55 protein-coding genes, 1 tRNA gene and 2 riboswitches (2 of these 58 running past the window's edge) are annotated in these 57,671 nt (G+C 34.3%); of the genes, 35 read left to right on the top strand and 21 right to left on the bottom strand.

Annotated features, from left to right (window positions below; genetic code table 11):
- From mnmE to ACKI3H_RS10345, 4 genes are all read right to left on the bottom strand, one after another.
- Window positions 1-1,293 carry the 5' portion of a tRNA uridine-5-carboxymethylaminomethyl(34) synthesis GTPase MnmE gene (gene mnmE, locus ACKI3H_RS10360; RefSeq protein ID WP_407372161.1) on the bottom strand. Its footprint begins 96 nt before the window's first position, so the window shows 1,293 of its 1,389 coding nt (coding positions 1-1,293); it begins with the start codon at window positions 1,291-1,293; its stop codon lies beyond the left edge, outside the window.
- 211 nt (window positions 1,294-1,504) lie between these two features.
- A complete protein-coding gene (locus ACKI3H_RS10355) occupies window positions 1,505-2,272 on the bottom strand; it encodes a DUF3891 family protein (RefSeq protein ID WP_407372160.1) in 768 nt (255 codons plus the stop codon).
- Window positions 2,273-2,376: 104 nt separating this feature from the next.
- Window positions 2,377-2,817, bottom strand: a complete 441-nt coding sequence (locus ACKI3H_RS10350; RefSeq protein WP_407372159.1) for an ASCH domain-containing protein — start codon at window positions 2,815-2,817, stop codon at window positions 2,377-2,379.
- A gap of 16 nt (window positions 2,818-2,833) precedes the next feature.
- Window positions 2,834-3,436, bottom strand: a complete 603-nt coding sequence (locus ACKI3H_RS10345) for a TraX family protein (protein ID WP_407372158.1) — start codon at window positions 3,434-3,436, stop codon at window positions 2,834-2,836.
- Window positions 3,437-3,823: 387 nt separating this feature from the next.
- Between ACKI3H_RS10345 and ACKI3H_RS10340 the strand changes: the two genes are divergently transcribed.
- The gene (locus ACKI3H_RS10340) at window positions 3,824-4,684 is read left to right on the top strand and encodes a 3D domain-containing protein (RefSeq protein ID WP_407372157.1); all 861 of its coding nucleotides are present in this window, start codon (window positions 3,824-3,826) and stop codon (window positions 4,682-4,684) included.
- Window positions 4,685-4,776: 92 nt separating this feature from the next.
- On the opposite strand, the gene ade is transcribed toward ACKI3H_RS10340, so the two are convergent.
- Window positions 4,777-6,534, bottom strand: a complete 1,758-nt coding sequence (ade, locus tag ACKI3H_RS10335; protein ID WP_407372156.1) for an adenine deaminase — start codon at window positions 6,532-6,534, stop codon at window positions 4,777-4,779.
- Between the two features lie 205 nt (window positions 6,535-6,739).
- On the opposite strand from ade, the gene treR reads away from it, so the two are divergent.
- Window positions 6,740-7,456, top strand: coding sequence for a trehalose operon repressor (gene treR, locus ACKI3H_RS10330; RefSeq protein WP_407372155.1), 717 nt, complete (start codon window positions 6,740-6,742; stop codon window positions 7,454-7,456).
- A gap of 318 nt (window positions 7,457-7,774) precedes the next feature.
- On the opposite strand, the gene treC is transcribed toward treR, so the two are convergent.
- The 10 genes from treC to rpmH form a co-directional block, all read right to left on the bottom strand.
- Window positions 7,775-9,430 carry an alpha,alpha-phosphotrehalase gene (treC, locus tag ACKI3H_RS10325; RefSeq protein WP_407372154.1) on the bottom strand — a complete coding sequence of 552 codons (1,656 nt, stop codon included), beginning with the start codon at window positions 9,428-9,430 and terminating at the stop codon, window positions 7,775-7,777.
- Between the two features lie 22 nt (window positions 9,431-9,452).
- The gene (treP, locus tag ACKI3H_RS10320; protein ID WP_407372153.1) at window positions 9,453-10,961 is read right to left on the bottom strand and encodes a PTS system trehalose-specific EIIBC component; all 1,509 of its coding nucleotides are present in this window, start codon (window positions 10,959-10,961) and stop codon (window positions 9,453-9,455) included.
- 156 nt (window positions 10,962-11,117) lie between these two features.
- A complete protein-coding gene (locus ACKI3H_RS10315; protein WP_407372152.1) occupies window positions 11,118-13,097 on the bottom strand; it encodes an FtsX-like permease family protein in 1,980 nt (659 codons plus the stop codon).
- The gene (locus ACKI3H_RS10310) at window positions 13,090-13,857 is read right to left on the bottom strand and encodes an ABC transporter ATP-binding protein (protein WP_407372151.1); all 768 of its coding nucleotides are present in this window, start codon (window positions 13,855-13,857) and stop codon (window positions 13,090-13,092) included. Before ACKI3H_RS10310 ends, ACKI3H_RS10315 begins: the two co-directional genes overlap by 8 nt.
- A 120-nt stretch (window positions 13,858-13,977) precedes the next feature.
- Window positions 13,978-14,820, bottom strand: a complete 843-nt coding sequence (locus ACKI3H_RS10305; RefSeq protein ID WP_407372150.1) for a sensor histidine kinase — start codon at window positions 14,818-14,820, stop codon at window positions 13,978-13,980.
- Window positions 14,821-14,989: 169 nt separating this feature from the next.
- Window positions 14,990-15,688 (bottom strand): DNA-binding response regulator, encoded by a 699-nt coding sequence (locus ACKI3H_RS10300; protein WP_407372149.1) that lies wholly within the window; start codon window positions 15,686-15,688, stop codon window positions 14,990-14,992.
- 171 nt (window positions 15,689-15,859) lie between these two features.
- A complete protein-coding gene (gene jag, locus ACKI3H_RS10295) occupies window positions 15,860-16,654 on the bottom strand; it encodes an RNA-binding cell elongation regulator Jag/EloR (protein WP_407372148.1) in 795 nt (264 codons plus the stop codon).
- 34 nt (window positions 16,655-16,688) lie between these two features.
- The gene (gene yidC, locus ACKI3H_RS10290) at window positions 16,689-17,519 is read right to left on the bottom strand and encodes a membrane protein insertase YidC (RefSeq protein WP_407372147.1); all 831 of its coding nucleotides are present in this window, start codon (window positions 17,517-17,519) and stop codon (window positions 16,689-16,691) included.
- A 28-nt stretch (window positions 17,520-17,547) separates the two neighbouring features.
- Window positions 17,548-17,886 carry a ribonuclease P protein component gene (gene rnpA, locus ACKI3H_RS10285; RefSeq protein ID WP_407372146.1) on the bottom strand — a complete coding sequence of 113 codons (339 nt, stop codon included), beginning with the start codon at window positions 17,884-17,886 and terminating at the stop codon, window positions 17,548-17,550.
- A gap of 160 nt (window positions 17,887-18,046) precedes the next feature.
- Entirely contained in the window at window positions 18,047-18,181 is a 135-nt protein-coding gene (gene rpmH / locus ACKI3H_RS10280; protein WP_007725519.1) for a 50S ribosomal protein L34, read from the bottom strand.
- A gap of 622 nt (window positions 18,182-18,803) precedes the next feature.
- Here rpmH and dnaA point away from each other — a divergent pair.
- The 15 genes from dnaA to ACKI3H_RS10205 all read left to right on the top strand — a co-directional run bounded on the left by dnaA (window position 18,804) and on the right by ACKI3H_RS10205 (window position 36,009).
- Complete coding sequence (gene dnaA / locus ACKI3H_RS10275; protein WP_407372145.1) at window positions 18,804-20,141, top strand: chromosomal replication initiator protein DnaA; 1,338 nt, start codon at window positions 18,804-18,806, stop codon at window positions 20,139-20,141.
- A 183-nt stretch (window positions 20,142-20,324) separates the two neighbouring features.
- Window positions 20,325-21,467 carry a DNA polymerase III subunit beta gene (dnaN, locus tag ACKI3H_RS10270; RefSeq protein WP_407372144.1) on the top strand — a complete coding sequence of 381 codons (1,143 nt, stop codon included), beginning with the start codon at window positions 20,325-20,327 and terminating at the stop codon, window positions 21,465-21,467.
- Window positions 21,468-21,729: 262 nt separating this feature from the next.
- The gene (gene yaaA / locus ACKI3H_RS10265; RefSeq protein ID WP_407372143.1) at window positions 21,730-21,981 is read left to right on the top strand and encodes a S4 domain-containing protein YaaA; all 252 of its coding nucleotides are present in this window, start codon (window positions 21,730-21,732) and stop codon (window positions 21,979-21,981) included.
- A complete protein-coding gene (recF, locus tag ACKI3H_RS10260) occupies window positions 21,981-23,102 on the top strand; it encodes a DNA replication/repair protein RecF (protein ID WP_407372142.1) in 1,122 nt (373 codons plus the stop codon). The genes yaaA and recF overlap by 1 nt, the downstream gene beginning before the upstream one ends.
- A gap of 2 nt (window positions 23,103-23,104) precedes the next feature.
- Window positions 23,105-25,042 carry a DNA topoisomerase (ATP-hydrolyzing) subunit B gene (gene gyrB, locus ACKI3H_RS10255; RefSeq protein ID WP_407372141.1) on the top strand — a complete coding sequence of 646 codons (1,938 nt, stop codon included), beginning with the start codon at window positions 23,105-23,107 and terminating at the stop codon, window positions 25,040-25,042.
- Window positions 25,043-25,065: 23 nt separating this feature from the next.
- A complete protein-coding gene (gyrA, locus tag ACKI3H_RS10250) occupies window positions 25,066-27,645 on the top strand; it encodes a DNA gyrase subunit A (RefSeq protein ID WP_407372140.1) in 2,580 nt (859 codons plus the stop codon).
- A 273-nt stretch (window positions 27,646-27,918) separates the two neighbouring features.
- The gene (gene rpsF, locus ACKI3H_RS10245) at window positions 27,919-28,218 is read left to right on the top strand and encodes a 30S ribosomal protein S6 (protein WP_407372139.1); all 300 of its coding nucleotides are present in this window, start codon (window positions 27,919-27,921) and stop codon (window positions 28,216-28,218) included.
- Window positions 28,219-28,265: 47 nt separating this feature from the next.
- Complete coding sequence (ssb, locus tag ACKI3H_RS10240; protein ID WP_041556011.1) at window positions 28,266-28,790, top strand: single-stranded DNA-binding protein; 525 nt, start codon at window positions 28,266-28,268, stop codon at window positions 28,788-28,790.
- Window positions 28,791-28,820: 30 nt separating this feature from the next.
- Window positions 28,821-29,060: a 30S ribosomal protein S18 gene (gene rpsR / locus ACKI3H_RS10235; protein ID WP_013709704.1), complete on the top strand. Its 240-nt coding sequence runs from the start codon at window positions 28,821-28,823 to the stop codon at window positions 29,058-29,060.
- A 213-nt stretch (window positions 29,061-29,273) separates the two neighbouring features.
- Window positions 29,274-31,274, top strand: coding sequence for a DHH family phosphoesterase (locus ACKI3H_RS10230; protein WP_407372138.1), 2,001 nt, complete (start codon window positions 29,274-29,276; stop codon window positions 31,272-31,274).
- A 4-nt stretch (window positions 31,275-31,278) separates the two neighbouring features.
- Window positions 31,279-31,734: a 50S ribosomal protein L9 gene (rplI, locus tag ACKI3H_RS10225; protein ID WP_013709706.1), complete on the top strand. Its 456-nt coding sequence runs from the start codon at window positions 31,279-31,281 to the stop codon at window positions 31,732-31,734.
- Between the two features lie 190 nt (window positions 31,735-31,924).
- Window positions 31,925-33,307: a replicative DNA helicase gene (dnaB, locus tag ACKI3H_RS10220; RefSeq protein WP_407372137.1), complete on the top strand. Its 1,383-nt coding sequence runs from the start codon at window positions 31,925-31,927 to the stop codon at window positions 33,305-33,307.
- A 188-nt stretch (window positions 33,308-33,495) separates the two neighbouring features.
- Window positions 33,496-34,788, top strand: a complete 1,293-nt coding sequence (locus tag ACKI3H_RS10215; protein WP_407372136.1) for an adenylosuccinate synthase — start codon at window positions 33,496-33,498, stop codon at window positions 34,786-34,788.
- A 151-nt stretch (window positions 34,789-34,939) separates the two neighbouring features.
- A tRNA-Lys gene (locus ACKI3H_RS10210) sits at window positions 34,940-35,012 on the top strand.
- A 184-nt stretch (window positions 35,013-35,196) separates the two neighbouring features.
- Complete coding sequence (locus ACKI3H_RS10205; RefSeq protein ID WP_350451438.1) at window positions 35,197-36,009, top strand: ZIP family metal transporter; 813 nt, start codon at window positions 35,197-35,199, stop codon at window positions 36,007-36,009.
- Window positions 36,010-36,076: 67 nt separating this feature from the next.
- On the opposite strand, the gene ACKI3H_RS10200 is transcribed toward ACKI3H_RS10205, so the two are convergent.
- Window positions 36,077-36,292 (bottom strand): DUF378 domain-containing protein, encoded by a 216-nt coding sequence (locus ACKI3H_RS10200; RefSeq protein ID WP_407372135.1) that lies wholly within the window; start codon window positions 36,290-36,292, stop codon window positions 36,077-36,079.
- A gap of 208 nt (window positions 36,293-36,500) precedes the next feature.
- On the opposite strand from ACKI3H_RS10200, the gene ACKI3H_RS10195 reads away from it, so the two are divergent.
- The 4 genes from ACKI3H_RS10195 (at window position 36,501) to thiE (ending at window position 40,722) form a co-directional block, all read left to right on the top strand.
- Entirely contained in the window at window positions 36,501-37,961 is a 1,461-nt protein-coding gene (locus tag ACKI3H_RS10195; RefSeq protein ID WP_407372134.1) for an alpha-amylase, read from the top strand.
- Between the two features lie 147 nt (window positions 37,962-38,108).
- Window positions 38,109-38,207, top strand: a riboswitch (TPP riboswitch).
- A 59-nt stretch (window positions 38,208-38,266) separates the two neighbouring features.
- Window positions 38,267-38,365, top strand: a riboswitch (TPP riboswitch).
- A 182-nt stretch (window positions 38,366-38,547) separates the two neighbouring features.
- Complete coding sequence (gene thiM / locus ACKI3H_RS10190; RefSeq protein ID WP_407372133.1) at window positions 38,548-39,291, top strand: hydroxyethylthiazole kinase; 744 nt, start codon at window positions 38,548-38,550, stop codon at window positions 39,289-39,291.
- Window positions 39,288-40,103, top strand: a complete 816-nt coding sequence (thiD, locus tag ACKI3H_RS10185; RefSeq protein WP_407372132.1) for a bifunctional hydroxymethylpyrimidine kinase/phosphomethylpyrimidine kinase — start codon at window positions 39,288-39,290, stop codon at window positions 40,101-40,103. The genes thiM and thiD overlap by 4 nt, the downstream gene beginning before the upstream one ends.
- Window positions 40,093-40,722 (top strand): thiamine phosphate synthase, encoded by a 630-nt coding sequence (gene thiE / locus ACKI3H_RS10180; protein WP_407372131.1) that lies wholly within the window; start codon window positions 40,093-40,095, stop codon window positions 40,720-40,722. Before thiD ends, thiE begins: the two co-directional genes overlap by 11 nt.
- 108 nt (window positions 40,723-40,830) lie before the next feature.
- On the opposite strand, the gene ACKI3H_RS10175 is transcribed toward thiE, so the two are convergent.
- Both ACKI3H_RS10175 and ACKI3H_RS10170 read right to left on the bottom strand, forming a co-directional pair.
- Window positions 40,831-41,214: a YtxH domain-containing protein gene (locus ACKI3H_RS10175; RefSeq protein ID WP_407372130.1), complete on the bottom strand. Its 384-nt coding sequence runs from the start codon at window positions 41,212-41,214 to the stop codon at window positions 40,831-40,833.
- Window positions 41,215-41,246: 32 nt separating this feature from the next.
- Window positions 41,247-41,702, bottom strand: a complete 456-nt coding sequence (locus ACKI3H_RS10170; RefSeq protein WP_407372129.1) for a DUF948 domain-containing protein — start codon at window positions 41,700-41,702, stop codon at window positions 41,247-41,249.
- A gap of 368 nt (window positions 41,703-42,070) precedes the next feature.
- Between ACKI3H_RS10170 and ACKI3H_RS10165 the strand changes: the two genes are divergently transcribed.
- The 7 genes from ACKI3H_RS10165 to ACKI3H_RS10135 all read left to right on the top strand — a co-directional run bounded on the left by ACKI3H_RS10165 (window position 42,071) and on the right by ACKI3H_RS10135 (window position 49,903).
- Window positions 42,071-42,589, top strand: coding sequence for a PTS glucose transporter subunit IIA (locus tag ACKI3H_RS10165; protein ID WP_407372128.1), 519 nt, complete (start codon window positions 42,071-42,073; stop codon window positions 42,587-42,589).
- Between the two features lie 194 nt (window positions 42,590-42,783).
- Complete coding sequence (gene yycF, locus ACKI3H_RS10160) at window positions 42,784-43,491, top strand: response regulator YycF (RefSeq protein WP_407372127.1); 708 nt, start codon at window positions 42,784-42,786, stop codon at window positions 43,489-43,491.
- 6 nt (window positions 43,492-43,497) lie between these two features.
- Window positions 43,498-45,342 carry a cell wall metabolism sensor histidine kinase WalK gene (gene walK / locus ACKI3H_RS10155; RefSeq protein WP_407372126.1) on the top strand — a complete coding sequence of 615 codons (1,845 nt, stop codon included), beginning with the start codon at window positions 43,498-43,500 and terminating at the stop codon, window positions 45,340-45,342.
- A complete protein-coding gene (locus tag ACKI3H_RS10150) occupies window positions 45,339-46,640 on the top strand; it encodes a YycH family regulatory protein (RefSeq protein WP_407372125.1) in 1,302 nt (433 codons plus the stop codon). The genes walK and ACKI3H_RS10150 overlap by 4 nt, the downstream gene beginning before the upstream one ends.
- A gap of 1 nt (window position 46,641) precedes the next feature.
- The gene (locus ACKI3H_RS10145; protein WP_407372124.1) at window positions 46,642-47,481 is read left to right on the top strand and encodes a two-component system regulatory protein YycI; all 840 of its coding nucleotides are present in this window, start codon (window positions 46,642-46,644) and stop codon (window positions 47,479-47,481) included.
- Between the two features lie 188 nt (window positions 47,482-47,669).
- Window positions 47,670-48,482, top strand: a complete 813-nt coding sequence (locus ACKI3H_RS10140; protein ID WP_407372123.1) for an MBL fold metallo-hydrolase — start codon at window positions 47,670-47,672, stop codon at window positions 48,480-48,482.
- 197 nt (window positions 48,483-48,679) lie between these two features.
- Window positions 48,680-49,903 (top strand): S1C family serine protease, encoded by a 1,224-nt coding sequence (locus tag ACKI3H_RS10135; RefSeq protein WP_407372122.1) that lies wholly within the window; start codon window positions 48,680-48,682, stop codon window positions 49,901-49,903.
- 62 nt (window positions 49,904-49,965) lie between these two features.
- Here the strand turns inward: ACKI3H_RS10135 and ACKI3H_RS10130 are convergent, their stop codons facing one another.
- The gene (locus ACKI3H_RS10130; protein ID WP_407372121.1) at window positions 49,966-50,475 is read right to left on the bottom strand and encodes a ClbS/DfsB family four-helix bundle protein; all 510 of its coding nucleotides are present in this window, start codon (window positions 50,473-50,475) and stop codon (window positions 49,966-49,968) included.
- A 233-nt stretch (window positions 50,476-50,708) separates the two neighbouring features.
- Here ACKI3H_RS10130 and ACKI3H_RS10125 point away from each other — a divergent pair, with 233 nt between their 5' ends.
- From ACKI3H_RS10125 to yghU, 5 genes are all read left to right on the top strand, one after another.
- The gene (locus ACKI3H_RS10125) at window positions 50,709-50,936 is read left to right on the top strand and encodes a CxxH/CxxC protein (protein ID WP_407372120.1); all 228 of its coding nucleotides are present in this window, start codon (window positions 50,709-50,711) and stop codon (window positions 50,934-50,936) included.
- A gap of 67 nt (window positions 50,937-51,003) precedes the next feature.
- Window positions 51,004-51,483, top strand: coding sequence for a 23S rRNA (pseudouridine(1915)-N(3))-methyltransferase RlmH (gene rlmH, locus ACKI3H_RS10120; RefSeq protein ID WP_407372119.1), 480 nt, complete (start codon window positions 51,004-51,006; stop codon window positions 51,481-51,483).
- A 407-nt stretch (window positions 51,484-51,890) separates the two neighbouring features.
- Window positions 51,891-52,271: an NAD(+)--rifampin ADP-ribosyltransferase gene (arr, locus tag ACKI3H_RS10115; protein ID WP_407372179.1), complete on the top strand. Its 381-nt coding sequence runs from the start codon at window positions 51,891-51,893 to the stop codon at window positions 52,269-52,271.
- A 344-nt stretch (window positions 52,272-52,615) separates the two neighbouring features.
- Window positions 52,616-53,266: a hypothetical protein gene (locus ACKI3H_RS10110; protein WP_407372118.1), complete on the top strand. Its 651-nt coding sequence runs from the start codon at window positions 52,616-52,618 to the stop codon at window positions 53,264-53,266.
- A gap of 148 nt (window positions 53,267-53,414) precedes the next feature.
- On the top strand, window positions 53,415-54,203 hold the full coding sequence (gene yghU / locus ACKI3H_RS10105) for a glutathione-dependent disulfide-bond oxidoreductase (RefSeq protein WP_407372117.1): 789 nt from the start codon (window positions 53,415-53,417) through the stop codon (window positions 54,201-54,203).
- Between the two features lie 187 nt (window positions 54,204-54,390).
- On the opposite strand, the gene ACKI3H_RS10100 is transcribed toward yghU, so the two are convergent.
- Entirely contained in the window at window positions 54,391-54,771 is a 381-nt protein-coding gene (locus ACKI3H_RS10100; RefSeq protein WP_407372116.1) for a VOC family protein, read from the bottom strand.
- Window positions 54,772-55,039: 268 nt separating this feature from the next.
- Here ACKI3H_RS10100 and ACKI3H_RS10095 point away from each other — a divergent pair, with 268 nt between their 5' ends.
- Entirely contained in the window at window positions 55,040-55,951 is a 912-nt protein-coding gene (locus ACKI3H_RS10095) for an SMR family transporter (RefSeq protein WP_407372115.1), read from the top strand.
- A gap of 137 nt (window positions 55,952-56,088) precedes the next feature.
- On the opposite strand, the gene fabV is transcribed toward ACKI3H_RS10095, so the two are convergent.
- Window positions 56,089-57,282, bottom strand: coding sequence for an enoyl-ACP reductase FabV (gene fabV / locus ACKI3H_RS10090; RefSeq protein ID WP_407372178.1), 1,194 nt, complete (start codon window positions 57,280-57,282; stop codon window positions 56,089-56,091).
- A 288-nt stretch (window positions 57,283-57,570) separates the two neighbouring features.
- Here fabV and gloB point away from each other — a divergent pair, with 288 nt between their 5' ends.
- Window positions 57,571-57,671, top strand: the start of a protein-coding gene (gene gloB, locus ACKI3H_RS10085; RefSeq protein ID WP_407372114.1) for a hydroxyacylglutathione hydrolase. 601 nt of this gene lie beyond the right edge of the window; 101 of the gene's 702 nt are visible here — the first part of the coding sequence; the start codon lies at window positions 57,571-57,573; the stop codon falls past the right edge of the window.

The following is a 57,671-nucleotide window of genomic DNA, read 5'->3' as shown; positions in this document are numbered from 1 at the left end:
CATATCTATTTGAATAAGATCAACTGGCATACCAGCTTCTACTCCATTAATGACTTCATCTAATGCTTCTTCTGCATCATTTAATAGCGCAATATGGCGTACATTAGATACATAAGTAGCATCACGTTCACCGGTTTGTCCAGTGAAAAAGAGAGCAGCTATTTTCTTTTCTAAAACATCTACACCTGATTTAGATAAAATAGAGGTCTTCACAATACTTTCTGGATCTACTAGCATTTCTAATTCAGTTAAATCTAATTTATTTGGTAAGTCCATTTTATTTAAAATAATAATACGGTGGTGTTGGCTTGTTGCTTCAATTAATGCTTTATCTTCTATTGTTAAGGATTCACTTTGATTAAAGACTAACAATACTAGATCTGCATCACTTAGAGCTTGACGGCTGCGTTCTACACCAATGCGTTCAATAATATCTTCTGTTTCACGGATACCGGCTGTGTCGATTAATTTTAATGGTACACCTTTAACACTGATGTATTCTTCAATGACATCTCGTGTGGTACCAGCGATATCTGTAACAATGGCTTTTTCCTCATCTAATAGGTAATTTAATAAGCTTGATTTCCCAACATTTGGTCGTCCAATAATAGCTGTTGCAAGACCTTCTCTTAAAATTTTCCCTTGACTAGCCGTTTCTAGCAACTGTTGAATGGAAGCTTTAACTATTTTAGCTTTTTCAATCAATAATTTTGAAGTCATTTCTTCAACATCATCGTATTCAGGATAATCGATATTCACTTCTACTTGAGCTAATGTATCTAATATGTCTAAACGCAAATTACGAATTAGATTAGACAAGTTTCCATCTAATTGTTTTAATGCAACATGCATAGCTCTGTCTGTTTTAGCCCGTATCAAATCCATTACTGCTTCTGCTTGAGACAAGTCGATTCGTCCATTCAAAAAAGCTCGTTTTGTAAACTCACCAGGTTCAGCTAAGCGAGCGCCATTTTGTAAAACACATTGCAAAACTTGATTGACAGAAGTAATTCCCCCATGGCAATTGATTTCAACAACATCTTCTCTAGTAAAGGTCCTAGGTTCACGCATAACAGATACCATTACTTCATCAATCGTTTCATTCGTTTTTGGATTTTCAATGTGGCCATAGTGAATAGTATGACTCTTTTGTTCAGCAAGTGATTTTGAACCAGATTTATATACGCGATCTGCAATTTCAATAGCTTGTTCCCCACTCAACCTTACTATCCCTATTGCCCCTTCGCCAGGAGGCGTTGAAATAGCTGCAATTGTTTCAAATTCTAATGTCACGCTCTCTCACTCCTTCTATTTTTTTGCACGAAAAAAGTGCCCACTCCACCCTTTTATTTTTTACAAAAGGAATGGAAAGCACTTTGACTACTTTTATCATTCAGATAAGTTATTTAATTTTCAGTATATTTAAGGTTAATTTGTTGCTCCGTTAAGACTATACAAGTTCTCTAACTATTTGTCAATAACTTCAGTTGACTTTATTTATGATTTACTTTGCTGATTTAACACTAATCTGTACTTCTTCGTACTCTGCTTCATTGTAACTATCTAACAGTCCCTTTTCCCTAATCGCTGCTTTAGAAACTACTTTTTGAATCAATCTACTATTAATAGAACCTTCAAAAGGGAAAACTTTTAATGCAATCGTCTGTTCATCGATCCAGCTCGGTTGCATATTCGTTTCATTTAACCTTAGTTCTTCAGATAATGAAAGTCCTTTTTTAAAAAAAGGATGAATCGTTTCTTCAGTGGCTCCAGGTTCGTTGACACATGCATAAACAGATAGCGTATCTCCTAATGCCAGTAAAGCGTAATGAAAATCAAAAATACGTTTATCAAAATTCTCCAACGCAGCAATGATTCGATTCTTCCGTTCTTGTTCTTGTTTAAGAAATGCCGGTGATTCTTTGGATGAATCTTTTAGAAAGAATTGAGTATAATGTCTGCTGCAAAGTAATGCGGCATAAGCATCAACTTTTTCAACTTCATCGATACCATAAGTATAAAATATAATTTTCGGTGCTTTTGGAAAATCAAATAGTGAATATGGAGCTTGTTTTTTATCATTCCAAAAGGGACTTTTATCAAGAGATTCCCATCCATAGTCATGCATTCGAATAGCATAATCTACTGACTTTCTTAATTCTTCCCCTTGAAACAACGTTTTTTTCCATTGAGCCATAACGTCTCCCGCGAATTGAGCATGGTTCTTTTGTTCAATCATAACAAAATCATTTTCCCGTTCTCTAATAATCACAATGATGCATCCTTTCTACTTGTTTTAATTAGCTGTCCTCTAAAATTAATATTTCTTTTAACGATTATTTTACTTTTCATTATACCATTATTTTTAACTTCCACTTATTTATATATCACTTCAAATTCTTCACACACGACAAGGATATTGTCATGAAAGACTAATCCGCTTTGCTGATAAGATTTTGCAAAAAAAGCTTCGTGGACTTCTCTCCAGTATCCTAGAGAGCGATCTCCTTCACCTTCTTTAAATGCATGTTCTTCGGATACTTCTAAAAAAGGGACCACAGACACTTTGTTCGTCTTTGTGATGCAGACAGCCTCTTCATTAGCATCCAGTATGATGTTTAACTCTCCTACTTCGGGTAAAGCTTCGTTTTCGATCGCGTATTCTTCATAGGCAGAAGCCGTAGCTGTTTTTACCTGTTCAATGGTTAAACGTGCTAATTCATCTGGTACTACGCCGTAGCTCCAAGCTTGATACGATTGATTCTGATACTCTGGACATACTGAAATAAATTTTTGCCACATTTGCTGCGCTTTCATAATATGTACTCCTTTCTTATAAACTAAATTTGATAGCCAATAGAATTAATTGATGCAACGGGTAGTAGAGGTAGCCAAAAATTTTCGGCATTTTTTTAGTCTCCATATAAGTGTCTATTAATAGTAGAAAAATAGCTAAACAGGCAAACATTTGGATAGACGGCCAGACAAAAACGTGCAACACAAGAAAAAATATTACTCCAAGTGGCTTATTAATGAATACCATACAATAAATAGCCCATCCCAATAAAAAACCATATATTCCATACTCACAAAAGTAACTTAGTACGAATGATAGAACAAAAAAACGCTTATCTTTAATCGAAAGTGCTACCAGAGCCAATGTAAATAATATATTAAACACTGTTCCAGAATAAAAGCTGATTGGAATTGTTAAAATACCTGTGCCAATCAATTGAAAAAAGTATTTTTTAAAATTGCTGGTATTTTTAGTTCCTTGAATCGTTGTGTATAGAAAACAGGGAAAAGCTATTCTTCCTATAATACGAAGCCAGATGAATTCAGGATACAAGTAATAACCGATATGATCGATTGTCATTGTAATAATTCCAATCCATTTGATTGCATTGATCTTATTGTAACTTTCCTCTTGTGTCATTTAAGCTCTCCTATCGTAACAAATCCTTTGTTTGTAAGTAGTTACTGGTATTAATATATATCTTAACACGGCTTCTTTTCTATAAATCCTACAAAAAACAATTACATATTAAGTCATATTTTACATAAAATCATCAATTTTGTATTCTTTTGGTAATGAAACTATCGAAATAATACAGAACGAATAAGAAAAGATGACGAATGCCCTAAAGCCCTTTTAATTTTTTTTTACCGTGGTAGGATAGCATTTGTTGAAGGAACAACTCCTTCATTTTTATCAGCACTTAGAGATTGTATGGAACATTGTCGCTCAGAATCCACAGTCAACTTCTCCTACTATTATGTAGGAAACAAACTATATTTAACACACAAAGGAGATAAATAAAAAATGAAAAACTTTAAGTCGAAATTATTTGTAGCAAGCGCAACTTTAGCTTTAACAGGTGTCATGGCTGTTTCAAACCCATCAGAAGCTTCTGCTGCTGAATATACTTCTAGCACTTGGGAAGCTCGTTCAGTAGATGCGATTAAACAAGATCTTAAAAGCACTGAAGACGGAAGCACTAAATATACTATCCAATGGGGCGACACATTATCGTCTGTAGCTTTGGCAACTAATTTATCTATTAATGATTTAGTAGATGTAAATGATATAAATAATGCAAACACTATTTATAGTGGAAACACTATTTCTTTATCTGCTGACCATTCAACTGTTACCATTGAAACACCTGAAGACACTAAAAGCTATGATGTTAGTACTCCAGATGTTGAAGAAGTAGAACCTGCTGCTGAAGAAGCACCAGTTGTTGAAGAACAAGCTCCCGTTGTTGAAGAAGCACCGGTTGTTGAAGAACAAGCTCCCGTTGCTGAAGAAGCACCGGTTGTTGAAGAACAAGCTCCTACTACTGAAACTGCACCAGTTGCTGAAGAACAAGCTCCTGCTGCTGAAACTGCACAAACTGGTAAAACAATCACTGTTGAAGCAACAGCTTATTCAACTAATCAACCTGAATTAAGTGACACTACTGCAACTGGAATCAATTTGAATGAAAATCCAAAAGTAATTGCTGTTGACCCAAGCGTTATTCCATTAGGTTCAACTGTCTACATTCCTGGTCAAGGTACGTTTATTGCTGGTGACACTGGTAGTGCCATCAAAGGAAATCGTATTGATGTTCACATGACTGATTTAAACCAAGCATTAGCTTTTGGTAGACAAACAATGGAAGTACAAATTTTAAACTAATACCACTAAATTAAATTTATTCATATCCCCCAGATGTTGAATAATTAAAAAAATCCACCTAAAAGAACTTAATCTTTTAGGTGGATTTTTTGTTACCTATTTATGGCTTGAATAGCTATATGAGCAGATTGTTCAAAATCAAATAATCCTAGATCTGTTAATTTTAATTTTGGAATAACCGGAAGGGTTAAAAAGGATAATGTCAAAAACGGATTGAAATTTATTTCTTCTCCAATAGTGGCGACTGCCTGATTCAATTCTTTTAAATTTTGGTTAACAACTAAATAATCTGATTCCGTCATTAATCCTGCTACAGGTAACGCTAATGAAGCGAGTACTTCTTTTCCTGCTATTACAGCTAAACCACCATTGGTTCTGATGACTTGTTCAACCGCCTTTAGTATTTCCTGATCTGAAGTTCCCACTGCTACGATATTGTGTGAATCATGTGCCACAGTTGTAGCAATTGCTCCTTTAGTTAAACGGAATCCTTTTACAATACCTAACCCGACATGATTGGTTCCGTTATGTCGTTCAATAACAGCAATTTTCAACTGATCATTCTGGGTTGAAGGGATAAAACAATCATTTTCAACTGTGACATTTTCTTTTAAATGATTAGTCACTAGACTATTGGGAATGATTCCAATCACGTTACACAAAGAATCTGTTAAAGGTATCGCTAATGCTGCTGTTGTTAATTCTTGGGAATTTATTTTTGCTAAATCTGCGCCAATACGTTTTTTTTCCACATTAGTCTCAAATAAAGCATGAGTTAAATTACCATTATCTGAAATCATAACCCCTTTTTTGTACACTTGATCAATAGAAACCGTTTCTAAATCGTCCAAAATCAAAAAATCAGCTTGGTAACCTGGAGCAATAGCCCCTAAATGTTTCAAATTAAAACATTCTGCTGTATTTAGCGTTCCCATTTGGATAGCCATTATAGGGTCTAGTCCTTGTTCAATAGCTAAACGTACGATATGATCAATGCTTCCCTCAGTTAATAAGTCATCAATCAATTTATCATCGGTAACAAACAAGCACCTTCTAGCATTTTTTGCTGTTACAGCAGGTAATAAAGCCATTAAGTCTTTAGCTACTGTTCCTTCTCGAATCATTAAGTACATACCCAAGTCTAAACGGTCTTTTGCTTCTTGCGCATCAATACTTTCATGATCTGTTCGAATTCCAGCTGTTAAATAGATGTTTATTTCTTCTCTAGTCAAACCGGCAGCATGCCCATCTATGAAACCACCTGCTTCTTGAACCATAGCAAGTTTATCCATCATCACACTATCACCATTTTTGACAGATAAAAAATCCATTACTTCGGCTAAACCTAATACTTCTGGCTCTGATAAGAAAGGTTCAAGTTGTTCGGCGTTTAATAATGCACCATTATTTTCAAATGCTGTTGCTGGGACGCAAGAAGATAACATAACATAAATATCCATTGGCAAGTTTTTAGCTTCTTCTAGCATAAACTGAATGCCATTCACTCCAGCTACATTTGCAATTTCATGCGGATCCGTGATAACACTGGTTACGCCATGTTGCAATACGACTTTTGAGAATTCTTTTGGTGTTAACAACGAACTTTCAATATGAACATGTCCGTCAATAAATCCTGGTACAATAACTTTATTTTGAGCATCAATTGTTTCAACTCCGTCATACGATCCTATTCCAACAATCATACCTTCTGTTATCGCAATATCTCCACTCATGAATTCACCCGTAAATACGTTTACGATTGTTCCATTTTTAACAACTAAATCAGCAGGTATTTTTTTTGCTGCTACTTTGATTCTTTTTTCCAATGTTCTAGTTTCTACATTTGTCAAATCAATTGCCCCCTTGTAATGTATACCCCATTGCGCTTTTATATTCTTACAATAATACACTAGAAAGGTTTAAACACAACTTTTTTTCTAATTTTTCTGATTACTTTTTTCCTTATTCTACTTAAACAAGTGTTAGTATTTACGAGTTTTTCTTAAGGGATTATGCTAAAATGTAAGCTAAGGATAGGAAATGTGAGGAATCTATATGAGCAAGTTTAATGAAATTTTTTTAGATCTTGAAGCAGCGATTTTAAATCAGCGATTTATTTCTGGCGATCTTTTACCTAGTGAAAATGAATTAGTCAAAACCTACAATGTTTCCCGTGAAACAATTCGAAAAGCTTTAAATTTACTTTTAGAAAAAGGGTATATACAAAAAGTACAAGGCAAAGGTTCTATTGTTTTAGATATTAAGCGCTTTGATTTTCCGGTATCTGGGTTGACCAGTTACAAAGAACTCCAAGACGCACAAAATATGAATAGTCAAACAATCGTGGTATCCAACGGTTTGCTGCCTGTTTCAGAAGAGTTAGCGAATCACTTAAATCTTTCTGTAGGTACTCCAGTTTTGTATCTTGAACGAGTAAGAAAAGTACATGGAGAAGTGGTTATCATTGATAAGGATTATTTAATCACTTCTATTGTTCCAAATATCCCGGATGAAGCCGCTGAAGATTCGTTGTACCATTATATTGAGCAAATATTGGGTTTATCTATCGGATATGCTCAAAAGGAAATAACGGTAGATCCTATTACTGAAGAAGATAAAAAATTGATGGACCTTCAAGAAGACACCCATGTTGTGGTTGTGCGAAGTAATGTCTATTTAGAAGATACAACCCTATTTCAGCATACCGAATCTCGTCATCGTTTGGATCGCTTTCGATTTGTCGATTTTGCTAGACGACGAAATTCTCTTTAGGCAACACTCCGGCCCTCTAAAAGCAAAACCGTTTATTTGTAAAATCCTAGTTTTGTACTAACTTAATTGATAAGTTTGTATTATTAGTCAAATGGGACTTTTTTTGATGCTCATTTAATCAATAAATCTACTTTAATAGTTAAACGGAAGCTTATTTTGGTGCTAACTTAATCAATAAACCAAAACGAAAGCTCTTTTCATATAGAATCCATAAGTGGAAAAGGGTTAAAATAAAAAATCATGAGGCTGGGACCACTATTCCCGGCTTCATGATTTTTTTTAAGTTCTTCTAAAATAACAATCAAATTTTCAGTTACTCTAGTTTTCAAAATAAAAAGCAATGGTTTCGTAAGGACCTAATTCTAAGTTAGTAGTGATTGCTCTTTCTTTTCCATTTCCAATAAGGTAGCTACTAGGTTTCGTTAAAAATTCTTCTGGAATTTCCAACGTTACCGAATTTGCATAAAAATGGTTGAATACAAGCAACTGTTCACCTTCATATTCTCTAATATAGCCATAAACAGTGGGATGATCCATCATGATTCCGCGATAGCTTCCTTCAGAAATAACCGGCATCTCTTTTCGCAATTGAATCAATCTTTTATAAAATTCAAAGATAGACCCTTCCGCTTGTTCTTTTGCTACATTAATTTGATGGTAATTATCAGCTAATTTTATCCATGGTTCTCCTGAAGTAAAGCCTGCATTTTCCTCACTTGTCCATTGCATCGGAGTCCGACTGTTATCTCGAGACTTACTTTTGATGATTTCCATAATTTCTTCATGTGGCAAATCTTTTGCTTTTAATTCTTTATATGCATTATGCGTTTCAATGTCTATATAATCTGTAATTTCTTGAAATTCCGGATCTGTCATCCCAATTTCTTCCCCTTGATAAATATAAGGGGTCCCACGCAGCAAATGAATCGATTGAGCGAAAAGCTTAGCAGAAGCTTCAAAATGATGGATAGGATCTCCAAATCGGCTTATCACACGAGGTTGGTCATGATTGTTCCAGAATAATGCATTCCATCCATTTCCACGAGACATGCCTTCCTGCCAATCGTTGAGTAACTCTTTTAGTTTTATAAAATCAAATGGTGTTTTGCTCCATTTTTCGCCATCTAAATAATCAACTTTTAAATGATGAAAACTAAAAACCATAGATAATTCTTGTTTATCAGGATTAGAATATGCAATTCCATTTTCAATCGTTGTTGAAGACATTTCACCAACTGTCATAATATCCGAATATCTCCCAAACGTTTTTTGGTTCATTTCATGAATAAATTCATGCGCAATTGGGCGATCTGTGTACAGTGATTTCCCTATATTATCTTCTGCATCTAAAAGTTCTTCATCTTTACCGATTACATTGATCACATCAAATCGGAATCCTTTTACCCCTTTTTTTAACCAAAAATTGACTACATTAAATACTTCTTCTCTTACTTCAGGATTACGCCAATCTAAGTCAGCTTGAGACACGTCATACAAATGCAAGTACTCTTTTCCAGTATCATCAAAAGGAGCCCAAGCTGGGCCTCCAAATTTTGAGACCCAGTTCGTAGGGTGACTTCCATCTGCCTTTGGTTCACGTAGGATATAGTAATCTTGGTATTTCTTCTCACCTTTAAGAGCTTTTTGGAACCATTCATGTTCGATAGAGGTATGATTTAACACCATGTCTAACATAACTTCCAACTTGTATTCCTTCGTTATAGCAATGAGTTCCTCAAAATCTTCCATTGTTCCAAATAAAGGATCGATTTCTACATAATTAGCGATATCATAGCCATTGTCTTTTTGTGGGGAAATGAAGAATGGATTGATCCATAATACATCAACGCCTAACTCAGCTAAATAAGGTATTTTTTCAATAATTCCTCTTAAATCCCCTACTCCATCTCCATTGGAATCCTTAAAAGATTTTGGGTAAATTTGATACACAACTTTCTCATGAAAGGTACTCATTTTATTCCTACTTTCTAAAAAATTATTTTCCTAATTCTGGTTCTGCAACAACGACTTGATCTGATTTATTTAAAATATTGTATTTACGGAAAACGACTGTTAAAACAAACGGCACTACTATTGCGATTACCATACAAATAGCGAAGATAAGCCAATATTGATTTTGAATTGACAAAATCCCTGGAAGTCCACCAACACCAATTGAATTGGCTGTTACATTAAAGATAGTTGCTACTAATCCGGCAATACCTGACCCAATCATAGCCGCCACAAATGGGTAAATGTATTTGATATTGATCCCAAACATAGCGGGTTCAGTTACGCCCAAGTAACAAGAAATCATTGCTGGAATAGAAACTTGTTCTTCTTTTTCATTTCCACGGTGTAAGAAGATAATAGCCAATACTGCTGAACCTTGTGCAATATTTGATAAAGCGATCATTGGCCATAAATTTGTTCCATCAAAGTCAGCAATCAATTGTAGATCGATTGCATTCGTCATATGGTGCAATCCGGTAATTACTAATGGTGCATACAAGAAGCCGAACAAGGCACCAAATAACCAGTTAAATGAGCTTCCTAATCCTGCATAAACGATACTTGAGATCCAGTTCCCTATAACCCAACCAATTGGTCCTAAAACTGTATGAGCAAGTAAAACAGTTGGAACTAAAGCAAAGAATGGCACGAAAATCATTGAAATGGCTTGCGGGATAATTTTACGTAAACCTAATTCTAAATAGGCAAGTAAAAATCCAGCCAACATAGCAGGAATAACTTGTGCTTGGTACCCAATCATATCAATGGTGAAATAACCAAAGTCCCAAACTGGAATTTCTGCTGCTGCTGTTCCAGCAACTGCATATGCATTCAATAATTGAGGTGACACTAATGTGAGCCCTAATACGATACCTAAAATTTGAGTAGTTCCCATTTTCTTAGCAACACTCCATGTGATACCTACTGGTAAGAAGTGGAAGATGGCTTCACCAATCAGCCATAAAAACGAGTTAACACCACTCCAAAATTGACTGACATTAACAATGGTATTGTAAATTGGTTCTCCAGCATTATTAACTTGTGCTACACCATCTACCATCAATTGTCCAAGAGATTCCATAGGAATAGCTTCTAAGATGTTACGGAACCCTAAAATAAGACCCCCGACTACGATTGCTGGAATAATGGGTGTAAAGATTTCTGCTAAAACAGACATCGCACGTTGTACTGGATTTTGATTCTGTTTACTTGCTGCTTTCACTTCGTCCTTAGATACGCCTTCTTTTCCGGAAATTTTTGAAAACACATTATAAAATGTGGCAACATCATTGCCAATAATAACTTGATACTGACCGGCTTGAGTAAAGGTACCTTTGACTGTGGGGATATCTTCGATTTTTTTGCTATCTGCTTTTGATGGATCATTTAATACGAAACGCATGCGAGTGGCACAGTGACTGACTGCAGAAATATTATCAGGGCCTCCAATATCTTCCAAAAGCTGTTTTGCATCTTGCGTGTAATCTGCCATTTTTTTTCCTCCTAAGAAAAATTATAATTGCAACTTGTATATACAAGTACAATGTAACCTTTTTCTTTTATAAATGCAAGCGTTTTATCTTTTTTTGTCAAACAAAAAGAGCGATTCAAGACTAAGTCTTAAATCGCTCTTTTTCTGGTTATAATATTATTTAACAATACTGTAATATATTTTTGAAGTTACTTGATAAATGACTCCATAGATGATACTAAAGCCAACGATGACCCCTGCAAAACATTCTAATACTAATAATGTGTCCGTTACACGAAAAACTAATAACAACTTTTGGATAATAGGAAAAGCAAATGCAACATGAATCACAGCAACTACTAAAGGCAGTAAGAACATCCAAATAATTTGTAAACGAGTCGTTTTACGAATCATGTTTTTATCTAATCCTACTTTTTGCATGATCTGGAACTTTTCTCGGTCGTCGTATCCTTCTGAAACTTGTTTAAAGTAGGTAATCAAAGCTGCTCCAAAAACAAACAATAATCCAAGGAACATACCTAAGAACAAAAAGCCACCATTCATATCGTATAAATTATTCCTCATGAGTTCTTTTGACTCATAATATGAACCATCTTTTTTGCTTAATACATCTTCTAATTTCCTAGTATAATTTTCTTTTTGCTCTGGTGTCCCAGTTGTATTCCATGAAATCTTGGCTTCCATAGGAGAATCATATTCAATTTCTAATGTCTTGACTTCATAGTCTATAATAGACTGAAGAATTTCTTTCGATTCAACTACGATTATCATACTTGAATTTATTAATTTTTCCTCTTTTTTTAGATTCTCATCCTTTTTGATAGGATCTTCTATCTTTGACCTGATTTGATACGTTGCATCTCCTATACGTATTGTAGAATAGCCATAGGTAATTTTTTGTTCATTCACTAATACTTCATTTGAGTCTAAATCAATCGATTGATTGGTCATTCTCTCATAATCTTCTTCTACTAACAATGTAACATTAAAAAGATCATTCTTTGAATAATCTATTTTTTCAATAGCAAGTTCATCTTTTTGTAATATTGGATACAAAGTATAGTAATTATACATTTCTGTCCCAGTTACTTCTAAACCTATTGTTTGTGTTTCTTTTTTTATTTCTTCTATTTCTTCTTCTAAATCATGATCATCTGTATAATAAGTCAGTTGATTTTCATAAGGAAACTGATTATCCAAAGTTCCTTCTATTCCAAGGAAAATGGCTAACGTCGTCGACACAGCCACAATGACCATCGTTGCTAAAATAGTAATGTTAGCTAACCCTACGGCATTTTGTTTCATTCGATAAAGCATCCCAGAAATTGAAATAAATGGACTTGGACGGTAATACAATTTCTTATTCTTCTTCATTGCTTTCAGAATAAATATTGATCCTGAAATGAACAAGAAATATGTACCAATAATAACTAAAAGTACTGCAAGGAAAAAGTAAATTATTGCATCCATTGGATTATCAATCGTTACAGATAGATAATAGCCTGAACCAATCAATAATAAAGAAAGGATAAATAGAAAAATAGAACTTTTAGGCTCGCGTTCTCCTGTTTGATTTCCTTTAATCAATTGAATCGGATTACTAAATCTCACTTGAGTGACATTATAAATCAATGTTACTAAAAAGATGAGAACAAATAATCCAATCGTAAACATCACAGCTTTTAACGTGAGAGGAAAAGACATTTTGACACCAAATTTTAAAACATAATTTAAAACAAGAAAAGCTAATTCTCCCAATAAATGTCCAACAATCAAGCCTAACGTGATACTTAAAGAGCTGGTTACTAGTGATTCAATCGTCAGTATTTTCGAAATGTGTTTCTTTTTCATTCCTAGTATCGCATATAATCCAATTTCTTTTTTTCTCCGCTTGATCAGAAAACTGTTGGTATACAAAATAAATAGAAAGGAAAATACTCCTATAACTACTGCTCCAAGAGCAAACATAGGTGGTAAAGATGCGTTTCTCGTTTGGACGAATTTATTCCCCATCAAAGCAATCATCATGTAAAACATTGACACGGTAGCAATAGAAGCAAAAATATAAGGTAAATAAATTTGCTTATTGGATTTAATATTACGTAGAGCTAATTTTGAAAAAAATCTTCTATTCATGTTGCTCACCTCTATTAGCTAGTACAACTAATGCTTGAGAAATTTTGTCCATGAACTGATCTGGCGTTTGTTCTCCACGATAAATTTCATGGTACACTTCACCATCTTGAATGAACAAGACACGATTCGAGTAAGCAGCAGCTCTTGTACTATGAGTGACCATGATAATGGTTTGACCCGCATTATTAATAGCTTCAAAAGTTTCTAGCAGACTTTGACTGGATTTTGAATCTAAGGCTCCAGTTGGTTCATCAGCAAGAAGTAACTTAGGATTAGTAATCAAAGCACGAGCGACAGCTGCACGTTGTTTTTGTCCTCCAGAAACTTCGTAAGGAAAATGATTGATTATTCCATCAATTTTCATTTTTTTGACGATTGGCATTAACCGATGTTCCATTTCAGTGACGGGTGTATTTGACAGTACTAGCGGCAGTAAAATATTGTCTTTGATTGAAAAATTATCCAATAAGTTAAAGTCTTGAAAGACAAAGCCTAAATAATCTCTACGGAAATTTGAAATATCACTGTCTTTAATTCCTGTTAGATCTTTTCCTTCTAGCAGAACCTCGCCATCAGTTGCAGTATCAAGGGTTGCTAAAATATTCAATAAACTTGTTTTACCTGAACCTGACTCTCCCATGATGGAGATAAATTCACCTTTTTCTACTGAAAAATTTACGTCTTTCAAAGCTTGAACTTCTTGTGTTGAGAACTTCCCTGTATATATCTTTTTTAAATGACTCACTTCTAATAATGTCATAATTGTTTCCTCCTGTTCATTTCCTTAACTCTATTACTAGTGTAATAAAAATGAACAATGTCTGCTTTTATCTCTTCTTACAGATAGCAATCAAACCTTACACTTTCGTAAGATTCAATATTAATAATCTTTTATTAGTGAAGTTCGGGCTAAATCGATCATTACTTTAGTGCCTTTTCCTACAGTTGACTCTATTGACATCTCATGACCAAGGCGTTTTGTAATTTCCTGACTAAGAAATAAACCAAGTCCTGTTGATTTTTCATGTACTCTTCCATTAAAACCAGAATAACCCCGTTCAAAAATACGCGGCAAATCTTCAGAGCGAATGCCAATACCTGTATCTTCAATAATGAGTTGGTCTTCTTTAGTTGGGTTCATATAAATTTTTATCCTACCGCCTTCTGGAGTATATTTTAGGCTATTAGAAACAATTTGTTCTACTAATACCTTTAACCACTTCTCATCTGATAAAACAAACTTATTGGTTTCTTGGTAATTTAATTGGATATGTTTATAAATAAATAGAATTGAAGACTTTTTAACCGTTTCTTTGATGACTCGATCAAGCGAAACTTGTACAAAGTCCAAATCAGAACCACTTTGTTCTATTTTTAAATAATTCAAAGCCATATGTGTATAGTTTTCAATCTGCAATAACTCTTGTTCCATTTGATGGCTAAATAGTGATTTAGTATCCCGTTGCATCAATAAGCTAATAGCTGAAATGGGTGTTTTGATCTGATGCAGCCACAAGGTAAAATAGTCCATTTGAGATGAATTGCGTTGTAGACTCTTTTTTTTGATTTGTTTTATTTCTCCTATTAAGTTTTCAATTTTAAGATGAAAAAAATCTTCACTAAGATCACGATTCGATGACAGTTGCTTCAATGTATCTATTGGGTCTTTATTTAATCTTTCCAACAATCGAAATCGTTTATAGTACCTTGAAAATTTAAACAAGAAGAAACATCCTCCTATAAAAAGCGAAAATTCAATACTAAATACTAAAAAGTACAATGGCAATTGCCCTAATATATAAATAAAGCTAAACACACCTAGGTTAAGTACATATGCTAAAAAGAACGAATAGTTAGCCTTTATAAATGCCTTGAGAATATCTATCACTTTATTAGTCGATTTCATTAGAGTCATCATCCTTTTGTAGCCCATACCCATAGCCTTTTTTTGTGACAATAAATGAAGTCAAGTCCAATTCTGCCAGTTTTTTTCGTAGACGATTGATATTGACTGCTAATGTATTATCATCAATAAATGAATCATTTTCCCATAATTTCATCATAATTGCTTCTCGGGAAACAAATGCCCCTTTTTGTAGAAATAAGACTTCTAAAATTTTCATTTCATTTTTTGTCAGTTCAACTTCTTGATCTTGAAAGTAAATCTTTAATTCATTCGTTTTTAGATAGACTTGCTGATAGCTTAGATAAGAATCATTTCCCGTAAAATCATACGTTCTTCGCAATAGTGCTTGTATCTTCGCTAGAGCAACGGTTAAATCAAATGGCTTGCTAATAAAGTCATCTGCTCCCATTTGAATAGCCATCACAATATCCATTCGTTCACTTTGAGAAGAAACAAAAATAATCGGTACTTGTGAGATTTTGCGAATTTCTGTACACCAGTAATAGCCATTAAAATAGGGCAGTTTAATATCGATTAAGACTAATTGAGGTGCTTCATGTGTGAACGTATCCATAACCCTATTAAAGTCTGTTACATAGAACGCATCATATTGCCATTTTGTTAACTCTTCTTGTAAACTTGAAGCAATTACCAAATCATCTTCAATAATCATAATTTTAACCATTTTACGCACCTACTTATCTTTCATTATTTACTACTTACTATACAGGATTTTTTCCAATCGTCCTATGAGACTTTTGTCTTAAATAGCAACTACACTACAAAAAAAGAAAGAATTCGGTTGATCGTGCTGGCCGAATTCTTTCTTTATTATTTTCTCTATAGAAAAATTTAGTTACTTTGATTCAACGACTAAATAACGGTGAGGTTCATTGCCTTCAGAATGAGTAATAACAGAATCATCTTTACTTAAATAAAAATGAATTTGTTTTCTTTCAGAAGCAGGCATAGGTTCTAAGAATACAGGTTGCTTTGTACGTCGAACTTTCAAAGCAGTTCGCTCAGCTAGCTCTCTCAAAGCATTTTCACGACGTTCACGATAATCTCCAACATTCACAATAGCAACAAATTTTGTTTTAGCATGACGATGAAGCAACACTTGAGCTAACGATTGTAAAGCATTTAATACTTTACCATGTTTCCCAATGATCAAACCCGCTTTTTCTGTTTCAAATTGAAACACGACTTGATCTTTTGTTACTTCTACCGCTACAGTACTAGAAATACCCATTTTTTGCGTGATGTCTTGAAGATAATCTGCTACCATTTTGATTGCTTGCTCATCATTTCTTTCCATGCTAGATACGGTAGAAAGAGGATCCGTTTCTAAATGATTCACTTCTAACAAAGTCGGTGCTTTTTCTTGTACAGTTTCAACTTGGATTGAATCAGATTCTGGATTAAAAGTTTCCTCTTTAATAGATGTTTCTTGAAAGATTTCTTTCACATTGTTGTTTGTTGCCATTTTAGTGACCATTACAACTGCATCCTTCTTACCTATTTTAAAAATTCCTTTTCTGCCTGGATCTATTATTTCAATAGAAGCTTCTTTTTTAACGATTCCTAGTTTCTTCAATGCTTTTTGAGTAGCTTCCTCTATTGTTTCAGCTTGAGCTGTGTACTTATCCATCTGCCTGCCTCCATTCTCCCCATTTTTTATCGCTTTATTTTTTTTTCTTTTTCTTCGGTTTTAGTGCTTTTTCAAGAGCTCGTTGACGATCTCGTTCAGCTTTTATTTTTTCATCACGCTCTTTTTTTATTTTAAAAGGATTATTTAATAATAATGTTTGTGCCACAGAGAACGCATTTCCAACTACCCAGTATAATGATAATGCACTCGGTAATGTAATACCCATAAATAAGATTAAAGCGGGCATTACGTAGAGCATAGTAGTTGTTGTCGAATTAGCCTCTGCTTGACTCATAGTAGATAACTTAGTCGTTGCAAATGTTAATATTGCAGCTAATATAGGCAAAATAAAGTATGGATCTGGTGCTCCTAGATTCATCCATAAAAAGTTTCCTGTTTTTAAAACTTCTGTACGGCTTATTGCTTGATACATGGCAATTAGGACTGGCATTTGAATGAGCAATGGCAAACATCCAGCTACAGGGTTGACGCCTGCTTCTGAATATAATTTAGAAGTTTCTTCTTTTAATTTATTTTGAGTATCTGTATCTTTAGAAGCATATTTCGCTTGCAATTCTTTTAGTTGCGGTTGAAGTTCAGTCATTTTTCGAGTACTTTTGGTTTGACCATGCATAACAGGTAAAAGAATTAATCGAATAATTAAGGTAAAGACGATTATCCCTACTCCATAACTTCCACCAAATAAATTAGATAACCAAATAATAACACGAGAGAAATTAAAAATAACATATTTATCCCAAATCCCTGTGCTTTGTTCTGTAATAGGTGAAGTACCACAACCTACCAAAACGACTGCTAATAGCACTGTTCCTAACAAAAGAAGTAATCGCTTACGTTTATTCACATTTTGTCCCCCACTCTAATAAATCAATCTATCTTAATAATTTAGCAAGTTTTAACACGTGCATCAAGCTTTTTTTTGTTTCTTGCACTGTCATTTCTGCTGCTGGTTTTCGAGCAATTACGATAAAATCTTTTTCTGCTTTTAATTGCGGTTTCAACTCTGTTAAACTTTGTCGAATGCTTCTTTTAACTTTGTTCCGCATAACAGCATTTCCTATTTTTTTACCAACGGATATTCCAACACGAAAATGTGGTTGGTCCTTCTTATCTAATACGTAAATGACAAATTGACGATTTGCTGTTGATTTGCCATGATGAAAAACTTTTTGAAATTCAGCTTCTTTTTTGACACGATAGGTTTTCCTCATTAAAATAACCTCTCATCTCTATAATAAATTGGTATAAACCCGTTCCCATTTAATGGAATAAGTATTAAAAATACTCCGTAGCTGTTTACATTATAAACAGCCACTGAGTACTTTTTTATTCAAATCCTAAAAAAAAAAGACCACTGAAACGTTCAGTGATCTATGCAGACAATACTTTTCTACCTTTACGGCGTCTACTTTGTAATACATTACGTCCATTTTTAGTACTCATGCGTTTACGGAAACCATGTACTTTTTGACGTTTACGTTTTTTAGGTTGGTAAGTTCTTTTCATACGTGATACACCTCCTGTAAAAACTATCTCTCATTATTCTATTTTAAATTACCCCAAGACAGTCTAGATTATTATAACGAAGAAAAAATAGTCTTGTCAAGCACAATTCCCCTATTTTTATTCATTCACTCCAGTATGATAGCATATTTTTGCTTATTAGGAAACTATCTTTTGCAAATTCTTTTTATAAACCCTAAATTTCTTCTTCTTTAATTAAGACTTAATAAGATTTATGTATTTTTTTTCATTCTATTAAAGATATCCACAGGTGCATAACATTATCCACAAGCTTATGTATGACTTTTTTTTAATTTTTGTTATCCCCTAGTTATCACCTGGTTATCCACATACAAACAAGCTGTGCAAAAACCTTATCCACCACCAATATTTTTTTGTGGATAACCTCCAAAAACATTATCAGAACAATCTTTTGTTATACATAGTTATCCACAAAACTAAACGTTTATTTGCTATAAAAAAAAGTTATACACTGCCTATCATGTCTTGTGGAAAACTTTATTTACAGGGAGTGGACAAATTTTCTGTTAAAAAAACTACTTGTGGAAAACTATTTATAAAAGTGCTAAAATGACTTAGACACATTTTATAAGGAGGTTCTGTTTTGGACGATTTACAAACACTCTGGATTTTTCTAAAAGAAAAATTCAAAGAATCGCTCTCCAAAGTTAGCTATGATACATGGATTGAAAGTGCAAGCCCCATACGTATCACGGATAACAACATTATTATCGAAGTCCCTTCTTCTTTACATAAAGAATATTGGGAAAATAACTTAGCTACTCGTATTGTTGAAAATATTTATGAATACTCCAGTCGTGAAATTTCTCCATTGTTTATTATTAAAAACGAACAAGAAGCAAGCAATTTAGTAAATAAAAATTTACGTAATGAGGTCCCTAAAAAAACCCTCTTTAAAAAAGATATTCAATTAAATACTAAATATACTTTTGATACGTTTGTTATAGGTAAAGGAAATCAAATGGCTCACGCTGCGGCTTTAGTCGTTGCAGAAGAACCTGGAACAATTTATAATCCTTTATTTTTCTATGGTGGAGTTGGACTTGGAAAAACCCATTTGATGCATGCTATAGGTCACCAAATGTTACTGCTAAACCCAGATGCACGAGTGAAGTACGTTAGTAGTGAAACATTTGCAAATGACTTTATAAATTCCATTCAAAATAAAACACAAGAAAAATTTAGAAATGAATACCGTAGTGTTGATTTGCTTCTAGTAGATGATATTCAATTTTTTGCAGATAAAGAAGGAACGCAAGAAGAATTTTTCCATACCTTTAATGCTTTATATGATGATCGAAAACAAATCGTATTGACTAGTGATCGTTTGCCTAATGAAATTCCTAAGTTACAAGAACGATTGGTATCAAGATTCGCATGGGGATTATCAGTAGACATTACACCACCAGATTTGGAAACACGTATTGCGATTCTAAGGAAGAAAGCCAATGCTGAACGGTTAGAAATTCCAGGTGACACCTTAAGTTATATCGCTGGCCAAATTGATTCAAATATTAGAGAATTAGAAGGTGCTTTAGTTCGTGTACAAGCTTATGCAGCTATCGAAAGTCGCGACATTACAACTAGTCTCGCTGCCGATGCCTTAAAAAGTATGTTGCCTTCAGCAAAACCAACCACACTGACCATCTTGGACATTCAAAATGCTGTCAGTAAATATTATCAGTTATCTATTGCTGATCTTAAGGGTAAGAAACGAATTAAATCGATTGTTTTACCAAGACAAATTGCTATGTATTTATCTAGAGAACTTACATCAAATTCACTACCTAAAATAGGAGCTGAATTTGGTGGAAAGGATCACACAACTGTTATTCATGCATACGAAAAAATTGTTCATGCTTTGTCGACCGATGACCAATTAAAAGAAGAGATTAACGATATAAAGAAAAAATTAGCGTAATCTTTTTCTTTTACACATGTGCATAACTAATAGACTTATCCTTTTTTTGCTAACAGGTTATCCACATGTGTAAAACCTTGCAACTAAAAAGGTTTCATTAGTTTTCCACAGTATCAACAAGCCCTACTACTATTACTAAAGAACTTATTAAAATAAATTAAACTATATTTGGAGGTAAATTTAATGAAATTTACAATTAAAAGAAGTGCCTTTTTAAAAAGCTTATCCGATGTACAACGTGCAATTTCCTCAAGAACAACTATTCCGATACTGACCGGTTTAAAAATTATCGCAAATGATGAAGGATTAACTTTAACAGGTAGTGATTCGGATATTTCTATTGAAGCATTCATTCCTGTATCTGAAGAAGATAATTTATTAATTATTGAAAAAACTGGAGGAATTGTTTTACAAGCACGCTTTTTTAGTGAAATTGTAAAAAAACTTCCTGAAGAAACAATGACTATTGAAATACTAGATCATTTTCAAGCATTGATTACTTCTGCAACTGCTTCATTTACTATTAATGGACTAGATCCTAATAATTACCCTCATTTGCCAATCATTGATACAAAAGAATCATTTACTTTACCTGTTAACTTATTTAAGCAAGTGATTGGACAAACTGTTATTGCTATTTCAACTCATGAAAGTCGTCCAATACTTACCGGAGTAAATATAGTTATTGAAAATGGTAAGTTTTTAGCAGTTGCTACAGATAGCCACCGCTTAAGTCAACGTGTGATTCCATTAGAAATGAATGATGAGCAGGCTTCAAAAAAATACAATATTATTATTCCTGGTAAAAGTTTAATTGAGTTGTCTCGTACATTAGATGAAAATTCAGATACTATTGAAATGATGATCACTGAAAATCAAGTATTGTTTAAATCAGAAAACATGTATTTTTATTCTCGTTTGCTAGAAGGGTACTATCCTGATACAAAACGTTTGATTCCTGATAATTCTTCAACAGAAATCAGCTTTAATGCTAGTTCTTTATTAGGTTCGATCGAACGTGCTTCGTTACTTTCACATGAAGGAAAAAATAATGTTGTAAAAATTACAATCAATCCTAACTTGGTCGAAATTTCTGGAAATTCACCTGATGTTGGAAATGTTAAGGAGGAATTAGACTATCAATCTGTTGAAGGAGAACCAATCGAACTTTCCTTTAACCCAGATTATATGAAGGATGCATTGAGAACTTTTGGCCAAACAGACATTAAAATAAAGTTCACTTCACCAGTTCGTCCATTTATTTTAGTTCCTAGTGAAAACGATCAAGATTTTATTCAATTGATTACTCCAGTTCGAACTTTTTAAGAATATTCAGAAAAACTACTTTTCAGGCAACTGAAAAGTAGTTTTTTTTATATATACGCCGAATAACCATGTTTTTTTCGATTTAAGCAATTATGGAGGATTTAAGGTCTTTTTTTATCTTTTGCTTAAAATCGATAATAGTAGGGTTATTTTTAGATTCATTTGTACTATTGGCAAAAAAAGAGTATAATAGTATTAATAAGCGGCAGCGTAATGCGTGGATTATCTCCACGCTTATTTTATTGAAAAGTAGGTGAAAAAAATGAAAAAAACCATTAAAATTGATCGTGAATTTATTACACTGGGACAATTTTTAAAACATGAAAACATTATTAGCAGTGGTGGAATGGCAAAGTGGTATTTATCTGAACATACAGTCCTTCTTGATAACGAAGTTGAAGATCGCAGAGGTAAAAAACTTTATCCTGGTTCTGTAGTTGAAATACCTGGTGAAGGAACATTCTTTATCCAGTCAGAAAATGAAACTGCTAAGGCAAATGAGGAAGGAAAATAATGTTATTGAAAGAGATTCATCTTTCCAATTATCGAAATTACGAACATGCTGAAGTTATCTTTTCTAAAGGAATCAATGTTTTCTTAGGAGAAAACGCCCAAGGAAAAACAAGTTTGATGGAAGCTATTTACGTATTAGCAATGGCAAGAAGCCATAGAACTGCAAATGATAAAGAAACCATTCGATGGGAACAAGAATTTGCACGAGTGAGTGGAAGAATTCAAAAGAAAAACACAAGTTTTCCACTTGAAATATCTATTTCTAAAAAAGGAAAAAAGGCAAAGTTTAATCATTTGGAGCAAAAAAAATTAAGTGAATACATTGGAAATCTAAATGTTATCTTATTTGCTCCAGAGGATTTGTCTTTGGTAAAAGGTTCGCCTTCTGTCAGAAGAAAATTTTTAGATATGGAAATGGGGCAGATGAGCCCTATTTATTTACATCATCTCGTGCAGTATCAGCATCTTTTAAAACAAAGAAACAGCTATCTAAAACAATTAAGTCTAAAAAAAGTAAAAGATTTAACTTTTTTGGATATTTTAACGGAACAATTAGCTGAGTTTGGAGCGGCTATTTTAGTAGAGCGTTTTTCATTTATAAAAAAATTAGAGAATTGGGCCAGGCCTGTTCATGCTGAAATTTCTAAGCAGAAAGAAATTCTTGAAATTGGGTATTCTTGTAGCTTGAAAATCACAAACGAAACAGATAAAAAACAGATTTATTCAGATTTAATGGGCGCTTATACGCAAGGTAGACAAAGAGAATTAGAGCAGCGAACAACTGTTTTCGGTCCACATAGAGATGATCTTAAGTTTAGTGTGAATGGGAGAAATGTTCAAACCTATGGTTCCCAAGGTCAACAACGAACGACAGCTTTAAGTGTGAAGTTAGCTGAAATCGATTTGATGAAAGAAATGACTGGTGAATACCCCGTCTTATTACTAGATGATGTCCTATCCGAGCTGGATGATGAACGCCAAACGCATTTATTGAAAGCAATTCAAAATAAAGTTCAAACGTTCTTAACGACAACTAGTTTAGATGGAATAAAGGAAAATATGCTGGAAACTCCCAAAATTTTTTTGATTGATAATGGACAAGTAGAAACGGAGAGTGAATGAGTGTGTCTGAAGAAATAAAGAGCAAACAAGATCGAGCAAAAGAATATGATGCGAGTCAAATACAAGTTCTAGAAGGTCTGGAAGCTGTTCGTAAACGTCCAGGTATGTATATTGGTTCAACGAGTAGTGAAGGATTGCATCACCTTGTATGGGAAATTGTCGATAATTCAATTGATGAAGCCTTAGCAGGTTTTGCTGATGAAATTAATTTAATCATTGAAAAAGATGAAAGTATTACAGTTATTGATAATGGTCGTGGGATTCCTGTTGATATTCAAGCAAAAACAGGTCGTCCAGCATTAGAAACCGTGTTTACGATTCTTCATGCTGGGGGTAAATTTGGCGGTGGAGGTTATAAAGTTTCAGGTGGTTTACATGGAGTTGGTTCCTCTGTTGTTAATGCACTTTCGACCACTTTAGATGTTTACGTACACAAAGGCGGAAAAATTTATCACCAACAATATGCTCAAGGAAAAGTTGTTCATGATGTTGAAGTCATTGGTGAAACAGATAAACATGGAACAACTGTCAAATTCGTTCCAGATCCTGAAATCTTTAAAGAAACGGTAGAATTTCACTTTGATAAATTAGCTACACGTGTTCGGGAATTAGCTTTCTTAAATAAAGGATTAAAAATTACGATTGAGGATAAGCGTGAAGGCAAAGAACAAATACTAGAATACCATTACGAAGGCGGTATTAAGAGTTATGTAGAGTTCTTAAATGAAAATAAAGCTGTTTTATACGATGAACCTATTTTTCTAGAAGGCGAACAACAAGGTATCACTCTTGAGGTAGCTATGCAACATACAGACGGTTACCACAACAACTTGTTAAGTTTTGCTAACAACATTCATACCTATGAAGGTGGAACACATGAATTTGGGTTCAAGACAGCTTTAACACGTGTAATAAATGATTATGCAAAAAAGAATAAAATAATTAAAGAAAATGAAGAAAATCTAACGGGTGAAGATGTGCGAGAAGGATTAACGATTGTCTTATCCATTAAACATCCTGACCCTCAGTTTGAGGGTCAAACGAAAACAAAATTGGGAAACTCTGAAGCACGTACCATTACAGACCGTTTATTTTCTGCCCATTTTGATAAATTTTTGATGGAAAACCCACAAGTAGCTCGTCAAATCGTTGAAAAAGGATTATTAGCAGCTAGAGCTCGTTTAGCTGCCAAAAGGGCTCGTGAAGTAACGCGTAAAAAGAGTGGATTAGAAATCAGTAATCTTCCTGGTAAATTAGCAGATTGTTCGAGTAAAGATCCGTCTATCAGCGAAATCTTTATTGTTGAGGGAGATTCCGCCGGTGGTTCTGCTAAACAAGGACGTTCAAGACTCTTTCAAGCCATTTTGCCGATTCGTGGGAAAATTTTAAATGTTGAAAAAGCAACACTAGATAAAATTTTAGCGAATGAAGAAATTCGCTCATTGTTTACCGCTATGGGTACCGGATTTGGAAATGATTTTGATGTTTCTAAAGCGCGTTACCATAAATTAGTTATTATGACAGATGCCGATGTCGATGGAGCACATATTCGTACATTATTGTTGACATTATTCTATCGTTACATGCGTCCAGTAGTTGAAGCGGGGTACGTTTACATCGCGCAGCCACCTTTATTCCAAGTACGCCAAGGTAAAAAAATGGTTTATTTGGATTCAGAAGAAGAACTAGATAATTATTTGAAAGAAATACCTCTTTCACCAAAACCTGTTATTCAACGATACAAAGGACTTGGAGAAATGGATGCTGAACAATTATGGGAAACAACTATGAATCCAGAAAACAGACGGATGTTGCAAGTCACAGTTGATGATGCTATTGAGGCAGATAAAAGTTGTGATATGTTAATGGGTGACCGTGTTGAACCAAGACGTATATTCATTGAAGAAAATGCACGTTATGTACAAAATTTAGATATTTAATCCAAATAGGAGGACAATAAAGAATGGCTGATGAAACTAAAGAGAATATAAAAAGTATTGAACTAAGCCATGAAATGCGCACATCTTTCCTTGATTATGCAATGAGTGTTATTGTAGCTCGCGCATTACCGGATGTACGAGATGGATTGAAACCAGTTCATCGTCGTATTTTGTATGGGATGAGTGAATTGGGCGTAACGCCAGATAAAGCGCATAAAAAGTCAGCACGTATCGTTGGGGATGTTATGGGTAAATACCACCCTCATGGAGATAGTGCGATTTATGAATCAATGGTTCGTATGGCACAAGACTGGAGTTACCGCTATCCGTTAGTGGATGGTCATGGGAACTTTGGATCAGTGGATGGAGATGGAGCTGCAGCAATGCGGTATACCGAGGCTCGTATGACAAAAATGGCGTTAGAAATGTTACGGGATATCAATAAAGATACAATTGATTATCATGATAACTATGATGGATCAGAACGTGAACCTGATGTATTACCGGCTCGTTTTCCTAATTTACTTGTAAATGGTGTCACTGGTATTGCTGTTGGTATGGCTACTAATATTCCACCGCACAATTTGACTGAGGTTATTTCTGCATTACACATTTTGATGAATAACCCCGATGCAACCACGGCTGATTTGATGGAAGCTATACCAGGTCCTGATTTTCCAACAGGTGGATTAGTAATGGGTAAATCTGGAATCAGAAAAGCCTATGAAACAGGTAAAGGTTCTATTATGGTTCGAGCTAAAGTCGAAATCGAAATACTAAAAAATGGCAAAGAACGCATTATTGTACATGAATTACCATATATGGTAAATAAAGCACGATTGGTAGAACGTATAGCTGATTTAGCTAGAGATAAACGAATCGAAGGTATTACTGATTTAGCAGATGAATCCGACCGTGATGGTATGCGTGTCGTGATTGATGTTAGACGTGATGTCAGTGCGAGTGTAGTCTTAAATAATCTATATAAATTAACCTCTTTACAAACCTCTTTTGGTTTTAACATGTTAGCTATTGTGAACGGTGTTCCAAAAGTATTGAGTTTGAAATCAATACTTGAAGAATACTTGAAGCACCAAGAAATAGTGATTCGCAGAAGAACAGCTTACGATAAACGTAAAGCTGAGGCACGAGCACACATCTTAGAAGGTTTAAGAATAGCGTTAGACCATATTGATGAAATCATTCGAATTATACGTGGTTCAAAAACTGGTGATATCGCTAAAACGACTTTAATTGAGACGTATGGTTTATCAGAGAAACAAGCACAAGCTATTTTAGATATGCGAATGGTTCGATTAACTGGTTTGGAAAGAGACAAAATCGAATCTGAGTATACTGAATTGATGGCTTTGATCGCGGATATGGCTGATATTTTGGCTAATCCAGCACGTGTGCATACGATTATTGAAACGGAACTTCTTGAAGTTCAAGAAAGATTTGGAGATGCTCGTCGTACTGAATTGTTGGTAGGGGAAGTATTAAGTCTGGAAGATGAAGATCTGATTGAAGAAGAAGATGTTGTGATTACGTTGACTAGCAAAGGTTATATCAAACGTCTTCCAAGTTCTGAATTCAAATCACAAAGACGTGGCGGACGCGGAGTACAAGGGATGGGTGTGCATGATGATGATTTCATCGAAACCTTAGTTTCTTGTTCTACTCACGATACCTTATTATTCTTTACGAATAATGGAAAAGTCTACCGTTCGAAAGGATACGAAATCCCAGAATATGGCCGTACAGCTAAAGGAATCCCAGTTATTAACTTACTAGGAGTAGACTCTGGTGAAACGGTTCAAGCGGTTATCAACGTTAGAGGAGAAGCTGAAGAAGGACTGTACTTGTTCTTTACGACTCGTCTTGGAACAGTTAAACGTACGGATGTAAAAGCTTTTTCTAATATCCGAAGCAATGGTCTAAAAGCGATTGTATTAAAAGAAAATGATGAATTGATGTCGGTTTCTGTAACAAATGGAGATCAAAATATTATCATTGGAACACATATGGGTTATGCTGTGAGTTTCCATGAAAATGATGTCCGAAATATGGGTAGAACTGCTGGCGGTGTTCGTGGTATTCGCTTAAGAGAAAATGATTACGTCATTGGAGTAGATCTACTAACTGAGGACTCGGAAGTTTTAGTTATTACAGAAAAAGGGTATGGAAAACGTACCAAAGCGAGTGAATATGCTATTAAAGGTCGTGGCGGAAAAGGAATTAAAACAGCTAATATCACAAGTAAAAATGGGAATCTAGCTGGATTAACGACTGTCAAAGGCAACGAAGATATCATGTTGATAACAAATACAGGTGTTATTATTCGCTTCAATGTTTCTGCAGTATCTCAAACTGGTCGTGCAACATTAGGTGTACGTGTTATTCGAGTAGCTGAAGATGTCAAAGTGTCAACTATGGCAAAAGTAGATGCAGAAGTTATCAAAGAAGAAATGGATGAAGCAGGAATCATTTCAGAAGTGCCGTCTATTGAAGATAGTGAACTAAATGAATCGATTCAAGAAAATGATATTTCAAACAATTCTGATAATGATATAGAAGGCAATAATGATCTGACTGAAGATTAAAAGAGTAGAGAGAATGAGATCAATAGATCATTCTCTCTATTTTTTTGTTTGGCAAATTTTGCAGATACTTCATAAAAAAATTCTTATTGTATGGATGGTTTTACTTATAGCTATAGTAATAGAAAAGGATTATATATATTGGCAATTCAAGTATTGATGTTTAGAATGAAATATGCTATACTAAACGGACGTGAGTAATCTAAAGAAACATTATTAGAATACTCTCCTTGCTCTGTAAAAAGAGCCAAAGTCCATAAGGAGGTGACAGTCAAGATGAGTAAAACAGCAAAATACGAAATTTTATACATTATCCGTCCAAACATCGAAGAAGCTGAAAAAGCAGCTTTAGTTGAACGCTTCGACACTATTTTAAAAGATAATGGTGCTGAAATCACTGAATCTAAAGACTGGTCGAAACGTCGTTTTGCTTACGAAATCAAAGATTTCCACGAAGGAATCTACCATATCGTAAAACTTACTGCTAATGATGCAGCTGCAATTAACGAATTCGATCGTTTAGCTAAAATCAGTTCTGATATTCTGCGTCATATGACAATTAGAGAAGAAGACTAAGCAAAAATGTTTCACATGAAACATTTTTATCGGAAGGAGTGGGCAATGTGATTAACAATGTTGTTTTAGTTGGAAGATTAACAAAAGATGCTGATTTAAGATACACTTCAAATGGCACAGCGGTAGCAACTTTTTCATTGGCTGTAAACAGACAGTTTACAAACCAAAAAGGTGAAAGAGATGCGGATTTCATCAACTGTGTAATCTGGAGAAAGAGTGCTGAATCATTTGCAAACTTCACCAGAAAAGGTGCATTAGTAGGTGTAGAAGGCCGTATCCAAACACGTTCTTATGATAATCAACAAGGGCAACGTGTATATGTTACAGAAGTAGTTGTTGAAACGTTCTCATTATTAGAATCAAAATCTAAAAATGATCAACGTAAAGATCAAAATGATTCTCAAGCTCAATCGGGATCATACGGTTCTCAACAAAAACCTTATAACAATAACACACAAAGTAATTCACAAGAAGCTCCCCGTAACCAACAATATCAAAATTTTGGAAACTCTGATCCTTTTGAAAAGAGCGGACAACCGATTGATATTTCAGATGACGATTTACCATTCTAAAAAGAATGGGACGTAAAGGAGGAATATGAAATGGCTCAACAACGTAGAGGCGGAAAGAAACGCCGTAAAGTTGATTTCTTTGCAGCAAACCACATCGAACACGTGGACTACAAAGATATTGACCTATTGAAACGTTTTATCTCTGAAAGAGGTAGAATTTTACCGCGCCGTGTTACTGGAACATACGCGAAAAATCAACGTAAATTAACTAAAGCAATCAAACGTGCTCGTATTATGGGATTATTACCTTTCGTAACTGACGAACAATAAAAAGATGAAGAGTTGAGGCAAATGTCTCGACTCTTTTTATTTTTTTCATTCAACTGTCATTCTAATTTTTAAAAGATACTCAATAAAAAATATGTTTCACGTGGAACTTTTCGGTAGAATTGTTTCATGTGAAACAAGTTGTCTACTTAGAGAACAAGTGGTAAAATAGAGGTTGAACTTTAATTAGGATAGAGATGGAAAAAGGGGCCTGTTATGAATAAGAAACTATCTCAAGAAAAACTTCCAGAATTCTTAAATGATAAAAAAATCCAAACTATTATAGCCATTATAATGGTGTTTCAATTAGTTACAATTGCTTTGGGATTTATCGCTAATATTGGTATCGGTTTAGCGTTATTAGTTGTTTTTATGGTGGTGTTATTTTTAATGTATGATTTGGCAAAGAGATTATCCATTGAAAATAAAAAATACATTTCAGATTTAGCTTTTCGAATTAAACGCGGAGAGCAAGAAGCTCTAATAAAGATGCCCATTGGTATTCTTTTATTTAATGAAAACTTACAATTGCAATGGATTAACCCTTATTTGCAATCGCATTTAGGTTACCAAGAAGTACTGGGTAAACAGTTAGAAGACGTTGATAGCGAATTAGCATTACTTGTTAAAGAAAGCCGAGACTCTGGATTGAAAAAAGCAAAATGGGGCGACAAAGTTTTCCAAATCATTGTTCAAAAAGATATTAGAGTTGTTTATCTTATGGATATTACAGAATACGCTATCATTCAATCTAAGTATGATGAAGAACAAATAGTTATTGGAAATATATTTGTTGATAATCATGATGAAATCACTCAAGGAATGACCGATCGAAATATATCTAATTTAGATAACTTTATTACCACTCAATTATCTAATTGGGCTAAATTACATCATGTATACCTAAAACGTATAACAGAAGATCGCTTTATTGTGATGATGCACAAAAGGTCTTTAGCTAAAATGGAAGAAGAAAAATTTAGTATTGTCGATCAGATTAGAGAAAGAACTTCAAAACAAAATTCTCCTCTAACATTGAGTATAGGTATTGCGTATGGATCTGAAGATTTAAGTGAATTATCTAAATTAGCTCAAAGTAATTTGGATTTGGCTTTAGGTAGAGGTGGAGACCAAGTTGTTGTAAAAGGATATGATGCTGAACCACGTTATTATGGTGGAAAAACGAATCCTATGGAAAAAAGAACGCGTGTTCGCTCTCGAATGATTAGTCAAGCACTTCAAGAGTTAATGAAACAATCGGATCAAATCTTTATTATGGGACATAAGTATCCTGATTTGGATGCCATTGGTGCTTCATTAGGCATTAGGAGAATTGCAGAAATGAACAACAAAGAAGCTTGGGTTATTGTAAATCCCGATGAATTTAGCAAAGATATTTCTAAATTAATGAAGGAAGTAGAAAAGGACAATGAAATTAGTCGTTATATTATATCACCAGCTGTTGCTGAGAAAATGATTACAAACAACAGTTTAGTTGTGTTAGTCGATTTCCACCGTCCATCTATGGGGATAGCTCCAGATTTAATTTCTCGAACAAATAAGGTAGTTGTTATTGATCATCATCGTCGTGGAGAAGCTTTTCCAGAAAATCCAGCTTTAGTTTACATCGAACCTTATGCTTCATCGTCAGCTGAACTGATTACAGAACTGTTCGAATACCAATCAGAAGAAGCAGACCCTATAAATAAGATTGAAGCTACTGCGCTATTAGGTGGAATTATTGTAGATACCAATAGTTTTTCTCTCAGAACAGGATCTCGTACTTTTGATGCTGCAAGTTACTTAAGGTCTTGTGGTGCAGATGCAGTTATGATCCAACGATTATTAAAAGAAGATAAAGAAACTTACTTGCTTCGTAGCCATTTAATTGAAACTATTGAATTTGTGACTAAAAATATAGCCATTGCTGTTGGTGAAGAGAATACTATTTATGATACAGTGGTAGCAGCACAAACAGCTGATACGATGCTTTCTATGTCTAACATAGATGCAGCTTTTGTTATTACTAAGCGTACAGATAATAAAATTGGCATTAGTGCCCGCAGTTTAGGTGAAATAAATGTTCAAGTTATTATGGAACAGCTAGGTGGTGGTGGACATTTATCCAACGCAGCTACGCAATTAGAAAACATTACGATAAAAGAAGCAAAAGAAGAATTGCGTGAAGTTATTTTAAATAAAACTAAGGAGGAATAAAAGTATGAAAGTTATATTTTTAGCAGATGTAAAAGGTAAAGGTAAAAAAGGCGAGGTGAAAAACGTTGCTGATGGGTATGCACATAACTTTTTATTGAAAAACAACTTAGCAAAAGAAGCTACTTCAGCTAGTATTAGTGAATTAAACGGTAAAATAAAAGCCGACGAGAAAAAAGAAGAAGAGATTCTACAAGAAGCTAAAAAGGTAAAAGAATTTCTTGAAAAAGATGAAAATGCCATTGAAATCAAAACAAAAGCTGCTGAAGATGGTCGTCTGTTTGGTTCTGTTACAACAAAACAAATCGCTGCTGCAGCTCAAAAACAGTTAAATATAAAACTTGATAAACGTAAAATTGAGTTGCCTGTCCCTATTAGAAGTTTGACTTCAATGAAAATTGATGTGAAGATTCACCCAGAAGTAGTTGCTACTATAACAGTAAGAGTTTTACCAGAAAATTAAATTTGTAAAAAAGTATTTGGCTCAGTAGCATGATAAGAGTCAAATACTTTTTTTTTAAGTAACGATTTCGGAACAAATGTTCCGTGTTCTAGATTGTGTTTCAAGTCTTTTTAAGGTAAAATAATAGAATTGAATACAACAATTTTATGCAAAATAATCGTACTGTTGATAGTGAAAGGGAGAGAATTTATTGGTACAAGAAGCTTTTCAAGATCGCTTACCACCACAGAGTATAGAAGCAGAACAAGCTGTTTTAGGTTCAATATTTTTAGATCCTGAAACGGTTGTCGGTGCTTTAGAATTTATTGAGTCCAAAGACTTTTATCGCCGAGGGCATCAATTGATTTTTCAAGCAATGCTAGAATTAAATAACCATAATGAAGCTATTGATATCGTTACGGTAACCAATGCATTAGAATCTAAAAATCAATTAGAAGACATTGGTGGAATGGCTTACCTAGCTGAGTTAGCTGTGTCTGTCCCAACAGCTGCTAATATGGAATATTACGCAAAAATAGTAGAACAAAAAGCTATTTTAAGAAATTTAATCCATACAGCAACAGATATCGTTACCAAAGGATATGAAGAAGGAGACGAGCTAGCTTCAATTCTAGATGAGGCAGAGCGCAGTATTCTTGAAGTATCTGAAAGACGTAACAGGAGCGGTTTTTTAGCCATCTCAGACGTATTGAACAGTTCTATTGCTCAGATAGACCAACTTTATCAAAATAATGAAGAAATTACTGGTTTGCCGACTGGTTATCAAGCTTTAGATAAAATGACAGCTGGATTACAAAAAGAAGAATTGATTATCTTAGCTGCACGTCCCGCTGTAGGGAAAACGGCGTTTGCTTTAAATATTGCTCAAAATATAGGAACAAAGACGGATGAGACAGTTGCTATTTTTAGTTTAGAAATGGGAGCAGAATCATTGGTCAACCGGATGCTTTGTGCAGAAGGAAGTATAGATGCTGGTCATTTGAGAACTGGGACGTTATCAGAAGAAGAATGGCAAAGCCTGATTGTAGCTATGGGTAGTTTATCAAAAGCCAACATTTACATTGATGATACACCAGGAATTAGAATAGCTGAAATTCGTGCTAAATGTCGTCGATTAAAACAAGAAAAAGGCAACCTTGGTTTAGTATTGATTGATTATCTGCAATTAATTGAAGGTACTGGACGTGAAAGCAGACAACAAGAAGTCTCTGAAATTTCTCGTCAGTTAAAAAAATTAGCAAAAGAATTAAAAGTTCCTGTTATAGCGTTGTCTCAATTATCGCGTGGCGTGGAACAACGGCAAGATAAACGTCCAGTTTTAAGTGATATCCGTGAATCTGGATCAATTGAACAAGATGCTGATATTGTAGCTTTTTTATACCGTGATGATTATTATGATCGCGAAGAGGGAGAAGATGATGATGATGGATCTGCCGGTGAAGACAATGTGATTGAAGTCATTATTGAAAAAAATAGAAGTGGTGCAAGGGGTACAGTTAAACTTTTATTTATAAAAGAGTATAACAAATTTTCTTCATTAAGCTATTATCCTGATGATATGTCCCAACGTTAAAAAAGACTCATGCGAGATATTGTTCGCATTTTGTCTTTTTTTTTAGCAAAAAAAAAAAAAATGTTCGTTTATTTCGGTTGTTTTGGTTAAAATGAAATGAAATATTCGCTTTTTTGTTGAAACAATCATCATTTACTGCTAAAATTAATAAGTATTTGGGTAAAAAAAAAAATTAATGAGGTGTTCATATGTCTTCAGTAGTAGTCGTTGGTACACAATGGGGCGATGAAGGAAAAGGTAAAATTACGGACTTTCTAAGTGAAAATGCGGAAGTCATTGCACGTTATCAAGGTGGCGACAATGCCGGACATACTATTCAATTTGATGGTGAAACTTACAAATTGCATTTAATCCCATCAGGAATTTTCTCTAAAGATAAAATCAGTGTTATTGGAAATGGTGTTGTTGTAAATCCTAAAGCACTTATTAAAGAGTTAGCTTATTTACATGACAAAGGAATAACAACAGAGAATCTACGTATTTCTGATCGTGCTCATGTTATCCTGCCTTATCATATTCAATTAGATCAATTACAAGAAGATTCTAAAGGTGATCAAAAACTTGGAACAACGATTAAAGGAATTGGACCAGCATATATGGATAAAGCGGCTCGTATCGGTATCCGCATTGCTGATTTACTAGATAAAGAAATTTTTGAAGAACGCTTGCGCATTAATTTAGAAGAAAAAAATCGTAGTTTTGTAAAAATGTATGATTCTAGTGCAATTGACTTTGAAGATGTTTTTGAAGAGTACTATCAATATGGACAAGAACTTAAACAGTATGTTTGTGATACATCAGTAGTATTAAATGATGCTTTAGATGATGGTAAACGTGTTTTGTTTGAGGGAGCTCAAGGAGTTATGTTGGATATTGATCAAGGTACGTATCCTTTCGTTACTTCTTCTAATCCAGTAGCTGGTGGAGTAACTATCGGTAGTGGTGTTGGTCCTTCAAAAATTGATAAAGTAGTTGGCGTGTGTAAAGCATACACTTCACGTGTTGGAGATGGTCCGTTCCCAACTGAATTATTTGACGAAGTAGGACAACGTATCCGTGATGTTGGTCGTGAATATGGTACAACTACTGGACGCCCACGTCGTATTGGTTGGTTTGATACTGTAGTGATGCGTCATTCAAAACGAGTATCTGGAATCACTAATCTTTCTTTAAACTCAATTGATGTTTTAAGTGGTTTAGAGACGGTTAAGATTTGTACAGCTTATGAACGCAACGGAGAAGAAATTCTGCATTATCCAGCAAGTTTAAAAGAGCTAGCTGAATGTACACCAATTTACGAAGAATTACCAGGTTGGAGTGAAGATATTACAGGATGTCGTACTTTAGCAGATCTTCCTGAAAACGCAAGAAATTATGTACACCGCATTTCTGAATTAGTGGGAGTTCGTATTTCAACGTTCTCAGTTGGACCCGATCGCGACCAAACAAATATCTTAGAAAGTGTTTGGGCACAAGTCTAATAAATTAACGGTTAACCAAGCAAAAAGCTTTTTTGTTTGGTTAATTTTTTTTAGTTAATAAAAGTTACAAAAAGGATCTTTTTTGGCTATTTTTTACATAAAAACAATAAAATGTGTTAAACTATATTTTGTAAGTAAAAAGGTAAAAAATGGGTTGTTAGCTCAGTTGGTAGAGCAGCTGACTCTTAATCAGCGGGTCGAGGGTTCGAGCCCCCCACAGCCCATTGGGTGCCAAACCCACGAGACGAATAAACGTTGGTGCGAAAGCATTTTGAAAACGTTTATTGCGTCTCTTTTTTATTTGTTCATTGCTTCTACATTCAACTGTTTGTGAAAAAAATAAAAGAGCATTATACTGAATAGGAAGAATAAAATAGTTGGCTTTTATTAAAAGGAGTGAAGTAATTGATTGAATTTATGAGTTCATTAAGTCCACTAGTACAAACGATAATTGCTACGCTCTTTACATGGGGAATGACAGCTTTAGGAGCTTCTTTAGTATTTTCTACTAAGAATGTTAACCAAAAATTAATGGATGGTATGCTTGGTTTTGCTGGAGGAGTAATGATTGCGGCAAGTTTTTGGTCACTTTTAGCGCCAGCTCTTTCAATGGCTGAAAGCGGTCCGTTACCAGCATGGATGCCTTCTGCTATTGGTTTCATGTTAGGTGGTATCTTTTTATGGAGTGCAGATAATGTTTTACCTCATTTAAATCCTAATATGCCTCCAACAGAAGCAGAAGGGGTAAATCCTCAAAAGAGAAAACGTAGTACATTATTAGTTTTAGCGATTACGATGCATAATATACCTGAGGGTTTAGCAGTAGGGGTTGCCTTTGGATCAGTTGCAACAGGTAATCCAGAAGCTTCTATCGCTGGAGCGGTTGCTTTAGCAATTGGTATGGGAATTCAAAATTTCCCAGAAGGAACGGCTGTGTCCATGCCTCTGAGACGTGATGGCATGTCTAGAGCAAAAAGTTTTTACTATGGTCAACTTTCGGGTGCTGTTGAACCAATCGCCGCTATAGTAGGTGTATTAGCTGTTACAGTAATGGAACCATTACTTCCCTATGCTTTAAGTTTTGCTGCTGGAGCTATGATTTTTGTTGTTGCAGAGGAAGTTATACCTGGTTCTCAAGAAAATGGTAATAAAGATTTAGCATCTATGTGGTTGATGATTGGTTTTACAATTATGATGATTCTAGATGTAGCACTTGGGTAGAAGAATCAAATGGATATGCAAAAAAGGGACTCAACAGTAAATTGTTGAGTCCCTTTTTTAAAATATATTAGTGTCTATCTCTGCGATCTGAATTTAATAAAGGGAAGAATTTTAAGGAATACAATGCACATAAACCAACGATGATATAAACGATTTTAGATAACAACGATGTTTGTCCGCCAAAAATTGTAGCAACGAGATCAAATTCAAATAGTCCAACCAAGAGCCAGTTTAAACCGCCAACAATTAGTAGTGCTAATGCAATACTGTCCAATGCTTTCATCTAGATAACCTCCTTTATTTGATAAAGTAACTATACTTGGTTTAGAATTGGTTGTCGATTAATGTGACTTGAAAAAGAAATTCTTGTTATTATTCTTTTTGATAGAAAAATGGTAAAATTGTAAAAATCACTAAAGTTGAATTTTTGAGTAAGCAAGAGATTAAGTAATTGGCTAGATAATGGAGTATTTATTGAAAGGATGAAGATCATGCATAAAAATGGACTGATGATGCAGTATTTCGAATGGTATGTAGAAAATGATGGAAAGCATTGGGAACGGTTAAAAGAAGATGCAAAACATTTACATGAAATAGGTGTAACAAGTGTGTGGATTCCCCCTTGCTTTAAAGGTCTAGACAAAAATGATAACGGCTATGGAATTTATGATTTATATGATTTAGGAGAGTTTAATCAAAAAGGTACAGTACGTACAAAATATGGAACTAAGGAAGAATTGATTGCAGCTATTGATGAGCTACACAAATATGACATACAAGTTTATGCAGATGTCGTTTTGAACCATAAAGCAGGCGCAGATAAAACTGAACGATTCAAAGCGGTTGAAGTGAATCCGGATGATCGTAATCAAAAGATTAGTGATGCTTATGAAATTGAAGGATGGACAGAATTTACGTTTCCAGGCAGAAAAGGAAAGTATTCTGATTTTCACTGGCATTGGTATCATTTTTCTGGAACAGATTACAATCAGGAGACTGAAAAAAAAGCTATTTATCGTATTGAAGGTCAACATAAGGGTTGGGCAGATGATGAGACGGTAGATAATGAATTCGGCAACTATGATTACTTGATGTTTGCGGATATTGATTATAGTCATCCTGAAGTCATTGAAGAAACCAAAAAATGGGCCAACTGGTTTATTGAAGAAACTGGAGTTGATGGATTTAGGTTAGATGCTGTTAAACACATAAACGAGAAATTTATTTCTGAACTACGTGAAAGCATAGAAGCTAAATTTGGCAAACAGTTCTTTATTGTAGGAGAGTATTGGGATCAAGACTATACAAATCTGAAGAGTTATTTAGATAGTCAAGATTACAAGTTGGATTTATTCGATGTAGGTTTACATCATCAATTAGAAAATGCTTCTAAAATGGGTCGAGAATTTGATTTAACACATTTATTTGATCAAACGTTAATCAAAAATAATCCTATGCAAGCTGTCACATTTGTAGACAATCATGATTCACAACCAAGCCAATCACTTGAATCATTTGTTGAACCTTGGTTTAAACCTATAGCGTATGGAGTCATTTTCTTAAGGAAAGAAGGATATCCTGTACTCTTTTATGGTGATTATTATGGTATAAAAGGAGAAAATCCGATTGAACCGCATCGTGACATGATCGATAAATTACTTTATGTAAAAAAACAGTATGCATATGGCGATCAAACCGATTATTTTGACCATGGTAATTGTATTGGCTGGACACGTTCAGGAAATGAAGAGTACCCTAATGGATGCGCTATAGTCATTTCAAATAGTGAAACTGGATATAAAGACATGTTTGTAGGAAAAGAAAAAAAGGGATTCATTTATGAAGATTATTTAGGGCATTGCAAGGATACAGTAACTATTGATGAAGAAGGAAATGGTCATTTTCTTGTAGAAGGTGGATCCATATCTGTATGGGTTAATAAAGAAGAATAATTAAACTAAAAGAAAAAAATAAATTTTTGCTAACTAATGAATAGACTTTTCAGTCTATTTATTAGTTTATTTTTTTCTACTCTTAATTACTGCTTACTTAAGAGAATTGATTAAATAGTTTGTCTGTAGTAAGATTATAAGTAATTAAATGTTTTGCAGGGGGACACATGTGTGTTGAGAAGGTTAAAACCTGACCCTTTGAACCTGTTAGTTAACACTAACGTAGGGAGCACAATGTACATATGTATTCCATTATACGTACTGAGCTCTCCTTTTTTAGGGGGAGTTCTTTTCTTTTGTAAAACTTTTAATTGCGGGGGGACACACTTGTGTTGAGAAGGTTAAAACCTGACCCTTTGAACCTGTTAGTTAATACTGACGTAGGGAGCGATTAGTGGTTTTCTTATACACTTTTTTAGCCTCTACGATTTTTATAGAGGCTTTTTTGCTTACGTTCAAAATAAAGGAGGAGTGAGCGTAGTAATTTTTTGAAAAGAAATGACAGATAGATTTTTAGAACTAATAAGATTAAGAAAGCAGTAATTCAAGATGGTAGACAAAAAATTGTAGGAAAGAGGAATGAAACATGTTATCGCAAATAAAAAAGACAGCTCCTTTAGTACATTGCATGACAAACTATGTGGTCGCTAATTTTACGGCGAATGGTTTACTTGCAGTCGGTGCTTCACCTATTATGGCTGATGAAGTGAACGAGATAACTGAAATAGTATCGATTGCTCAAGCATTACTTATTAATATTGGGACTGTGAACGACCGTACAGCAGAAGCTATGATGCTGGCTGGGAAAAAAGCCAATGAATTATCCATTCCTATTGTGTTGGATCCTGTAGGCGTTGGTTCTACAAGTTACCGGAAACAATTGGTTCAGCTACTTTTAAAGAATGTTCAGTTTAATTTGATTCGGTGTAATGCAGGAGAATTAGCGGCCATTGCAGGTGAGGTTTGGCAATCAAAAGGTGTAGACAGTGGCACAGGTGAAATAGATATTGCTCTAGTAGCAAAGAGAATATCTTTACAGTATAAGTGCTTTGTCATTGTAACAGGTGAATCAGATTTTATAACAAATGGATATGAAGAACTAGATATTTCAGGAGGAAAAGAGCTGACAACACATATTACAGGTACAGGGTGTTTATTAAGTGCAATCTGCGCAGCATCTCTTGCTACTGGAGGTACAAATCAACTGCAAGATTTAGCAACAACGTTAAAAGACTATAAAAAAGCTGCTGAGCATAGTACAAATGAGGTAGGAACGTTTGTCTTACACTTTATGAACACCTTACAAGAGCTATCGGAGGTTGAGAAATGATTGCATTAACAGTTGCCGGATCCGATTCCGGTGGTGGGGCTGGAATTCAAGCAGACATAAAAACATTTCAAGAACTTGGTGTATTTGGAACAACAGCCATTACAGCATTAACTGACCAAAATACACTAGGAGTCCACGGCATTTTTGAAGTATCGCCAAGTTTTGTACAGCAACAATTACAAACTGTGTTGGATGATTTTTCTATAAAAGCCATTAAAACAGGCATGTTATTCTCAACTGAAATTATTGAAGTTGTAGCTAAAATCATCCAACAACAAGACATCCCATTGATCGTTGATCCCGTGATGATTGCTAAGGGTGGAGCAAGTCTTTTACAGGATGAAGCAATCACAACGTTAATAAAAAAACTTTTTCCTTATACAACAATTTGTACGCCTAATATTCCTGAGGCAGAACTGTTAACAGGTAAACGAATTAAAGAGGTTAAAGATATTGAAAAAGCTGCACAGGAAATTCTTCAAATGGGAGTTGAATGTGTCGTTATCAAAGGAGGTCATTTAGATGGAGAACAGGCAAAAGACAGAGTGTATTCTCGTCTGGACTCTTTTTCAATAACTACCCCTCGTATCCAAACAAAAGATACACATGGAACAGGTTGTACATTTTCAGCAGCACTTACAGCAAATATAGCAAAAGGACTATCGATAAAGGAATCGATTATTGAAGCGAAAAAATTTATTCATTTAGCCATTTCTACTCCTCTTCATATTGGAAATGGACATGGTCCAACAAATCACTTTGCTTATAATCGTCAACAAGGAATCTGTGAGGTAGAAGTAAGTGGATCGTAATGTATTGAGCGTCTATTTTATAATGGGAACAATGAACTGCACAAAAGATCCTTTGAAAATACTTGAAGAAGCGTTGAAAGCAGGTATTACCTGTTTCCAATTACGTGAAAAAGGTGAAGGGGCACTAACAGGTATCGTTTATGAAGAGTTTGCCCGTACTTGCCAAAAAATGTGTCAAGCATACCAAGTGCCGTTTATCGTCAACGATGATGTTGAACTTGCACTCAAACTAGATGCTGATGGTATTCATATTGGACAAGAAGATCTAGCTCTTGCTACGTTTCGTAAACAAGCGAAAGGAAAAATAGTAGGTGTTTCTGTACACAGTTCTAAAGAAATGGAACAGGCACTACTTAATGGAGCAGATTATATAGGAATTGGACCAATCCATAAAACTCAATCTAAAAAAGATGCGAAACCTCCTGCGGGATTACATTTTTTAAAGGCTATGCGAAAACAGATTGGTAACTTCCCAATTGTGGGTATAGGTGGAATTACAGAAGAAAATGCTAGGGATGTTCGTTCTTCAGGAGCAGACGGAGTGGCTGTTATTTCAGATATCTGTCATAGTAAAGATATTGAACAAACCGTCAAGAATCTCCTTCTAACGAAAAAATAAATTAATGGTTTAAAGGGTCTAGTACCAGTTTCCTATTAGTTGAATAGTCATAAAAAAACAATACTCCCGCTAATGAGAACATCATTAGCGGGAGTATTGTTTTTAGGTCTATAATTGTCCACGTCTATCTTCAACAGATAATTCAGGAGCATTAGATAAGTCTTCAACTACAGATGTTGGTGGAACTTCCACAGCACCTGTAAATTCTGAATTATCAAGTGGTTCAGTGTGTAAATTTAAGTCTGTTTCAATATCTTCAATGGTAGCAGCTAATTCAGGATCAGTATAGCTGATTTCCTCTTCAACTTCTTTGTAGCTTTGTTTCACTTCATCAGCAAAACTATTTACTTGATCCATTGCTTGATCTTTCAAATCGTTTGCTTGTGCTTTGATATCTTGTCGTAATTCTTTTCCTGATTTAGGAGCGAGTAATAAAGCAGTAACTGCAGCAGCAGCTCCTACAAATAAAGTTCTAGTAAAACTATTAGCCATAACAAAGTTCCCCTTTTCTAAATTGATTTAGTTTAGTTAAATGAAAAACGTTTTTTTGTTCTATTTTTTCTACTTTGGTACATTTTTAAAGCTGTTTTTCCTACTTTTGTTATTCGAGGAGGAGTAACTTTTACTTTTCTCCTTGAACTAGAAAGAAAATGGGAAGCGACTTTAGTGCTATTTTGTTTTAAATCGTTGATAGATTCTCCAAAATCAGCTGTTGTCTGAGTAAAATCAGAAATATAAGCTTGTTTAACAGCTACATCTTTTGTCATACTATCTACTCGAGTAGTCATATTGTCTATTTTACTTGTGATAGCATCTGTTTCTTTTGTAAAATGGTTTATTTGATCTTGAACAGTAGTCTGAGTTGAATTAATTTCTTTCATCAAACTCCCTACCTTTTTCCCAATGAGTATTCCGACAATAACTAAAGCAACCAAGGCTAAAACCACGATACCAATAGCTATGATAAATTCGATTGACATTTAGCTTTTACGCTCCTTTCATTAAAGATAGAGTTGAAAATGGGTTTAACTTAATAAGAAATAGGTAAAGCATACACTCATTTTATCAACGAGTATCCGGTTACCTTTATTTTCTATAAGAATACCATTAAATATAGGAATAGCCAAATAAAATGAAATCGCATTATTGTAAAATTTGACTGATGTATAAAAATGAAGATAATTTAAAATTTTTAATTACTCTGGATTAAATAACGAATGAATTTAGATAGATTTTTTTTAAAGATGGTCAAAGCATTTAGAATCCGGTACAATTAAAGATAAAATAAATATTGGGAAAAGATGAAGTGATGAATAAAAAAGAATGAGGTATTGGAGGATTTATTGGAATGGACGTAACTTCAAAACAAGAAGCACAAAACAAATGGTTAGGTAAGAAAAAGGCATCATTGGTAGCTGTAACAGATGGTAGTATGATACCGATAGAAGAAGTGCCAGATCTTGTGTTTTCTGAGAAGATGATAGGAGAAGGTTTTGCTATGATTCCGACTTCTAATGTAGTTTGTGCACCTGTTGGCGGAAAGTTATTTCAAGTAGCAGATGCATCTCATGCATTCGAAATTCGCACAGATGACGGATTAGAAGTTTTAGTTCATGTTGGTTTAGATACGGTAACCTTAAATGGAGAAGGTTTTGAAACGCATTTAAAAAAAGGGATGACTGTTAAACAAGGGGACCCGTTGGTAAAGTTCGATCAGGAATATCTTATTAGTCGCGGTTGTCGCTTGTTTATACCAGTTATTGTGATAAATGGAGAAAATGAAAACTACCGTTATATGTTCAAACCAAATAATGAAGTCGAAGCTCAAGCAGGGAAAACAATTGCATTAACTATCGAGGGTTATTAAAAAAATAGTTATTCAATGATACAAAATCAAGAGCATGCATGTAGCTCTTGATTTTGTTTTTGCACTCTTACCGTATGTTCGGTATAATGAAAGGTAGAATAGTTTGTCATTCTTACAGCAAATTAATTAAAAAGCAATATACCATTAATATAAAAACAATCATAAAAAAGTAGAAATTCCAAGGAGGTTTCATTTTGAAAAAAATATTAGTAGTTGATGATGAGAAACCAATTTCAGATATCGTTAAATTTAATTTAACAAAAGAAGGATATGAAGTGTTTACTGCATATGATGGAGAAGAAGCTTTAGAAAAAGTAGAAGAAGTATTACCAGATCTTATCATTTTAGACTTAATGCTTCCTAAAAAAGATGGACTAGAAGTTTGTCGCGAAGTACGTAAAAACCATGATATGCCTATCATTATGGTTACAGCAAAAGACTCAGAAATCGATAAAGTACTTGGATTAGAACTTGGTGCGGATGATTATGTCACAAAACCTTTCTCTAATAGAGAATTGACAGCGCGTGTAAAAGCAAATTTAAGAAGACATGATAACGCTAAGACTCCTGTCGTTGAAGAAATTGAAACAAATGATATTGAAGTAGGTGCTCTAACAATTCATCCAGATGCTTACATTGTTTCTAAAAGAGGAGTTACAATTGAATTAACACACCGTGAATTTGAGTTGCTGCATTATTTAGCTAAACATTTAGGTCAAGTAATGACCAGAGAACATTTGTTACAAACGGTTTGGGGCTATGATTATTTTGGTGACGTAAGAACGGTCGATGTAACGGTTAGAAGATTAAGAGAAAAAATAGAAGACAACCCTAGTCACCCAACTTGGCTTGTAACAAGACGTGGAGTTGGCTATTATTTAAGAAATCCTGAACAGGAGTAATGTTTCATGAAGAAAAAGATCACTTTTTTTCAATCTATTGATTTCAAAATAATTTTCGTGTTCATTATTCTGTTACTGGTGGCATTAGAATTAATTGGAACGTATTTTGTTAGACAATTAGAAACACAGTTAGTCACTAACTTCCAAGAAGAAAAAAGACTTCAAGTAGGCTTTTTAGACAACACTATTCAGCCTATTTTATTTGATGACGAAACAGCAGAAGATAGTACCGAAATTGAACGGTTGATTGAAGATTTTTCAGGAAATGGGATTTTAGAAGTTCAAATTATTGATGCCCAACACTATTTATTAGGGACGAGTGACAGCACTCAGCAAAATAGTGTTGGTAGTAAAACAAATGACAAGGATGTCCAACAAGCGTTACTGCTGGGAAATACAGTCACCAGCCAATACAGAGATCAAACGACCAACGACCGAATCTGGAAGTTGGTTTCTCCTATTATTGCAAGTGACGGCTCAAATGAAATATTAGGTGTAATAGCGTTAACGACAAATATCGAAAGTGTCTATGAACAAATCAGCGAAATAACGCTTATTTTTCTTAATTCTTCTTTAATAGCAGTAGCATTAACCGTTATTTTGGCCCTATTTATTTCCCGGGCAATAACAAAGCCTATCACTGAAATGACACAGCAAACGATTCAAATGGCGGATGGCGATTATTCTGGGCAAGTTAAAGTTTATAGTAAAGATGAATTAGGTATTTTATCCATGGCAATAAATGACTTGTCAACCAAGGTTGAGGAAGCTCAAGAAACGACAGAATCTGAACGGAGACGTTTAAATAGTGTATTGACCCACATGACAGATGGAGTTATCGCCACAGATCGAAGAGGAGTTATTGTTATTATCAATGACAAAGCTATGGAAATGTTGAATATTTCCCAGGAAATGGCTCTAGGTGTTTCAATTTTAAAAGTATTAAAAATAGATAAAGAATATACGTTACGTAAATTATTGGAAAATGAAAAAGATATGTATTTTGATTTTTCAAATGATGAGATACCAGTAACTTTGCGTGGTGAATTTACTCTTATTCAAAGAGAAACTGGTTTTATCAGTGGAATCGTTTGTGTATTGCATGATGTAACAAAACAAGAAAAAATAGAAAATGAGCGAAAAGAATTTGTTTCAAATGTTTCTCATGAACTCAGAACGCCTTTAACAAGTATGAGAAGTTATTTAGAGGCTTTACTAGATGGCGCATGGAAAGATCCGGAAATCGCTCCGCAATTTTTACAAGTAACACAAGAAGAAACAGATCGTATGATTCGTATGATCAAAGATCTGTTGGATTTATCCCGTATGGATTCTGGTAAAGGTACGTTAGACTTAGAATATCTTAATGTAAATGAGTTGTTTGATCATGTCATAAAACGTTTTGAAATGATGATACAGTCTTCTGAAGAATCAACAAAAGATTTTTCTATTAAACGAAACTTTACGGATAGACAATTATGGGTTGAAGTTGACGCTGACAAAATGATTCAAGTTTTAGATAATATCATGAATAATGCTATTAAATATTCTCCAGATGGAGGAACGATTACTTGTGGACTTATCGAAACCAATGATAGTGTCGTTATCAGTATCAGTGATGAAGGTCTGGGTATTCCTAAACGTGATTTGGCAAATGTATTTGACCGCTTCTTTAGAGTTGATAAAGCTAGAGCGCGTTCTATGGGTGGAACTGGATTAGGTTTAGCTATATCTAAAGAAGTAATTCATCAGCACAAGGGTAAAATATGGGCAGAAAGTACGGAGGGAAAAGGAACAACTTTTTATATTTCGCTACCTTATCTTCCGTATGAGGAGGATGATTGGGAATGAAGAAAGATTTAATAATAAAAGTTGTTCTAGTAGCTCTTATCGCACTTAGTCTCTTTCTAACCTTTGTGATTTGGACTATGCCTAGCCAATTTAATGAAGAAACTAATGCGAGTCAAGGAACAACCTCTTCTGTATCTATCGCACGCGATATGTCGCAGGTGTTTGGCCCAACTCAAGTTGTCCTTCATAAAAATGGCGAAATAAATGTATTTACTCAAACAGAAATCGTAACATCTATGTCTAGAGAATTTACTAAATGGAAAGTAGATGCGATTGATGAACCGATTGAATTAACAAATGAAGAATACGAAGAAAAGTTAAGTCAAGCCAATGCATTAGAAATGGTTTTTGTTGAAAATATTTCATTTGGTGTTTTTCCAGATTTATTTAATAATCTTGCAGGCGAATATCAAGATAGGTCATTTAATCGTATATATTTTTCAAAAGATAATTTAAATCAGATTTATTTTTATAATACCCATTCGAAGTTGTTTTATAGTGAAGCAGTAGAAGGAATAGATCAAAGTAAAATAGATAAACTGATAGAAGAAGAAAAGGCTAAATCTTACTTGGCAAATGCTGTTTTAGACGAAGGCAAACAAGTTTATACTTCAACAGAAGAAATAGAATTGCCTTATTTAAGTTATTTAGTTGAAAGGCAAACAAATCAATTATTTATTGAACGATTATTTGATGATACTTCAGAAGTAAGAGAAAATAGTGCTAATGATGAAAACGTTGTTAGCTACAATGACTATGTTAGTGAATTGCAGATAAACGAAAGTACCAATATTTTAACTTATTATCGTAATCGAAATGCTGAAAACAAGTTATCCATCACAGAAACTCTGAGAGTAAGTTACAACGAATTGATTCAGTATGAAAACTGGGCTTCAGATGTTCATTATTTTGACTATAATGATTCTACGAGAGAAGTCACTTATCGTCGTTATATTTCAGGATTTCCAGTATTTAGTGAATTTTCTGATTATGGAACGACTCATATAACCGTTTTTGAAGATGGATTGTCCCGTTTACAAGTTCCTTTAGTTATTGCTCAAACGCCTATTTCAGACGTTGAAGAACAAAAAACTCTTCAAAGTGGTGTGAGCATTTTGGAATCTCTATCAGCAAGTGGTTATACTAGTGAAGAAATCGATGATATAAAAATCGGTTATACTTGGATAAATAGTACGGAATCTGATCGTGTAATCAATTTAGAGCCTAATTGGTATGTTAAAATCAATGGCAAATGGCAACTTGCCCAAAGCCTTCTTTTCAATGAAGGAGGTCAATAAAATGGATTTTAAACGAATTCAAATTATTTTTATTATTACATTTCTCTTTCTAAATACCTTTTTGATATTCACGTATCTAGATAAAAATAAAAATTATTATACTAGTAGTTCAAATCAATTAATTGATTTTATGGAAGAAATGGACAATGAAAATATTAAATTGCCAAAATTTTCAGAAACTGAGAATAAAGTACCTTATGTTCAAGCAGAAGCCAATAGTTTATTAGAAGATAATATTGATAAGTTGAAAAATCGTTCTGGTACTGTTGAAAAAGATGGTTCGCTTTATATGAGCCTACTTTCTAACCCACTGGCTCTGTCAGAAGAGGAAGAATTGACTAAGGAAGACATTAAATTGCTTGATGAATTTGTGTTAAGTGATCAAGTTCTTTTTGGTAAACAATATCGTTATTTTAGCTATAGTCCAACAGAGCAAAAAATAGTATATTCTCAAATAGCGAATAATATTCCTATTGCAGATGGAACATCAGAAATTGTATTTCATTTGAATAATAAGAAACAAGTCATCTCTTATGATCAAACCTATGCAGGTCCTGTTACTGTTCAAGGAGAAAGTCGAAAACTGATAACCGATAAAAATGCAGTTGAAATTTTATATCAAAATGACGAAATACAAGCAAATGCTACTGTAGGAAAACCAAAATTAACGTATTCGAAAACACTTTCGCTAGAGAAATTAAGCATGTATGCACCAGTGTGGTACATTGAAATTGTTAACAGCGGAAGTACCGAGATCGAACGAGTAGATGCATTGAGTGGTAGTATGATACGAACGCCAACGAGTGAGACGCCAGCTGCAGAAGAATCAGCAGCACAATAGTTTTAGAAATTAAAATAGAAGATTTAAAACAATCGAGTTTCTTAGTTTAAAGTTGGGCCCAAAGTAAGAGGTGTACAAGAAATGTCTTGTCACTCTTCTTTTCTTTGGGTCTTTTTTTGCGTTACGAAAACTTGAATTTATATAAGTTTGATGTAAAATGATAAAGGTAATAGAGGAGGATTTTTTAGATGGTATCCAAAGAAAGTAATGGTTTAAAGGTTAGCATTCTTGCCAGCGGAAGTTCTGGAAATGTGACATATATAGAATCTGAAAAAAAGAAGATTTTAGTTGATAGTGGATTAAGTGGAAAAAAAATAACGGAATTGTTAAAAAAAATTGACCGAAATGTAGCAGATTTGGATGGGATATTAGTCACACACGAACACCGTGATCATGTCCATGGAGTAGGTGTTTTAGCTAGAAAGTATCATTTAGACGTATATGCTAATGAACAAACGTGGGAAGCTATGACCCCTATAATTGGTACAATTAAAACGGAACAGAAATACTTGTTTGAAATGGGAAAAACAATGACCATTGGCGATATAGATGTTGAAAGTTTTGGAGTTTCGCATGATGCGATTGCACCCCAGTTTTATAGTTTTCATAAAGATGATAAATGTTTTGTGATGTTGACCGATACGGGCTATGTCAGTGACCGTATGAGAGGAATTGTTTCGAATGCGGATGCGTATTTATTTGAAAGCAATCATGATCTCGAAATGCTGCGAATGGGAAATTACCCTTGGCATTTAAAGCAGCGTATTTTGGGAGACAAAGGTCATCTGTCAAATGAAGATGGTGCATTAGCTTTAGCTGAAATCATAGGTGACGCTACGAAAAGAGTGTACTTAGGTCATCTAAGTAAAGACAATAATTTAAAAGAGTTGGCTCATTTAACAGCTGTAAATATTTTAAAAGAAAAAGAAACAGGAGTAGAAGACAAATTTTTAGTATTTGATACAGATCCAGTTGTCCCTACTTCTTTATTCGTTGTTTAAAATTTTGAAAAGGAATCCTCTCGCGACTAAAGGTCAAGAGAGGTTTTTAATTTTGTACAAGACCATTCACTATCGTGTAAAGTAGATTTAATGTTAATATAATAATGAATTAATAAAAAGGTCCCAAAAGTTTCATATAAAATTCAAATGTAAAGATTATACTAGCATCATAAAAAGACTACAAGGGGTGAATATTCATGAGTGAGGAAACAAAAAATAAAAAAAGAGGTTCTTGGAAAAATGGACTTGTCGGAGGCCTAATAGGTGGGCTTGTAGTAGCAGCATTAGGTGGAGGATACTTAGCAGCGACGGATAATGGAAACAATACTGAAACCGGTACAGGAACGGTTGATAAAGAAACAGGAGAAGTAATCACAACCAACGTTAGTGTAGATGTGACCTCTGATGTAACAGAAGCTGTCGCTAAAGTAGAAGATGCAGTTGTATCAGTTGTTAATATGCAATCACAAGCTGATGGAGGATTAGGTGGTGCATTTGAGGCAGATACTACTCAAGAGGAAGAAGGCAATTTACAGACAGCTGGTGAAGGTAGTGGAGTAATTTATAAAAAAGATGATGATACAGCCTATGTTGTAACCAATAATCATGTTATCGATGGTTCGGATGCAATTGAAGTTATTTTGAAAGATGGCACAAAAGTTGAAGCTGAATTAATCGGAACAGATATTTGGACAGATTTAGCCGTATTGTCTATTCCTTCTGAAAAAGTAACAACAGTTGCTACTTTCGGTGATTCAGATGCAGTGACTGTTGGTGAACCTGCCATTGCAATCGGTTCTCCACTAGGAACAAACTTTGCTTCTTCCGTTACTCAAGGGATTATATCTGCTAAAAATCGTAGTGTTGAAACGGATATTACAGGCGATGGCGTAGTAGATTGGGAAGTTACAGCTCTTCAAACCGATGCAGCTATCAACCCTGGTAATTCTGGTGGTGCTTTGATCAATATAGCTGGTCAAGTGATAGGGATCAATTCAATGAAAATCTCTAGTGATACTGTCGAAGGAATGGGATTTGCTATTCCAAGTAATGATGTAGTCAGCATTATTAATCAATTAGAAGCAAACGGTGAAGTTGTTCGTCCGGTATTGGGAATTAGCTTATTAGATTTAAGTGAAATATCTGAACAACAACAAGAATCAGTTTTGAAATTACCTGAAGATGTTACTTCTGGCGTTGTAGTAGCTGAAGTTCAACAAGACTCAGCAGCCGAAAACGCTGGATTAGAACAATACGATGTTATTGTGAAATTTAATGGTGAAGAAGTTACAGATTCAATATCATTACGTAAAGAAATTTATGCTTCTGAACTAGGAAAAGAAATTGAAGTCGAGTTTTATCGTAATGGTGAACTTCAAAAAACGACGGTCACAATGACTGCTACGGAACCAGCTTTATAATAAAAGTTCAAAATGAAAATGGAGTCTGAGTGATAATAACTCAGGCTCCATTTTTTTTGTCATTAGCTAATACCTTTTTTCCATTTACGAATTTTGGTTCTGAAATTTTTAAATGGTGCAACTGTATTTATGTGAATCCACTTCCAAATAGGCCATTTGGCTTTTGTAGTAGCCCAATTTCGTTGTTCGGATTCAAATAATTCAGTATCAGAGAGACTTTCCACCCAATGGCATAACTCTTCAACTAACTGAGTTAACAGTTCTTTTTGTTTTACTAAAGAGTATTTTCCATATTCATGATAGAAAGACTGATACAATCCACCAAGATTGTTCCATTTGTATTCTTCAGTAGGGGTTTGAACAGTTCTTCCTTGTTGTTCATTTTTTTCCCATTGAAGTAAGAGATTGATCCAACCAAGCTGATAAGATAAATTTTCAGAAGGAGTTTGTTCTACTTCTAGGATTCTCCTGTCTTTAAATTCTTCAGGGATAGAATCAAATTCGGTGATGTATTTTTGGTATTCTTCTTTAACGGTGTCTATTAATTCATTTTTGGTTTGATATTTTTTCATAATAAATTCCTCCTAATCGTTTAGTAATGAGAAAAGAAGATCCTATATAAAAAGAATAAGGCGTAGAATATAAAAAGTCTAGGGCTTCGTAAAAAAATGAAAACGAATTATTTAACTTGAAGAAATGATAAAAGAACCAATTTTTAATGTATTTTTTTATTTTTTGTGGACAAGTAAGTGTGAAAAGTTTTGAACATTGTGGATAAGTGCTGTAAAATAATAGAGGTAGGTATGTGGGTACGAAAAAAGTTATCCACAAAATGAGGAAGGTGTTGTGGATGGATAAAATTTTAGCTTGTAAGGAACATGTAGAAGAAGCTTTAGATGACGCGATTTATGGAGGTTTTGAACTGCCGGTACTAGACCAATTATTACCTGTTGATAACTCGAAACAAAAATGTGGTTATTGCGAGAAGGATGCAATATATGTAGTGTCGAACAAGCATTCTACCACTATATAATGATTTTAAGTTGTGGACATGTGCATAACTTTTGTGGATAACCTGTGATTATAGGAGGATAACTTTTTTGAACATCAAAATAATAACTGTGGGTAAGTTAAAAGAAAAATATTTGAAAATGGGTATTGCAGAATACGCTAAGAGATTATCAGCTTATTGTAAAATGGAATTAATTGAAGTTCCAGATGAAAAAGCGCCTGAAAAATTAAGTGAAGCTGAAATGGTGCAAGTTAAAGAAAAAGAAGGCGACCGTATTTTAGCAAAGATTCCAGATCAAGCATTTGTTTTTGCATTAGCTATTGAAGGCAAACAACGTACTTCAGAAGAATTTGCAAAAGAAATTGAACAACTAGGCGTTCAAGGGAAAAGTACGATTGTTTTTGTGATAGGTGGGTCATTAGGGTTAAGTGATGCAGTAATGAAAAGAAGCAATACACCTATTTCCTTTGGAAAAATGACACTACCTCATCAATTGATGCGATTAGTTTTAATTGAACAGATCTATCGTGGATTCAAGATTGTTCGAAATGAACCGTACCATAAATAATAATAAACATTCCATTAGTTAAATAGGAGGAAAAATTGATGAGGATGAAATTTGACCCAAGTAATCCTATTATCCAGCTCTGTATGAAAGGGATTGCCCTAGAAGAAAGTGGGAATTTGGATGATGCCATCGAAACTTTTCTTAAAGCATGGAACCAAACAAGTGACGACTACGAAAGATTTATTGTTGCTTATCATTTAGGATTAAGACAAAATAATGTCGATGATAAGTTAAAATGGATGGAAAAATCATTGGCCCTGGCTCTAAAAATTAATGATGATGATGTTAAGAGTGCTTATCCAACTTTATATTTAACTATCGCTAAATGTTATGATACAAAGAAGGATACCAAAAATGCTAAAAAGAATAGTGAATTATCACATTCATATCAAGGGAGACCGACTGATATTGGCCCCTTTTATCATGGGTCAAAGGCAGATTTGCAAGTTGGCGATTTGCTGACAGCGGGCAAGAAATCAAATTACGAAAAAGATCTTAAAATGAACCACATCTATTTCACAGCAAATATCAATGGTGCGGGACTTGCTGCAGCATTATCAAAAGACGAAGGAAACGAACGTGTTTATATCATAGAGTCTACCGGTGAATTTGAAAACGACCCTAATGTAACTGACAAGAAATTTCCTGGTAACCTAACACGTTCTTATCGTTCACAAGAACCTCTAAAAATTTTGGGAGAAGTAGCGGACTGGGAAAAACTGACTCATTCAGAACGACAAGAATGGGATGACAGACTAGCTAAGAATAAAGGGGAAATTATTAACTAAAACTAACGATTATAGCAGTGAAATGGATGGGTTAGTTTAGTAATTACGGTTTTCTATCAATTTTATACACTTTAATGAAAACTAATAAAGACGAAGAAGAGCCATGGTTAAATGATGGCTTATCTTCGTCTTTTTCTGCTGGTACAGATATAAATCACTTAGGATTTTAATACAATAATGCATATATAGGATATAAATATTGGAAATAATTAAAGTAAATGATGCTTGTGAGCGAAGTTTTGCAAATATCCTAGAAACAGAATTGAGTTTAGTGATAAACTAACATTCAGTTGTAACTATTAGTTATGACCTTATTGATTTTCTATTTTAGGGGGAGAAAGAAAATGGGATTTATGGTTAATAAACTAGTAGTAATTGGATCGTTAGGGTTAGTGCTAGGTGCTTGTTCTGCAGCAACCGACACAGAAGAAAGCTCAGAGAATATAACAGAACAGGCCGTAGTAGAGACTATAGAAGTAGTTGAAGAAACTGAAGAAAAAAGTATTGTAGCCGATAAAATAACAACAACCTTCTATCCAGAAGTAACGAGATTAAGGCATCTTACTGAAGAAGACCTGGAGTGGTACGATATCATTATAACAAGATTAAATGCTATAGATGATTTCTCAGGTGATCGGGAGACTGTATACGAGATAGCTGAAGAATACGGAGAAGATCCTGAAGAGCTATATTTTGATTGGTTAGAGATTTGGGATGCAAAAATGCACGGTGACAATGGTAATTATGCTATTTTGTCAGAGTCTAATGATAAACTGACGACTGAAATTCTTGAGAAAAACATCGTGGGGGAAAAGATTGAACAGTATAGTAGTGGATATAATTTTGACGAGAAAAAATTAACGACCTCTGTATATCACGAGCTACATGTAGATGGAGAACCTTACAAAGTTGCTTACATAATTGAACACAGAGATGATTATAAAATTGCTGAAATAATCGAGTTTAGTATTGATGGAGAAAAGATAGATTTATAGATAGAGTATATTTAGTTATGTTCCTTGTAGCTGTTTTGATGCATCAAGAAGAACTGTATTATAAGTAGATGAATAAGCTAAACTATGGGCAAAATGGTGCTTGCGTAGTATGATGGAGACAAGAATAAATAGTATGAGGAGTGTTAGGATGACGGAATATAAATTACCAAAAGTGTGGCAGTGGGAAGAAGAGAATTCAAAAAAAGGTGGCAATCGTCCAACAGCTGGGAGTCGTTTTGAGCAAAAATTACCAGTTGGAGAGTCTCCGTTTCAACTTTATTCATTGGGAACACCGAATGGCATTAAAGTCACGATCATGTTTGAAGAGCTAAAAGAATTGGGTGTAGAGGGTGCAGATTATGACTTGTACACTATTAATATTGGAGAAGGCGACCAATTTGGTTCGGATTTCGTTGAGATCAATCCTAACTCTAAAATTCCAGCCCTTGTTGACCAAAGTCAAAGTCCTCGTTTGGATATTTTTGAATCAGGTTCCATTCTTCTTTATTTAGCGGAGAAATTTAACCAACTGATTCCGACAGATATTCACGGCCGGACTGAAACCCTTAATTGGTTATTCTGGCAAATGGGAGCAGGTCCTTATGTTGGTGGAGGATTTGGTCACTTTTTCGCTTATGCTCCAGAGCCTATGAAATATCCGATTGATCGCTTCACGATGGAAACGAAACGTCAGTTAGATTTACTCGATAAAACTTTAGCACAACGACCTTATATAGCTGGAGATACCTATACCATCGCAGATATTGCCATCTGGTCTTGGTACGGCCGCTTAGCTTTAGGAAAATTATATGAAGGATCATATGAATTTTTGAATCTAGATGAATACACTCATCTATTAGAGTGGTCTCATCGTATTGCAAAACGACCAGGCGTTCAAAAAGGTCTGGCAGCGGAGTCTCAACCGCTCGAAAAGTAGTTCAAGAAACAAAGTATTATGTAGAACTGAAAACTCATTTAGACATACTGAAGAGAACCGTATCATAAGTAATTGATGGTTTAGAAAGTATTGAATTAACAAAGGATTTTTAGTGGCGATAAGAAAGAAAAAAATGTAAGCATATTGGCAACAACCAAGATGCTTACATTTAAAAAGATTCGAAAACTTATTTTGCGCGCTTTACTTCAATTCGATAGCCGTCAGGGTCCGTCACAAAGAAATAGGTGGGCGTTCCGCCTGAAAGTCCTCTTAAATCGCCTGTTTCGTAAGCAGAAGCTTTACAAATTTCATGCATTTTTTCTAAGTTACTGACAGTCACACCTAAATGACTGAAGCCATTTCCTACATTATAGGGCTCGGCATCGTAATTGTAAGTGAGCTCAATTTGTACAGAAGAACCGGGAGAATTCAGATAAATCAAATCAAATTTATTTTCAGGATATTCTCTGCGGCTGGCAACTTCAAAATCAAATAGATTAGTATAAAAGTCTAAAGTAGCCTCAATATCTCTGACACGTAGGCAAATCTCAACGAGTTGTTGGTTCATAATAATATCATCCTCCAATAGTTTCTTATTACTATTCTAGCATGAATAGGTTATATAGGCACGCCTCTGTTATCCTCTATAGTGCTTTCTACTACCTCAATAGGCAAAAAGCACAGAGTTTATTAAAGGGTTTAGGGTTCCTTATAATAAATAAAATGAAATTTTTAAAAAGAGAGACTTGTAGAAGTATAATAGGCTCCTCACAAATGATTAAACAAAAAAAGTTTATAAATATTAAAAATATGCTGTAATTTGAAAAGGAGTCAGAATGTTTTATTTAACGTTAGCCATTATATGTAGTGCGTCTATTGCTCTTATTTTTAAGTATACTGAAAACGTAAAGGCAAACAGATATGTCATAACAAGTGCCAATTACTTTGTTGGTTTTGCCATTAGTCTTTTTATGGTTTTTTCAAGAGGATTACTAAATGGTATAACTCGTGAGGTATCTTTTGCAAAGGATTTTTCACTACTATCCAGTAGTAATGACCATATTTTATCTCCTTATTCAAGTATTGTATGGGGTTTAATCGTTGGAGGAATATTTGGATCTTTCTTTTTTCTGTCATTTGTATACTACCAAAAAAGTATCAAAGAAAATGGTGTAGGAATTTCAGGAACAATTGCTAAACTAGGCATATTGATTCCAATGATTTTTTCAATCGTCATATGGAAAGAGTTCCCTTCTGTCATTCAATGGGTTGGAATCGCATTATCCTTAGTCTCTATAGTAATTGTAAATTTATCACAAAACTCTCTCGAAAAATTTGATATTAAACCTGCTATTATTTTATTATTTATTTTTGGGGGTATGGCAGAGTTTTCAAGTAAGTTTTACCAAAAATATGCATTAGAGGAATACAAAGATGTGTTTCTCTTTGCACTATTTTTTGTGGCATTCCTCATAAGTATTTTTTATACGTTTAAAGAGAAAAGCACAATAACAAAAAAAGATATACTAACTGGGTTTGTAGTAGGTATACCCAACTTATTTTCTTCCTATTTTTTAATCCTTTCATTAGCTACCTTAAAAACTTCTGTAGTATTTCCAATTTATAGTGCAGGAAGTATCGTGCTGATTAACATAGGTGGATTTTTATTATTTAAAGAAAAAATTGCTAGAAAAAACCAAGTAGCTATTATTTTAACGGTCACCGCTCTTGTGCTCATTAATCTATAAGTTAATAAAATTAAGCGGATATTGTTACGTTATCTGAATAGTCAATATGGATTTATTTTCATCCCTAAAAAAGACGGTGTTCACCAAGGGTTTATAACCCCATGATGAACCCCGTCTTTTTTAGGAACCTTATAAAATTAAAGCTTTAACTCTTTCAATTCTTCTATAGTAACATCTTGATCAACATAGCCATCAACCATAAAGCCACTTAAATTTGAAAATTCTTTATAAAAGATGTCATAAGCCGTTAGATCAGAATTGAAATTTTCTTCATTTAATTTTAGGATAAGTTCTTTCGTTTTAGCCTGAGTGTCGCTGTCAAGTTCCCAGTTATCAGGTCTAAGACGGCCCACTTCATCGTATTCAGGCTTGTTGCCATAAATCATTTCTCTATAAATGCGGTCTTGATGCATAATGGGTGTTTCATGGGTGCCTTTATCTGCCATCACTTTGTAAAGACCGATACAATAAACAGGGAAAAAAGGAATAACTGAGCTTGCTTTAGTGGTAACTGCAGTAGCGACTACAATCTGAGCTTTGCCATTTATGTCAGCTAGTAACTCATTAATAGTGATTGTCTTTTCATCACAATCCGCTTTAGCCAGACCAAGTGTACCGCCACCATAGTAAGAATGATTCAATTCTGTTCCTAAATAAGAATAATTAGTTGTTAAAACGCCATCAGCTAATACGTCTGCTTCTTTTAGTGCTTTCATCCAGAGTTCCCAGTCTTCTCCACCCATTACTTTTACAGTATTAGCAATCTCCTGTTCAGTTGCGGGTTCTAAAGTTTCAGTATAGTAAGTTTGGTTTTGCATATTAATATTCGGACCAACTACGGGCTCCCCAATAGCTTTAATAGAAGAAGTGTATGTCTCCCCAGTATCAGGATCTGTTCTTCTACCGCTTGCCAGACTGTAAACGACTAAGTCTACTTTACCACCAAATTCGCTCTTGATATAATCGATAACTTCTTGCTTGCTTTCATGGCTGAAGGCATCTTGAACAAAGTTTTTAGCAATTAGGTCTTCTTTTTCAGCTGCTTCTCGAAAAGCAATGTTATTGTACCAACCAGCTGTACCTAGATTCTTTTCATTCTTTGGTCCCTTTTCAAAAGAAACACCAATTGTATCTGCTCCAGCACCGAAAGCTAGGCTGATTCGTGTGGCTAAACCATAGCTTGATGACGCACCAATGATCAATACTTTTTTTGGACCTTTGTAACTTTCTTTGTTTTTCACATACTCGATTTGATTCAATACTTCCTGTTTGCATCCAAGTGGATTTATACCTAAAGCTACATTTCCACGAATATTTTGTTTGAATTCCATCATGATTAATTTTCCTCCATTAAATCGTTATAAGAATATAATATCAGAAAAAGCTTCTTATGAGAAATTACTTATCAAAATTTCACATCAAAGTTTCTTACCGGTGTTTACTACTCATTAGGTAAAATGGAATGGTTGTATGGTATTACCAAAAATAAAAAAGATTTAGTAGTCAAGTAGTGATTATGGTAATTATTAGATAAATATAAGTTTCTGGTATAATTAGTAATATATTAAAAATTACATTTTAACTATGGATACTAAAATTCAAAGTGAGGAGACAGATTTATGAACATTAATCTCGTAAAAGCATTTTCTGATAATTACATTTGGATTATTGAAGAAGGTACAGAGGCAGTAGTAGTCGATCCAGGAGAAGCTAAACAAGT

Origin of the sequence: Carnobacterium sp., assembly GCF_045617425.1 — a bacterium.
Taxonomy (GTDB): Bacteria; Bacillota; Bacilli; order Lactobacillales; family Carnobacteriaceae; genus Carnobacterium_B.
This window is presented reverse-complemented; position numbering and strand designations above follow the sequence as displayed.

Excerpts from the sequence above, each read along its gene's own strand:
- ACKI3H_RS10215 (WP_407372136.1), top strand. The coding sequence starts at position 33,496 with ATGTCTTCAGTAGTAGTCGTTGGTACACAATGGGGCGATGAAGGAAAA.
- yaaA (WP_407372143.1), top strand. The coding sequence starts at position 21,730 with ATGAAAAAAACCATTAAAATTGATCGTGAATTTATTACACTGGGACAA.
- ACKI3H_RS10150 (WP_407372125.1), top strand. The coding sequence starts at position 45,339 with ATGAAGAAAGATTTAATAATAAAAGTTGTTCTAGTAGCTCTTATCGCA.
- ACKI3H_RS10350 (WP_407372159.1), bottom strand. The coding sequence starts at position 2,817 with ATGAAAGCGCAGCAAATGTGGCAAAAATTTATTTCAGTATGTCCAGAG.
- rpmH (WP_007725519.1), bottom strand. The coding sequence starts at position 18,181 with ATGAAAAGAACTTACCAACCTAAAAAACGTAAACGTCAAAAAGTACAT.
- treC (WP_407372154.1), bottom strand. The coding sequence starts at position 9,430 with ATGAGTACCTTTCATGAGAAAGTTGTGTATCAAATTTACCCAAAATCT.
- ACKI3H_RS10230 (WP_407372138.1), top strand. The coding sequence starts at position 29,274 with ATGAATAAGAAACTATCTCAAGAAAAACTTCCAGAATTCTTAAATGAT.
- ACKI3H_RS10175 (WP_407372130.1), bottom strand. The coding sequence starts at position 41,214 with ATGGCTAATAGTTTTACTAGAACTTTATTTGTAGGAGCTGCTGCTGCA.
- ACKI3H_RS10300 (WP_407372149.1), bottom strand. The coding sequence starts at position 15,688 with ATGGTTAAAATTATGATTATTGAAGATGATTTGGTAATTGCTTCAAGT.
- jag (WP_407372148.1), bottom strand. The coding sequence starts at position 16,654 with ATGGATAAGTACACAGCTCAAGCTGAAACAATAGAGGAAGCTACTCAA.
- recF (WP_407372142.1), top strand. The coding sequence starts at position 21,981 with ATGTTATTGAAAGAGATTCATCTTTCCAATTATCGAAATTACGAACAT.
- ACKI3H_RS10145 (WP_407372124.1), top strand. The coding sequence starts at position 46,642 with ATGGATTTTAAACGAATTCAAATTATTTTTATTATTACATTTCTCTTT.
- ACKI3H_RS10110 (WP_407372118.1), top strand. The coding sequence starts at position 52,616 with ATGGGATTTATGGTTAATAAACTAGTAGTAATTGGATCGTTAGGGTTA.
- ACKI3H_RS10140 (WP_407372123.1), top strand. The coding sequence starts at position 47,670 with ATGGTATCCAAAGAAAGTAATGGTTTAAAGGTTAGCATTCTTGCCAGC.
- ACKI3H_RS10345 (WP_407372158.1), bottom strand. The coding sequence starts at position 3,436 with ATGACACAAGAGGAAAGTTACAATAAGATCAATGCAATCAAATGGATT.
- ACKI3H_RS10195 (WP_407372134.1), top strand. The coding sequence starts at position 36,501 with ATGCATAAAAATGGACTGATGATGCAGTATTTCGAATGGTATGTAGAA.
- ACKI3H_RS10170 (WP_407372129.1), bottom strand. The coding sequence starts at position 41,702 with ATGTCAATCGAATTTATCATAGCTATTGGTATCGTGGTTTTAGCCTTG.
- ACKI3H_RS10095 (WP_407372115.1), top strand. The coding sequence starts at position 55,040 with ATGTTTTATTTAACGTTAGCCATTATATGTAGTGCGTCTATTGCTCTT.
- ACKI3H_RS10100 (WP_407372116.1), bottom strand. The coding sequence starts at position 54,771 with ATGAACCAACAACTCGTTGAGATTTGCCTACGTGTCAGAGATATTGAG.
- ACKI3H_RS10200 (WP_407372135.1), bottom strand. The coding sequence starts at position 36,292 with ATGAAAGCATTGGACAGTATTGCATTAGCACTACTAATTGTTGGCGGT.
- treR (WP_407372155.1), top strand. The coding sequence starts at position 6,740 with ATGAGCAAGTTTAATGAAATTTTTTTAGATCTTGAAGCAGCGATTTTA.
- walK (WP_407372126.1), top strand. The coding sequence starts at position 43,498 with ATGAAGAAAAAGATCACTTTTTTTCAATCTATTGATTTCAAAATAATT.
- ACKI3H_RS10165 (WP_407372128.1), top strand. The coding sequence starts at position 42,071 with ATGGACGTAACTTCAAAACAAGAAGCACAAAACAAATGGTTAGGTAAG.
- ACKI3H_RS10315 (WP_407372152.1), bottom strand. The coding sequence starts at position 13,097 with ATGAATAGAAGATTTTTTTCAAAATTAGCTCTACGTAATATTAAATCC.
- fabV (WP_407372178.1), bottom strand. The coding sequence starts at position 57,282 with ATGGAATTCAAACAAAATATTCGTGGAAATGTAGCTTTAGGTATAAAT.
- thiM (WP_407372133.1), top strand. The coding sequence starts at position 38,548 with ATGTTATCGCAAATAAAAAAGACAGCTCCTTTAGTACATTGCATGACA.
- dnaN (WP_407372144.1), top strand. The coding sequence starts at position 20,325 with ATGAAATTTACAATTAAAAGAAGTGCCTTTTTAAAAAGCTTATCCGAT.
- rpsR (WP_013709704.1), top strand. The coding sequence starts at position 28,821 with ATGGCTCAACAACGTAGAGGCGGAAAGAAACGCCGTAAAGTTGATTTC.
- ACKI3H_RS10135 (WP_407372122.1), top strand. The coding sequence starts at position 48,680 with ATGAGTGAGGAAACAAAAAATAAAAAAAGAGGTTCTTGGAAAAATGGA.
- ACKI3H_RS10310 (WP_407372151.1), bottom strand. The coding sequence starts at position 13,857 with ATGACATTATTAGAAGTGAGTCATTTAAAAAAGATATATACAGGGAAG.
- ACKI3H_RS10340 (WP_407372157.1), top strand. The coding sequence starts at position 3,824 with ATGAAAAACTTTAAGTCGAAATTATTTGTAGCAAGCGCAACTTTAGCT.
- yghU (WP_407372117.1), top strand. The coding sequence starts at position 53,415 with ATGACGGAATATAAATTACCAAAAGTGTGGCAGTGGGAAGAAGAGAAT.
- rplI (WP_013709706.1), top strand. The coding sequence starts at position 31,279 with ATGAAAGTTATATTTTTAGCAGATGTAAAAGGTAAAGGTAAAAAAGGC.
- rnpA (WP_407372146.1), bottom strand. The coding sequence starts at position 17,886 with ATGAGGAAAACCTATCGTGTCAAAAAAGAAGCTGAATTTCAAAAAGTT.
- thiD (WP_407372132.1), top strand. The coding sequence starts at position 39,288 with ATGATTGCATTAACAGTTGCCGGATCCGATTCCGGTGGTGGGGCTGGA.
- ACKI3H_RS10130 (WP_407372121.1), bottom strand. The coding sequence starts at position 50,475 with ATGAAAAAATATCAAACCAAAAATGAATTAATAGACACCGTTAAAGAA.
- treP (WP_407372153.1), bottom strand. The coding sequence starts at position 10,961 with ATGGCAGATTACACGCAAGATGCAAAACAGCTTTTGGAAGATATTGGA.
- gyrA (WP_407372140.1), top strand. The coding sequence starts at position 25,066 with ATGGCTGATGAAACTAAAGAGAATATAAAAAGTATTGAACTAAGCCAT.
- rpsF (WP_407372139.1), top strand. The coding sequence starts at position 27,919 with ATGAGTAAAACAGCAAAATACGAAATTTTATACATTATCCGTCCAAAC.